Genomic DNA, 57,671 nt, shown 5'->3' with positions numbered 1-57,671 from the left:
ATGGAACCAGTGGTGGTGACCCAACTATTGAAATTCAGTTGGTAGATGGAGGCGGAACAGTTATTGCCAGTACAACCACAGGAAATATTCCAAAAAACACAGGTGCCAACGATTGGCACAATTATACCGTAAACCTTAACCCTGGGGCAAACTCCAATCTGGATATCGTTATTAGAACCAACTCTGCGGTAATCAATGGAAACGATATAGCCATTGACGACATCGAAGCATACCAAATACCCGAGGTTTGTACCGATTCCTTAACCTTGAATGTAACAGTTGAAGATGGCCATGCCTTTGATGGTGCCATTACTTCCTTTTCCAATATTTCCTGTAATGGTGCTGCGGACGGAACTATCGTTTTTGAAGCTGAAAACTTTGATCCAGCAATCGGATTTACGTATCAAGTGGATGGCGGTGCTGTATCGGCCGCCCAATTTGCCAGTCCTATAACTGTTTCCGGACTCGCAGCAGGCGCACATACCATCAACATAGTTGATCTACGGGACCCTGCCTGTTCAGTGGTGTTGAACCAAACCTTGACACAGCCCGATATTCTGGATGTAACCGCAACAATAACCAATGTACTGACCTGTACCAACGGAGGTGCAACCATCACGGCCACGGCCACCGATGGAACACCTGCTTATCAATATCAGCTAGAAGATGATCTGGGAGGTATAATCACAACTTTCCAAACTTCCAATGTGTTTACCGGACTTGCCGCAGGGGATTATGTGATCCGTGCAAGGGATATTAATTTATGTGAGGACACGACCAATATAACAATTGATCCTCCGGCAACCATCGCTTTTAATCTAACACCTACACTTTGTTATAGTGGAAATAATGATGGAAGTATTCAAGTAAATGTTACCGATGGAAACGATACCTATCAATTTAGTTTGAATGGCGGTGCTTGGATGACGCCCACACCAACCGACGGTACAACATACCTTTTTGAAAACTTAACGGCAGGAACCTATACCATAGACGTACGAGATGCATTTGGATGTACAGCCACGGATACTGCAACCATTAATCCAGCATTGACCGCTTCAGCATCGTTGAACAGTGATTTGACCTGTTTGGCCGATGCCAGCATAACCATTAATGCAACTGGTGGTTCCGGTAGCTATTCCTACGAATGGTCCAACGATGGAGGAACCAATTATTTTGCAACCGGGTTCACTGGAAACGTATTCACTACAAATACCGATGGAACCTATCAGTTCCGTGTTACCGATACAGCTACTTGTACCACAGTAACAAATAGTGTTATAGTAACTCCGGCAACCCAACCTGTAATCAGCAATGTTATCCCAACAGATATCTTATGTTTTGGTGATAGTACCGGGTCTCTGAACGTTGTAATCGATACCTCGGTTGGCGTTCCGCCATACACCATTAATGTAGTAGAAACAAGTGGGCCTACCAACTATGGAACTCAGACCACAGGTTTGCCAGCAGGGTCTTATGAAGTAACCATAACCGATGATAAAGGTTGTGTTTCCGATCCGTTCCCTGTGGTTATTTCTGAACCAACTCCTATTTTGCCAAATGTAACGCACACCAATCTTACATGTGTTGCATCGACCACCGAATTGGGAACCATAACCGTTGATGCTTCAGGAGGAACACCAGATTATATCTATCAGGTATACAACACTGATTTCAGTGTAAACCTTACCTACGATACTTCTTTGGGAACCAATGATCATACCTTTACCGGTCTTGATTTTGGAGATTACACCGTACAAATTACTGATGCCAATGGATGTCAAAACATATCAACGGTTACCATTACAACAGGTCCGGATATATTGATAACCACGGCAGGGGCTTCGGGCTGTACGCCTGGTAGCGGTGAAATGACTGTTGAGGCTCAAGCTTCCAATGGAACTTTGGGTGTAGGAACATTCTATTTTGCCATCTATCCTGCTCCGGCTTTCAATGCGGCCGATCCTGCATGGTTCCCGGAAGATCCGCTACCAGCACCGGACAACACCCACTTGTTCACAGGTCTTACCCCCGGTGTAACTTATACTTTTATTGTTTTTGATACGGATACCAATTGTGAATATATTCAGGAAGCAACCGTTCCTGTGGCTACCAACTCTACTTTGGTATCAACTATAGATGCTTCAACCGATATAACTTGTACAGGAGCTGCCGATGGCACAGTAGATTTTACCATATCCGGTTATGGTGGAAATAATGTGAATTACGAGATTTTCTACACCAATACCCATACTACCACAGGTATATCGGATACAATATCGGGTGCAATCGGAGGCCCAGAAAGCGATACAGCAACAGGTTTGAGCCCCGGAGAATACTACATTCTTTTCGAAGAGGCCGATGGACCTAACGCTGGTTGTGTAATTGCTTCTGATGAATTCCTTATTGAACAAGCGCCTACTTTGCTAGATGTTACAGCTAGTTCACCAACTAACGACAACTGTAATCCAAATGCAGGTGTTATCACCGCATCGGCCCAATTTGGTCTTGCTCCATACGAGTATCTGTATTTATTGGATACCGACCCCGCTCCTACAGCTGCTACCGCTGGATGGACAAGCAGTAACACGGCCAATGTAGAAGCTGGTGATTACATTGTGTATGTAAAAGATGCGAACGATTGTATACAAAGTGATCCCGTTACCGTTCTACTCGATCCAAGCCCGGATATTTCTCTGGCCATAATAGATGAATGTGTGGACGAAGGACTATTCCAGGTTATGGTTACGTTGGACAACCCAGCAGTGGCCATGGCACCGTTCCAAATTAGTATTAATGGTGGCGCATTCCAAAACTTTACATTCAATGGAAGCAATCAATATTTAATATCCAACCTATCTTCAAGTACAGGTCAATCAATAACTGTTCGAGACCTGAACGGATGTGCCGAAACAGAAACTTTTGATATTCATCCACCTTTGGAGTTTACGGTTACACAAACAGTAGCATTGGATTGTGAAATTGGTGCTGCCGGTAATGCTGAACTATTGATCGATGTAATCTCGGGATCTGGAAACTATGAGTATATGATCGATGGACCAGGCACCAATGATGTAGCAAGAGGTGTTCTTACATTGAATGCTTTCAATCAATTTACTTGGACAGGCGCAGCAGTTGCCGGTAGTTATGATGTGATTGTGTACGACATGGGTACAGCACCACCGAACTGTCCTAAAACCATAACCATAGAAGTTCCAGATGCACCTATTCCAGATTTTACAGAAACCCATGTAGATGTAACCTGTTTTGGTGGAAACGATGGTAGCATTACCCTAACAGCTGTGGACAATGGTATACTTCCATTGACATATACCCTAACACCCATGCCTGTTGGCGCTGTATTAAATGGAAATACTTTTGAAAATTTACCTGCAGGAACATACGATGTACGAGCAATTGGTGCAAATAACTGTCCCTTTGATATTACAGGGATCGTTATTTCCCAGCCAGATGCCATAACCAATGTAAACGCATCAGTAGTTGAATTCGGTTGTAGTGTTGGCAACAACATGAACAACGCGACCATAACCGTGGACACTGCTTCTATAATAGGGGGTAGTGGAAACTATGTTATCTATGAATTTATCAACGATGCGGGATCTGTAGTGGTTCAATCGGGTAACAACCCTGTGTATACCGAAACCGATATCAACGGTGGCAACTACACCATCAATGTATATGATAGTAATGGTTGTATAGGCACAACCACAGCTAGCATTGCACCGTTTGATAGCTTGGACAACGCGATTATTACGGTTGATGCAGTTGCTACTTGTGCCACTGGCGAGGATATTACCATTACCGCAGTAGGATCTATCACTAATTCCAATACGCATCCGGCCAATTATGAATTTAGGGAATTGCCTTCTGGTATATTCCAGCCTACCGGAGTCTTTACAGGATTGAGTGTTGGAACACACAATTTTGAAGTTAGAAACACAGTAACAGGATGTGTTAGAACTGTTTCACACGAAGTGGCCGATCCAGAAGTTTTGGATTTGAATGTGGTAAGCACCACAGATATTACTTGCTTTGGAGACATTAATGGCGAAGTGGAACTGAACCTTGTTGACGCTTTCAGCACAACCTATGCAAGTGCTACAAGTTATACACTGTATTACGATTTCTTAAATACTCCGACCAATCTGGGAGACGATACCATTACAACAGGTACAGATACCGACGGAAGTTTTACCATCACAGGACTCGCTGCAGGAACATATTATATCGAAGTAACGGATACCAATCCTCCGGGAGCTGCATGTCTGTACAGCGAATCCTTCACTATTGCGGGTCCAGCTGCTGCCATTACCGGAGCCACGGTAGTAACCGATATTACCTGTTTGGGCAACGATGGTGCCATCCAGATTACCAATGTTGCCGGTGGATGGGGCGGATATTCCTACTATGTAGGTACTTCTTCTCCAACAGTGCTCGGTGACTATGTGGCCAGTCCAAACTTTACCGGACTCGTTGCTGGAACTTATGAAGCTTGGGTAATCGATTCTAGTGGTTGTGAAGAATTGGTGGATACCGTAACCTTAACCGATCCTAATCCGATAACTGCCACATTGCAAATCAATGTGGAAAACTGTACCGATCTGCAAGGTGAAATCCAAGTGGTGGGAACAGCAGGTGGACAAGGAAGCAACTATACCTATCAACTAATTAAAGATGGAACAAATGTTGGTTCTCCACAAACAAATACCATATTCTCAGGTCTTGGAGCTGGTTCCTATGAAGTGTTGATCGCCGATCAGTGGTCCTGTACCACAACTGTTGGACCAGTAGTTCTTACAGATGCCATGACAGCCAATACAACTGTGGTTAAACCTATAGATTGTGATATTAGCGATCCAGGCGGACAAATTACTGTTAATGTTTCCGGTGGATCTACAAATTTAGAATTCGAAGTAGAATTCCCGGATGGTTCAACGCCACTTCCAACAAACACTACAGGAGTATTTACAGGTTTAACCATGCCCGGTGTGTATACTTTTACGGTAACAGATAATGATACTGCCACACCATGTACTTATGTAGTTACCCAAGAATTGGATGATAAAGTTGATCCGATCATCGATAATGTTATCATACAAGATGTGAGCTGTAATGGAGGTTCCGACGGAAGTTTGACCGTTGTACTCGATCCTGCTACCGTAGTTGATCCTGTATACACCTACGAACTTTATGAAATGTCGGATTTGGTGAATCCATACCGATTTGCTCAATCGAGTCCTGTTTTTGATAATCTGCCTGCAGGTAATTACCAAGCTAGGGTAATCTCTTCAAGAGCATGTGAAGACTCTTTTGATGTAACCGTGGGCGAACCGTCTGCATTAACAGCATCTGCCTCTGCGACAGATTTTGCTTGTAGCCCAAGTAATAGTGTAAACGAAGCCACTATAACTATTTCGGCCCTTGGAGGAACAGCACCCTATACCTATAGTTTTGAAGGAAACAGCTTCACTTCCGATGCTACTTTCAATGTTGTGGACAATACGACCGTACAAACCATCAACTATATTGTTAGGGATGCCAATGGATGTGAATATCCGGATAGTATAACTGTTCAACCTCTGAACACATTTACCCTAAACTTAAATCAAGATATTGCCATTTCTTGTGTTGATCCAGAAACTGTGACCTTAACAGTTACTGAATTCATCGGTGGCGACACCTATACTTTTGAATTGTTGCCTGTTGGAAATCCTTATGGAGCAATCACAACCTCAACAGGAACAACAGCAACATTTGAGTTAACAGAACCTGGAAGCTATACATTCAGGGCTACCAATGATACTACCGGTTGCTATGTGGAGACTACACACAACATAGCTCCATACGATACCATTGACGTTGTGGCCACGGCAACATCGCCTGCTATGTGTTTTGGTGATGCAGGAACTCTGGAAATTGATGTAACTGGTTACACTGGCACTTACAATTATGAAGTATTCAATGCCGATGGTACAACAACTGGTATATCGGGAAGTGGTAATACAACCACGAATCCAATGTCCATAACCGATCCATTATTGGTAGGTGGAAACTACTTTGTGCGTGTAACCGAAACCGGGTATCCGGAATGTATTGAAGATTCCAATACCATTACCATAATATCGCCAAGTTCAGCATTGGATTATACACCACAAGAAGTGGCCAATGTAACCTGTACCAATGATCAAGGAGAAATATTGATAGCTCCTACAGGAGGTTATGCACCTTATAACATTGTATTGACCAACACTACTACAACACAGGTATATACCATAAACAATGTTGCAAGCCATGTGTTTACAGGTTTATCTGCAGGAAATTATACGGTAAGTGTTACGGACAATGGTGGATGTGTTGAAGATAGAACGATCACCCTAACGGAACCCATTCCGATTACTGCGGATATTGATGCTGCCCCAATAGATCTTTTGTGCTATGGCGACAATAGTGCTGCGGTTTGGGCTGATAATGTTTTAGGTGGCGAAGGTGTTTACCAATACCAATTAAATATTTATGATGCTACCGGAACAACCATCCAGTTCACCACTGGCGTACAAAGCAGTGATACATTTACAGGATTGGGTGCTGGAATATACAGCATAACCGTATCCGATGGCTGGAGCTGTGGTGTGGAAACCCCTCAAGTGACCATTACCGAACCAACAGAGGTTATGGCATCTTTGATCCAATTAAGTGGAATGACCTGTACCAACGATGCACAGATCCTATTGAGTGCGGCCGGTGGAACAGCCCCTTATTTCTATAGTACGGATGGCATAAGTTTTACGGCCATGAGCGGTGGAAACACTCATACGTTCGATGTAGCACCTGGAGTATACCAATACTATGTTCGAGATGCCAACGGTTGTGATGCTATGATATCCAACCAGGTAACCGTAGATGCTGTGCCAGACCTAATGCTCGAAATAGACGATTCTGCAGCCATCATCAATTGTATGGGCGAAGCTTCTGCGACCATTATTGCAAGCGCAACCGGTGGTTTGGGCAATTACAACTACGAATTGTTCAGTGATGCAGCTTTGACCCATCTAGTAAATGGGCCACAAACCAGTGGAACCTTTAGCGGACTAATGGCAGGAGATTATTATGTAAGAGTAACCAGCGTAGACTGTGTTGAGGTTTCACCTGTAATCACCATTGTTGATCCAGATCCTTTGGTTGTCGATAGGGAAGAATTTACCAATATCACTTGTTCTGGTATGGAGGACGGAACCATTACTGTTGAAGTTTCCGGAGGAACTGGTGAGATACTTTACGCCATTTCACCAAATCTAGATCAGTTCGATACCGAAAACACCTTTACAGATTTGGCACCAGGTATTTACGATGTAATTGCCCAGGATGAAAACGGATGCTTTATCACCTTCCAATTTGAACTTACACAACCAGAACCGGTAGTTGCCGAGACCATCAACATTATGGACGAGGTATGTTTTGAAAGCGGCGATGGATCCTTTGAAGTTCAAATCTCTGGTGGCACTGCTCCTTACCAAACCAGTTTAAACTCAACAGCAGATGAAAATTTTGTACAGGACCAGTTCTTGTTCCAAAATCTGACCGCTGGAACCCATGTAGTTTTTGTAAGGGATGCACAAGGTTGTGAAACCAATGTAATCGTTGAAATTGATCCTGGCGTAAATTTAGCGGCAACCGTTACACCAATGTACGAGTGTAGTGATATTGTTCCGGATAACTATTTGAATATTGCTTTTGAGGACGAATCCATTACCAACGACTTAATGTTCGCTTTGGATTCCACCGATCCGGCAGATATGCAATTAACGGCCGACTTTACCAATATGGCACCCGGCGATCATTACCTGACCGTAGCCCACGCCAATGGTTGTATGACGACTTATGACTTCACTATCGAAGCATTTGAACCATTGACATTAACCTTGGAGAATAACAACATCAACCAGATAACAGCAATAGCTGATGGTGGTGTAGAAGACTATACGTTCTATTTCAACGATATCGATAATGGAACCGAAAACACATTCTACATCAACAGAACGGATACCTACACTGTAACCGTTGTTGATCAAAATGGATGTGAGGCCACTGCGGAGATCTTTATGGAATTCATAGATGTTGAATTTCCGAACTTTTTCACCCCAGATGGCGACGGTCTCAACGATATATGGCTACCTGACAACATTGAAGGGTTCCCGGACGTACTAATTATAATTTATGATCGTTATGGTAGAGTAGTGGAAGAGATGACCCGAAACGTACAGGGATGGGATGGCAATTACGATGGAAAACCATTGCCTACCGGAGATTACTGGTACGTTGTTAAACTGGAAGGTCCATTGGACGACCGCGAGTTTGTAGGCCATTTTACACTATATCGACAATAACACTTAACCTGCTAACCCCATGCTTAAAAAAGTATATTCAACAATCCTATTGGTTTCCTTGTCACTTTGTGCCAAGGGACAGGAGTTGACCGTACCCCAATTATCTCAATACATAGCCGACAATCCCTTTTTAATGTCCCCTACCTATGCAGGTATCGGCGACCATATAAAAGTTCGTTTAAACGGCTTAACGCAATGGGTGGGCATAGAGGATGCCCCGGATACCCAAACACTGGCAGCCGATGCCAGAATTGGAAACAGATCGGGGGTAGGTATGCTGCTTTACAACGATAGCAACGGTTTTACAAGACAACGGGGTGCAAGGGTATCTTTCGCCCACCATTTGACCTTGGACCGTTATGACGATATCTTCCTCTCGTTCGGTCTGTCCTATAATTTTAACCAATTTAGGATAGATGTGGAACAGTTCGAGGAAAACAATGGTCAGTTGCCTACAGACGATAAAGCCACAACAAATCATAACTTTGATATTGGGTTTTTATATCGGTACGATAAATTTTTCTTTAGTGCAAATGCCGGAAACGTCCTCAATAAAGATCTATCCAATTTCAATACAGATATTATACGGATAGAACCCAATAAGCTTAGAAACTATTACCTGTATTCAGGATATAGTTTTTCCAAAAGTAAAAACAGTAAATTGGAAATAGAACCTTCCGTATTTTTTCAATGGTTTGAAAGTGATGGACGTTCGGTTACGGATTTAAATGCCAAATTCCGTTTTCGCGATTTTGAAGACTATTACTACGTAGGACTTACCTATCGCTTTTTGAACGACCAATTGGGAGAACCGCTTTATATTGCACCTTTGGCAGGTTTTAAAAAGAGTAACTTCTATTTTGGGTATTCCTATCAGGTAATTACCAACGAAATTTTGGGATATAGTACAGGTACGCACGTCCTCACCGTGGGTATGGATCTGTTCCAGGGAATCAGTAACTGTAGATGTATGTATTGATTTAACCGTTTTGTCCTATTTTTGCCCATTCTTAAATCACAGTTTTGGGAAAAATAAGATTAAAAAACGTTAGAATACATTCCAACCACGGTTGTTTAAAAGAAGAAATGTTGATCGGAAGCGATTACCGTGTAGATTTGGAGGTAACCTCCGACCTTTCCAAACCGGCAGATTCCGATATATTGACCGAAACCGTGGATTACGTTCACCTCAACAATATTATAAAAGATGAAATGTTGGTGCGTTCCAACCTTTTGGAACACGTTGCCAAACGTATTATAGACCGTATCTTTTTGGAATTGCCACAAGTAACCCAGGTAGAAGTGGAAGTAGCTAAAATTAATCCCCCAATAGGTGGAGATGTGGAAAGCGTGGCCGTTATTTTAAACTCTCAAAGACAATAATAATCGTTTGGGTAAGCTAAAAAAAATAGTACATTTGCACTCTTAATCGGCATCGTGGCCGAGTGGCTAGGCAGAGCTCTGCAAAAGCTTGTACAGCGGTTCGAATCCGCTCGATGCCTCAAAACCCAGTACTTTGTGCTGGGTTTTTTTTAACTGATCTTTTCTATTCCTTCTTTAATATCGAATTTTTCTTTGGGCAGGAATCCTTTGCTGATCAAAACAATGCCACAAATGATCAAAACAATACCTAATCCTTTTTTTATGACTACAATACGGTCTTGGGTCAAATAACGCTTTAACTGTTTGGCCAATATAATTTTTATAAGATCGGTCGCGAAATACACTAAGATCACCGTACTAAAAAATACCAACATTCGATTTGGATTGTTCTCTAAACTTGGTCCTACAACAATAATTAAACCGAGCCAAAATGCTAGAACACCGATATTGATGAAATTCAATAAAAATCCTTTTACAATTAACCCCAAATAGGTACCCTTGGAAGCTTTTACATTAGATTTTTTCTTGGCTTTTTTAACGAACAGATAAATTCCGTACACCAAAAGAATCATTCCTCCAAATACGAACAGTCCCGGCTCGTTACTTAGGTTTTCCAACAATTGGAAACTACTGAAGTAGGCAATGATTAAAAAAACAATATCCGCAACTATAACCCCAATATCCAGACTTACTCCCGCTCTAAAACCTTTTGTGGCACTGGTTTCCAATAAAACAAAGAAAACGGGACCGATCATAAAGCTGAGCAAAAATCCTAAGGGAATCGCTGCTTGGATATCGTCAATCATTATTATTTGATTCTTTTTATTTTACCACCGAAAAGGGTGTGTTCATCCATTTTTTTTGGATTTCCGTACACTAGTACTTCGCCTCCGGCCTTTACATTGGCCTTTACGTAATCCGATGCATAAATTTCGGCATTTCCGCCCGCATTTACGTTTATTGTGGTAAATTTTGTCTTAAACGATTTTCCTTGATAGGATCCACCTGTGTTGATGATCACATCTTGTGTGTTGGAAAATCCTCCAACAATGATCTCTCCCCCGGATATGGATTTGATCAACAATTGGTCCACTTCGCAATTAATTTCCAATTCACCGCCTTCTTGAGCTTTAAGTTCCAATACATCTTGGATATAAGTATCATCGGACGAAATTCTCGCATCCTCGTTAACATCTATTACCACCAATTCCTCGGAGTGGTAGAGATCTACATAAGTTCTATAACCACTAAAGATCTTTACGATTTCCATCCTAATTTTAAGTACACCATTATTATTGACTATGGCGACATTCTTGGTATTGGCACCTGTAATCACCGCTTTGTTTTCGTTGGATCTTATCAAGTTGATGGAAATTCCATCGAACCCCTTTACTTCAGTGAACTTTTGTAGGTCTTGGGTTATGGTGGCGTCCTGAGCTTCAATAAATTGAAAGGACAGAAATATAATAACAATCGCAAATAATCTCATGTTATAAAAATTTGGTTATCAATAGAATAACAAATTCTGTTCCAAAATAGTATTATTTCTTTTTGCCTAACAACGAAAAATCCAAATGCCGTTTTACAAGATCGGTACTCTTCACCATCACATATACCTCATCTCCCAATTGGTACATTCGTTTGGTCCTTTCTCCGATTATGGCATATTGGCGTTCATCAAAAACATAATAATCATCTTTAATGTCCCGGATACGGATCATACCCTCACATTTATTTTCAATTATTTCCACATATATGCCCCATTCGGTAACCCCGGAAATTACACCCAAGAACTCTTGATCCTTGTGGTTTTCCATAAATTTTATCTGCATGTATTTTATGGAATCCCTTTCCGCATTGGCGGCCAACAGCTCCATGTCGGAAGAGTGTTTACATTTTTCTTCGTACAAAGTGGCATTTGGGGCCTTTTCCTTATCGAGATAATGCTGTAGCAATCTATGTACCATTACATCGGGATATCTTCGAATGGGAGAGGTAAAATGTGTGTAGTAATCGAACCCTAATCCGTAGTGCCCTATGTTTTCCGTAGTATAGATAGCCTTGCTCATACTGCGAATCGCCAAGGTATCCACTAAATTTTGTTCTTTTTGGCCTTTTACATCCTCCAACAACTTATTCAAGGATTGGTTAATGGACTTGCTGTCCTTAAGATTAATGCTATGTCCAAATCTGGAAATTACACCGTTAAGGGCCAATAATTTATCCTCGTCCGGCTTGTCGTGCACACGGTAAACAAATGTTTTTTTCTGCTTACCTATATACTCCGCCACCTTTCTATTGGCGAGCAACATAAACTCTTCTATTAGTTTGTTGGCATCTTTGGCTTCCTTAAAATATACACCTACGGGTTCGTTGTCCTTGGAAAGATGGAATTTCACTTCGATCTTATCAAACGAGATCGCTCCGGCATCCATACGGGCCTTGCGCATAATCTTGGCCAACCTATCAAATGTCAACACTGCATTTACAATATCTTGGGATACTGCATAGGCTTTTCCACGGATGGATATTTCCTTTGGAATTTGACTTTGTTCGGTTTCAATTATGTGCTGTGCCTCCTCGTAGGCAAATCTTTCATTGGAATTGATGGCGGTTCTTCCAAACCACTGATTTACCAATCGCGCATTGTTGTCCATTTCAAAAACTGCGGAGAAAGTATATTTTTCCTCGTTGGGCCGTAAGGAACATGCTTGGTTGGACAAGACTTCCGGCAACATGGGTACAACGCGATCCACCAAATACACCGAAGTGGCCCTATTGTACGCTTCTTCTTCCAAAATTGAATCGGGCCTAACATAGTGGGAAACATCGGCAATGTGGATACCTATTTCATAGTTCCCGTTTTCCAACTGTTGAAAAGAGAGTGCATCGTCAAAATCTTTTGCATCCTTGGGATCAATGGTAAAGGTCAACACATCTCGCATATCCCTTCGATTGGCAATTTCGGATTCTTTAATACTGGTATCCAAAGTTTTGGCATACTGTTCCACTTCGTACGGAAACTCATTGGGAAGGCCATATTCCGCTAAAATGGCATGAATCTCGGTATGGTGTTCCCCAGGTCTTCCTAACACTTCTATAATTTCACCGTAGGGAGAATCCGCATCTTTGGGCCAGTCTCCCAAAAGAACCAATACTTTATCACCATCGTTGGCATTTTTCAATTTTTCCGGTGGAATAAATATATCGGTGTACATTCTGGAATCCGTAGGACGAACAAAAGCAAATCTTTTTTGTTTGTCCACAATGCCAACATAAGATGTTTTTTTCCTTTCGAGTATCTTGGAAATTTCACCTTCCATTTTCTTACTCTTCTTCCGTGGCCTTATAAATACTTCGACCGTATCACCATGGAAAGCTCCGTTCAAATTATTGTTCTGAACAAATACATCGTCCTCCAATTCTTCTACGATAATATATGCATTGCCACTGGTAGTAAGATCTACCCTACCTGTAAAATAGGTATGCAAAGAAGGTTTCATTTGAAATTTGCCCCTTTCCACCTCAACAATACGATCACTGGCCCTTAACTGACCTAATCGTTTGATCAACAGGTTTCTATCTTGTGTATCCGAAATACCCAATTTAGAAGCTATTTGCTTGTAATTAAAGGTTTTGGACGGTTCTTTTTCCAGGATGGTAAAAATGCCCTTGGTTATCTCGTTCTTCCGCTGGCTACTTGCTCTCTTCTTTTTCTTTGACATTAACGTCCTTATTTTTTTGAAAAATACAAATTATAATCCGTGACCAACAAGGAAAGAAAAAGTAATCACAAACAAATCTGCTTTTATCAACAATTATCAATATTATATTTTTTCTTCTTTTTTAAATTTTATAAAAATGATGATTATGATAGATTGTTGAAATGTGGAATAAAATTTTTAGAAAAAAGTTGCTTTGAACAGTCAAAATATTTTGTTCACAATTTGTCAGCGTACAAGAAATTTAAGAATCAGGCTTTTATATTTTTTATTCACGGTTTTTAATAACCGTTGTCAACATCAATTTATTGAAAAGTTAATGTGTTTTTAATGTTAATTACCTAACATAAATGTTTCATATTCGTTGATTAATTTTAATGAAATCTATAGTCAAGGTTAAATAATTATTACTACTGATATATTTTATTAGAAATCAAAATTTCGTTACCATATTTTTTCTTAAAAGAATTAACAAAATATAGATGTTGTTAAGTGTTTGTTTTTTAACTAAATGCAAAAAGCTTCCCATTTTTATAAACAGCATCCCATTAAAAGATATCGTACCTTTGTTTAGCATCTATTTTAATACAAAAACATGAAAATTGCGATAGGAAACGACCACGCCGGAACCGATTATAAATTGGCCATTATTGGCCTATTAAAATCCAAGGGTATAGAAGTTGTCAATTATGGTACCGATGGTACGGATAGTGTGGATTATCCGGATTTTACCCACCCTGTAGCCACCGATGTGGCCAATGGTAATGTAGATATGGGTATTGTTCTCTGTGGTAGTGGCAATGGTGCTACCATGACGATTAACAAACACCAGAACGTAAGGGGAGCATTATGTTGGAACAAGGAGATCACACAGTTGGCAAGGGAACACAACGATGCCAATATCTTGAGCTTACCGGCACGTTTTATATCTCTACCGCAGGCCTTGGAAATGGTTGATACTTTTTTAAACACCAAATTCGATGGGGGCAGGCACGAACGCAGGATAGAAAAAATACCATGTAGATAAGTGATATGGGCCATCACCACCATCACCATTCACATGACCATTCCGATTTAAAAGGAAGAAATCTGCTTATTTCCATATTCCTTAATATTGGAATAACGGTGGCACAAGTTATAGGGGGTTTGCTCTCCGGTAGTTTGGCTTTGCTGTCGGACGCACTCCATAATTTTAGCGATGTACTTTCGCTGATCATAAGTTTTGTTGCTCAAAGGTTGGGCAAAAAACAAGCATGTAGAAAAAAAACGTTCGGATATAAGCGAGCAGAGATTTTGGCCGCATTTGTAAACGCGGCAACCTTAGTGGTTGTGGCCATAATTTTAATGAAAGAAGCCGTTGAAAGGTTGTTAAATCCCCAACAAATTGAATCCAATCTGGTAATTTGGTTGGCATTGATAGCTATTATGTTCAATGGATTCAGTGTTCTTCTCCTAAAAAAGGACTCTGACCATAACATGAACATGAAATCTGCCTATTTGCATTTGCTCACGGATATGATGGCCTCCGTGGCAGTTTTGGTAGGCGGTATATTAATGAAGTATTTTGAAATTTATTGGGTAGATGCCGTATTGACCATGATCATTGGAATCTACCTTATTTATATGGGATACGATCTATTGAAGGAATCCACAAAAGTGTTAATGCTTTTTACCCCAAAATCGGTCGTGATTCAGGACATTGTGGAATCCATTTGTACTATAGACCCAGTTAAAAATGTGCACCATGTCCATATTTGGCAACTCAATGAAGAAGAAGTTCATATGGAAGCACATATCGATTTTAAAGAAGATATTCGCCTATCGGAGTTCGATGAAATTTTGGAAAAGATAGAAGAGCACGTATACCATAAACATGGAATTAACCATGTGAATATACAACCAGAGTTTGATAAGTGCGATTCCAAAAGCATAATAGTCCAGGACTAATGGAAGTGGCCATAAAAACGTTCGATCAGCTCACTACAGAAGAGCTCTACCAAATTTTACGTCTCCGCAGCGAAGTTTTTGTAGTGGAACAGGATTGTGTGTACCAAGATGTGGACAACAAAGATCAAAAGGCCCTTCATATTATAGGCACAAAAAATGGTGAAATAGTTGCCTACACGCGTATTTTTAAACCAGGGGATTATTTTAACAATGTAAGTATCGGTAGGGTAGTGGTAAGCCAAGATCAACGTAAATATGGTCTTGGAAAACAGATTATGCAAGCCTCACTTGCTGCGATAGACCAAAGATTTCCGAATCAACCCATCGAAATTTCCGCACAATCCTATTTATTAAAATTTTATACCGAATTGGGATTTAAGGTCACTGGTGAAGAATATTTGGAAGATGGGATTCCACATCGGAGAATGTTGAAGGAGTAATTTTATACTGTTTTGCCACAGGGATGCTGAGCGAAGTCGAAGTACGCTGTGATTTTATTGCCTTAAAAATGGATTTCTTTATAAATTGGAGTAACAAAACTGTTTAAACCAACCTTTTCGCTACACCAATTTTGATCAAATACTCTAATTTAAGGATAAGATTCACCGGCTTTTCTGCCTTGTTTTTGGTAGAAAAGAACAAATATCCTTTACTTTTTGGGTTTAGTTGTTCTAAATTCAATTTACCATGGACAATCGGGTTTTTGGAAATAATTTTTTCCAGTTGCTTTTGCGATAATTCAACTTCATCTAAGTGTTGAATTAATTTTTCCCGATTTACTATGGTGATGTTACATGAGGTAAAATGATCCTCTTCATCTGAATAGATACTGGTGATCAATGCATAAAAATGTGTTTTTTTTGCGGCATCGAAGAGCCAACCCTGTTTTTGGACTCCATTTTTCTGATAAAACAATTCAAAAGCAAAAGTGGGCAAGCTCTCGTTAATATAATCCAGTTGGGCTTTTTCATCAACATAAAACTGTTTTGAAGAACGTTTATCCTTTAGGATAACATCGATGCCCTGTAATTGTTTTTTAAGCTGGGAAATCCGCTCAAAACTATAATGCTTCAAGTGTTCTTGGTAATACGAGTCTAATAATGGGGTTAATTTTTGTTCTTTTTTTAGATCAGCTTTGAATTTGCTTTTCAACTTCGTTTATTTTCCGGAACAGGGAAGCACCTATCTTTTCCACAATCCCGACCACCAGGGCGTTGCCCATAAAAAAGGCGCGTTTGGTATCGGAAATACCCTCCAATTTTGTGTGATTGTCCGGAAACATGTTCAACCGTTCCAATTCAACTGGTAAAAGTCTTCGTGGTCCCTTGGAGGTTTGGATCACGTGTTTAAACCGGGATGGGGATTTACCGCCCTCACCGGTTATAATAGTTCTGGAAGGTTGATCAAGGGCATCGGGGAAAACCATACCGCCCTCGCTGTAATTGTATTCAAAACCTGCTTTGGTCTTGCGTATTTCTTTTTTGGAGCCTTTTAAATATTCCCACTTGGGCATATCGGACTCATTAATGTAATATTCTGGAGCAATGCAGTCATTTTCCAAAATGTCGGAAAGAACCGTTTTGGTTCCATCAAAATCGGGACTGGTTTTTATGGTTGTGACCTTACCGTTTAAGCAAATACCCGAGTTTAAGAACGGAGAAAGTTCTTTTTTACTGTTAAAAGTTTCGGATAAGGATACCAAATTTTCTTTTAAAACAAAAGAAACGGGTTTTGGCGTATTTTGGTCCACGGGAAAAGTCTCGGCAAATGTACCTTTTTCCAAAATCCATTTATTTGGCAGGGTTTTTCTTAGTTTGGAATGTAATGTGGTCCCTTTTAAATAGGCCAGAAAAAAAACGCGCCTTCGGCGCTGTGGCATCCCATAATCGGCCGCATTTATTACCCGCCATTCCACCGCATAGCCCAAATCCGATAGACTGCGCAGCATCACGGCAAAATCACGACCACGTTGAGTGGAAGGCGATTTTAACAAACGATCCACATTTTCTAAAAAAAGATATTTTGGTTTGTTCTTTTTTTCTGAAAGGATACGATGAATGGACCACCAAAGCACCCCTTTTTTACCTATAAGACCTTTGGAGTTTTTTAAAGATGTGGCCACGGAATAATCTTGGCAGGGAAATCCGCCCACTAGTATATCGTGGTCGGGAATATCTTTGGTAGGTACCGTTTCGATATTGGAATTCGAGTGATTTTCCTTTCCAAAACGGGCTTCGTAAACCAAGGATGCGTGCTGCATTTTAGTAGAGGGCTCCCATTGGTTGCTCCAGACCACTTGATAATGTCCTGTGTTTTCTAGTCCCAAACGAAACCCGCCCACACCGGCAAAAAGTTCACATACCTTTAGTTTTTGCATGCCCAAAAATAGGATTTATTCCTTTTTAATTAATTCTAATTTCATGAATGAAAAACAGTTTTATAAAATGAAAAGATGAACACCACCGAAAAAATAAAACTGACTATCATAAACAGGATATTGAGAAATCGATTGAACTCCAATGTTTCCAGATTTTCGGAAATTCGTGAAACTGATGGGTCGTATGGTAAATACATAATTTGGAGATGGTCAATTTCTTCTGAAGATTTTTTAAATATCGGATTAGAAAGGTAACCGCCACTATAATTATAACTCCTACGGTAAAAAAAGACCCTGCTCCATCGGATTCACTAAGTAGGAACGAACAAAATACAACAACCCAGCTAAAACATATTATTGCGATATAGAACAAATTCTTTTTTAGTAACCCCATCCAAATTCCCAATCCAGAAAAAAAGAAACAATAATAACCAAAAGGAATAATCTTGTTCATCTTCGAGTATTCCACCCGTAACCCCTGCAGTTGCCACGGTTACAGCTGCTATGGCCAAGAAGTTGGTGAACCACTTGGGATAATAATTTGCTTTTAAGAATCTTGGTAAAAACAAAAAACAGATGAGCGCTAGAGTATTTAAAAGAAATAGAAGGATAAATACCTCCGATTCTGACCAATTTTCCACCCCTTGTTTGGCATAAAGTACAAGTGTAATATTCAAAAGCGACACGTAGATCAACCATAATGTAGGGAAGTTGGATATAAACACCCAGATAGTGATAAAAATGGTCCAGGCAAGGAAAAAGTCGTAAGCATTTGCTCCTGTTTGATATATCTGCCCAAATACCGCATACATTACACCAACTAAAACAGCCGCACCCGTTAATATTGACTTTTTTATAAAAGCCTTCTGTTTTATAAATAATGCTAAAAATGTGAATATTAGTACAAGAGACTGAACAGCACCAAGCTTTAAAAACTTGTTTAAACTATCCCAGTTATAGGCAAAAAAGAAGATAATTCCTGCAACGGTAAACGAAATACCGAGCGTTAGAACAAGTAACTTTAAAAAACGCAGCCAAGCGTATTTGTTGGAATATACGTGATCAGACAAAGCTCTGTCCACACCCTGTTCGGACCAATTGCTGTGCAGCACCACAAGTTTAATATCGTTACGGTCTGGCTTATCCATTCCAACCTATTTTAATATGTAATATAACCAATACCACGAATAGGGAAGTTAAATTACAATTTTATAAAACCAATAAATTACATTGGCCGAGAAAATGAACATAGTCAATAAAAGAATAAAGGACAAGTATTTTGATATGCCCTTGGCCTCTAAGTTTTCCGCCAATTTGGATAAAGAAGGATTTTTTGGCAAATACATTACATCTATAGTTTGCATACCGTATAGTGAGCCAACTTCCAATTTCCCAACTATTTTTCTATCGGATCCTTTAATGATGTTTCCAGAACCATCTTTAAAAGAGTAGAAAAACTCCACTAAAGGATTATGGTTTACCAATGTTCCAGTATCTTTAAAAGAAGTTATTTCCGCCGAGACGGTTTGCCCATAATAGATTAGGTCCCATTTTGATGTTTCCGCACTTTTATTGGACAATAGACCTGTTGTGCGCAATAATTGATATGCAATAACAATTATTACCAACACGAAAACTCCAGAATACCAAATATCTGAATTGGCGAACACACGTTCATATTGGTTTGGTGAGGTAAAAACCTTGTTAATGGCTTCGCTCATCAAAAGATAACAACCTGTAACATAAACAATGAGTTTTATACTACAAATAAGCACAAAAGTGAACGATATACGACTTTCGTTCAATGATAAAAAAACAGGGTCTTTCGGTTTTTTCGCCAGATTAATACCAATAGGAATGGTCTTGTCCACCTCAAAGCGATTTAGGTAGGGCTTACTGTCCCACACTCTTATTTTTCTATGTATGGGATATCCAGAAAGATTGTTAAATAACAACAGGAGCTCCAACAATGGTTTTTTGCCCAATTTAAGGGTTGTAACAGATAAGATGGTAGCTTGCCTTTTTACAATAGAACCGTTCTTTTGATTTCTGTAAATACAGAAATACCTACAGAAACAATATTTCATTAAATGATAAAGCCAAAAAAGCAAGATTATGCCAACCAAGGCCAGGGTAAGTATTGTGTAGGTCATTTACAGTTTTTGGCTTAAGGTAGTATCTAAAAACCTACCCTGACCCAAACAATTGACGGTTGACCCTTATGAGTTGACAGATACCCAATATGGGTTGTTGGCTACCAAATTTTATTGTAAAATACCATTGTATTTACTGTTGTTGGCCAATAGTTCTTTGGCAGTTAAAATGGCATCGTCGTGGTTTAAATAATATTTATAGAGACCGTTGCGATAAAAGTATCGGGTGATGATCTCGTCTTCCAGGTTTTTCTGAATTTCTTTTTTATAGCTGTCCAACGCGGTGATCTTGCCCCGGTTTACGGCCAATAAGAGGTCTTTGTATTTTTCCTGTACATCTTGCCCTAAAAGCGAATCGTCGGCGTTGATAGACTCTTCTAAAAGCTTTTCCGTTTTTGTCTGAAAAGTAAAGTTCTGTTCTTTTACATAGGATTTGAAAGCCATATAATCACTTTCCGAAAATGAGAAATCGCTAACATCATCGAAATTATGTTCGTAGAAATAGTTCGTTGCAAAATCAAAAATAATATTGTTCGCCTCCAGAGCATCGATAAGGGAATTGGTTTTTAACGATTCAATGGTTACATCGGGCATAACACCGCCACCGTCCCAAACTTTTCGGCCGTTTTTTGTGGTGAACTCATTAAACTTGGTGTTTCGAACTGCATTTCCTTCAGCATCCCGGTTCCAATAATCCAAAGACTGGATACATCTTCCGGAAGGGGTATAATACCTGGATATGGTAACCTTTAACTGTGTTCCATAGGTGAGTTTTAGCGGACGTTGAACCAAACCTTTCCCAAAGCTTCTGGCCCCCAAGATTACGGCACGGTCCAAATCCTGCAAACCGCCCGAGACTATTTCACTGGCGGAGGCACTTTTTCCGTTTATAAGAACAACTAAAGGAATATCTACATCTTCCGGCTTGTTCTTGGTCCTATATTCTTGGTTGAACTTTTTTACTTTTGATTTTGTGGTAACGATCAATTCTCCTTTGGGCACAAACAAGTTCGTAACGTTTATGGCTTCGGAGAGCAATCCCCCCGGGTTTCCCCTTAAATCCAAAACCAAACGCTCGGCGCCTCGACCTTTAAGGTCCTGCAGGGCCAATTGTGTCTGTTTGGATGCCTTTCTATTAAAACGGGCAAGTACAATATAACCGGTTTTTTCATCGATCATATCATAAAAAGGAACGGCATCGACCTCAACACCTTCCCGGGTAATGGAAGTGGTTTTGGTTTCTCCCTGTCTCACAAAAGTTACCTCTACCGTGGAATTGTTCGCTCCTTTTAATAGTTCTCCCGCATTGTCGTCGAAATCGGCAACCAATGTTTCACCTATTTTAATAATTTCGTCACCGGCCTTTAAACCGGCTTTGTCGGCCGCATATCCTTCATAAGGTTCCACAACCACCAATTTACTTTCGTACGAGCGCACGAGCGCACCTATGCCGGAATATTCTCCAGAATTATTGATTTTGTAGGATTCAACATCCTGCTCATTTAAAAATTGGGTGTAGGGATCAAGTTCGCCCAGCATGTTTTTTATGGCCGAGTCCATCAATTCTGCCGGATTGGTCTCGTCCACATAGTTCATGTTGAGTTCTTTGAACAATGTGGTGAATATTTCTATCTGCTTTGCAATCTCAAAAAAGTCGCTCTTAAAACTGCTGGCCCCAACAAAAATTGCCACAGCCAAAACGGGAACAAACACCTGCTTTTTAATCAATCTTTTCATGGAACTCTTTATTTAAAAATGACTCCAACAACTTTTTCATGGCTAGATCTACCTCTTTAAAGTTTGGGGTCTTCTTGCCAAGGTATAAAAATATGAACGCAAAGTTTCCCTCAATGTTGTTAAAAATGATGGGCTTGTTGAGCCGATAGGCTTCTCGCAACAAGCGTTTTATCCGATTGCGCTGCACAGCGGTCTTAAACTTTTTTTTAGGGGCGACCACGGCAACCTTTATGGGAACCTCGCCATTGGGAGCAGTCTTAACGTAAATTAGTTGTAATGGGAATTCACGCAGGGCCTTCCCCTCTGTAAAAAGAGTTTCGAACACTTTTTTATTGGTAAGCTTTTCTTTTTTTGGGAAAGAGAAATCCATTGAAGATCTTTTGTTTAAATTCTTTTGGGTCCCTGTAGTGGTTGGATGGGTGTTTTTTTCTAACATTGTTCGGACAGCTCCATTATTAAAGACAAATTACTCAAATAAGTCCGATATAGAACAAGAAAGGGCGACACAATTGGCCGCCCTTAAAATTTGTGTTTACTAAATTGAGACTATTCCTCTACTTGGTATACATTGTTTTCTCCATCGACATCTGCCATTAACTGTGATGGGTCGATCATTATGGCCTGTACCTTTTCCAGTGGCATTTCCACAGTAAATTCGTAGGTAGGGTATGCCCAAGGCCAATCTTCCAAAACGGTGCGCTTTAGGTTGGGATAAGGATTTTCCTTTTCTCCATACATCATTCGAATTGGAACATAAAAGGTTTCCTGTGTTCCGTCCGTGTTTACCACCAAAATATCCAGTGGCATGGCCATTTCGCCAATACGTTCCATGGTTATCTTGGTTTTTTCGCCATCCGCCTCGACACTTTTAATGCCGTAGTCGATGGTGTTGGTTGTTTGTGTCCAATCGGTCAAATACCAACCAAGCTCCATTCCAGATACCTTTTCGGCAGTCCTTTTAATATCGTTGGGAACAGGATGTTTGAACTTGAAATCATCGAAATACTTTTTTATGGTCTCCATTAATTTATCCTGACCGATTATGTAACCTAACTGGGACAAGAAAATAGAACCTTTGCTATAGGCAGAAATGCCATAGGCAAAATTGGTGGTGTACCGATCGGCGTGAGTAGCTTGGGGCATTTCCAAACCAGAGTTTACCAAGGCATAATACCCTCGGTACGATCCTTCGAATGGATTTTGCTTGTTCTGTTCCATAATTTGGTTCATGCACAGACTACTAATGAAAGATGTAAACCCTTCATCCATCCATTCGTGTTTGGATTCGTTGGTGGCCAGTACGTGCTGGAACCAAGAGTGTGCCATTTCGTGGACCATAACACCGACCAAACTTCCAAATTCACGTTCACCGGTGATCAAGGTACTCATGGCATATTCCATACCCCCATCTCCACCTTGCACAACAGAATATTGATCGTATGGGTATTTTCCTATGTTGTTACTGAAAAAAGTCATGGCTTCTGCCGTTTTGGGCTGAAGGTTTTTCCAGTTTTCTTGGAGTTCGGGCTTGTCCTTGTAAAAGAAATGGAGCGTGGGCCCATTTTCCATCTGGTATACATCGTGAATATAATCAGGGTCCGCTCCCCACATAAAATCGTGTACCATAGGGGCTTTAAAATGCCAAGTTAGCGTTTTTCCTTTGGTTTTTACCTTTGTGCCCGGGGTTTCGTAACCATGCCCTATTTCATTCGGATTTTGGAGATATCCGGTACCTCCAATCGTGTATTCTTTGTCCAATGTGATTTTTACATCATAATCGCCCCATACACCGTGGAACTCGCGAGCTATATATGGGTTTGCGTGCCATCCTTCAAAATCGTATTCAGAAAGTTTTGGGTACCATTGGCTCATGGAAAGGGCAACACCTTCCTTGCTGTTTCTTCCAGAACGTCTGATTTGTAACGGCACTTGGCCATCAAAAGTCATTTCTAACGTAGTTTTGCCCCCAGAAGGAATCGGTTTGGCCAAATCCACCACTAGAATGGTCCCTTCTTCGGTAAAATCAACGGGCTGCCCATCTTGGGTTAATGTTTTGGCGTGCAAATACCCTATTTCGTCTTCAGAAAGCGAAGCAATTCTGCTTTTGTCGCCCTCCATCATTCTTTTGTCCGGATCTTTAATGTTTTGGAGCCTAATGTCCATTTCACTGCCCGGTTGAAAGGCATTGAAAAATAAGTGATAGTAAACGCGACTCAATTCATCTGGTGAGTTGTTGGTGTAGACCAATTTCTGGGTGCCAGTGTATCGATAGGTCTTTACGTCCATTTGCACATCCATGGTGTAGTCCACATGCTGTTGCCAGCTACTTGAATTTTGTGCACTTAGGAAGAAACTAGCTCCTAAAAAGGCTGAAAAAAGGAATGATTTTAAACGCTTCATATGTTATTTGGAATTGCTTTCTAGGGTCATTTTACCGTTTGAAATGTTATTTGCTAAAATTAAGGCATTATAGGCATTTGCCATTTTGCCGGACTTGGAAATTTTATCAAAAGACATGGCTTTGCTCTCATCGCCGGCCACAATAACGGAAGTTTTTGTTTGTAGACCCGATTGCATGATGATGCTCTTTACTTGTGCCGCGGTAAGATCTGGATGAAAAGAACGGATCAGCGCTGCAATGCCCGCAACAGCCGGAGCGGCCATTGAGGTCCCCCCTTGAAATTCGTAAGTATTGTTGGGCATGGTGGAATAAATTTTTGCTCCTGGAGCAAAAATGTCCACGTTTTGACTTCCATAGTTGGAAAATGATGCCACCATTTCCGACCCATAGCTGCTCGTTAGGGCACCTACAGTAATTAAGTTGTCCACAAACTCCATATTTTCAAACTTGTGATCGTTCGGGAAGTTTTTGTTTTCTGGCAGTTGTAGGTCCAAGCCATCGTTGCCGGCGGCATGTACGATCAAAACATCTTTGGACTCTGCGTATTTTATGGCGTCGTAGACCCACTCGGCCTTTGGCGAGAAAGATTTTCCGAAACTACAGTTGATAATGGACGCCCCATTGTCCACGGCATATCGTATGCCCATTGCAATATCTTTATCATACTCATCCCCGTTGGGTACGGCTCTGATACTCATAATTTCGACATTCTTTGCAACACCGTTTATTCCGATACCATTGTCCCTTTGGGCAGCTATAATTCCCGCCACATGCGTTCCATGGCTCTCGGTTTCCACCATATTATTTGGGTTGCCATTTCCGTATACAATATCTGTGATGTCGTATGGGTCGTCCCCTACGGGAGTTCGGCCATTAAAATCTTTGTTAAGGTTGTAGTTTACTTGTTCCGTAAAGTAGGTAATACCTTCCTCCAGTTCAGACAATACTTTTTCAATACTGTCGCCGTAGGTGAACATTTGTGTTAAAACAGCAATGGTTTGTTCCATTTGAGGGGTCTTTGCCTCAATCGATAGTAAATCTTCTTTGGTGTAGGAGTCCTTGCCCAATTCCTTTTTTACAACTTCATCGGCTCCTTTTACCACTTGGAAAATTTGCTCGTACTGTTGCTTGTTCTGCAATGCTTCGGGATATTCTTTATCCAATTTTAACCTTGCGGCAGCCCTATCGGAGGCATCGCCTATGTTTAAACGGAGCATTCTAACATATTCCAGTTGTTCGTTGTACGACTTGCCCAAAAAGTTATAGCCGTGCACATCGTCCACGTATCCGTTACCGTCATCATCTTTACCATTATTGGGAATTTCGCCCTTGTTCGTCCAAAGCACGGGCTTAAGGTCTTCGTGATCTAGGTCCATTCCAGAATCGAGAACGGCAACTACAACTGTTTTTCCCTTTCTGTTTTTAATGATTTCTCTGTAGGCCTTGTCCACACTCATTCCGGGAATGGTATCCGCGATAAGGTCCAAGTGACCCCAATTTTTTTTCTCCGCATCTGTAAGTTCGGAAACTTTTAAAGGTACGGCATCGATATTTTCAACAGGGGTCGATACCAATGTGGTGGAACCACATCCCATAAAAAAAAGAGATGCGCCCAAGGCAAAGAACGATAGTTTGCGATATGTATATTTCATAGAATTATTTTATTATGTGAGTGAGGATTTATTGTGTGTTGAACAATTCGTTGTAAGAGAAAAGCTGGTCCAAACGGGCTCCCTTTTCGGTTCTTTTCAGGGAACAGATCTGGTTATGGGCATCGTGTTCGAACAGTAATAGCCAATCATTGTCTACGGCTTTTTCCAAAAATGAAGCCTTTTCCTGTAGTGTTAACAATGGCCGTGTATCGTAGCCCATTACATAGGGTAGGGGTATATGTCCCACCGTAGGAATCAAGTCAGCCGCAAAAACCATGGTCTTTCCTTTATAATTTAAATGTGGCAGCATTTGTTTGTCCGTATGTCCATCTACAAAATGGATTCCAAATCCAAGCTCGGATTCTTGCAAAAAGGAACTTTCTTTTCGATCAATAAAATGGAGTTGACCACTTTCCTGCATAGGGATTAGATTTTCTTTTAAAAAGGAGGCCTTTTCCCTTGCATTGGGTTTTGTGGCCCACTCCCAGTGGTCTTTATTGGTCCAAAAGCGTGCATTTTTAAAAGCTGGCTCGTATCCTGTTCGATCCTTGTTCCATTGAATGCTTCCACCACAATGGTCAAAATGTAGGTGGGTCAAGAAAACATCGGTTACATTATCACGATGAAATCCGACATTTTTTAAGGATTTGTCCAAGGAATGATCGCCCCAGAGATAATAGTAACCAAAAAACTTTTCTGACTGCTTGTTGCCCAGGCCATTGTCGATCAAAATAAGACGTTCACCGTCTTCAATCAAAAGACAGCGAGCTGCAAGGTCGATCATGTTATTGGCATCGGCAGGATTTGTTTTATTCCATATGGATTTGGGCACTACACCGAACATAGCACCGCCGTCCAATTTAAAATTTCCTGTTTCTATGGGATAAATTGTCATGTAGAAAATAAAATGGTCTGCAAAATAAGAAAAGCCCCACCCAATTGCCGAAAAAATAAAGATTTATTAGCCGTATTTTAACAAAAAAGGGTTCATGGTAATACATTCGCTCCTTGAATCTGCTCAAATCGACATCGGCATTTGACCCGATTTCGATTGTGGCGATTAGAGCGGAACGATAATCTAAAAGAAAAACATTAAATTTCCGCAAAACTTGCACCATGGTCGAACTTGCGGGAATTATAATTCTTGGCATTATTGCACAATGGGTAGCTTGGCGCTTTAAACTGCCTGCGATTCTACCCCTTATTTTAATAGGTTTGTTGGTTGGCCCCATTGCCACCCTGTACACTGAAGACGGATCTAAACTTATAGAACCTATTTGGAACGGCAATAAAGGCCTATTCCCGGGGGAGGGACTCTACTATTTTGTTTCTTTGGCCATTAGTGTAATCCTATTCGAGGGAGGACTTACTCTTAAAAGGGCAGAGATATCAAATGTTGGTCCGGTAATCACAAAATTGATAACCATTGGAACCATTGTGACTTTCTTTGGAGCTGGTGTGGCCGCACATTATATTTTCGGGTTATCGTGGCAAATTTCCTTTTTGTTCTCCGGTTTGATCATTGTTACGGGACCAACTGTGATCACACCAATTCTACGGAACATCCCCCTTAAAAAAGATGTGTCGGCCGTTCTAAAATGGGAAGGAATTTTGATAGACCCTATAGGCGCGCTCGTTGCTGTATTGGTTTTTGAGTTTATAAGTGTTGGGGAAGGACAGGCATTTACCCAAACGGCTTTGATTGAGTTCGGCAAGATTATTTTGTTCGGAACCACATTCGGGTTTACGTTTGCCCATGCACTTGCCTTTGCCATAAAAAGAAATTTTATACCCCATTATTTGTTGAACGTGGTTTCTTTATCAACAGTATTGTTGGTTTACGTAGAGTCCGACCTGTTTGCACACGAGTCGGGACTATTGGCCGTTGTGGTAATGGGAATGGTTATGGGGAACATGAACCTCCCCAATTTAAAGGAACTGCTCTATTTTAAGGAATCTCTTAGTGTTCTGCTGATCTCTATCTTATTTATTTTGTTGGCGGCCAACATCAATATGAGCGATTTGGAACTGATCTATACCTGGAACACGGTAGCTCTATTTGCCGTAATTGTATTTATAATACGGCCTTTGGGTGTATTTTTAAGTTCGCAGGGATCCAATTTAAAATTTAACGAGAAGCTATTTATCGGCTGGGTGGGGCCAAGAGGTATCGTTGCTGCTGGTATTGCCTCTCTTTTTGGTTCTAAACTGATGCAAAGGGGGGAGCCCGGTGCAGAATACATTACCCCATTGGTGTTTATGATTGTTTTGGGCACCGTTTTGTTGAACGCTACCACCGCAAGGTTTTTTGCAAAACTTGTGGGCGTCTTCTTGAAAAAATCTGAAGGCATTCTGATTATCGGCGCATCCAAGCTCTCCAGGCTAATAGGGAATTACCTTAGAAAGAACAATAGGCATGTTGTTCTGATCGATAACAACCAGAACAATGTGGAAAAAGCCAAAAAGCTTGGTATGGAAGCGATTACGGCCAACATTTTTTCTGATTCGCTAACCGACAATATCGAGTTGAACGACATGGGCTATCTCATGGCGTTGACCGGCAACTCGGACATTAACAAATTTGCGATTAATAAGTTTCAGAAACAGTTTGGGGAGAACGGCGCTTTCCGTTTGGTGAACACAGAGGAAGTCAACGATCCGGAGAACAACCCAAAAGAAGGACTGTTTTCCCACACCGATGATTTTATTCAATTGATGGATACCGTTCGGAAACATCCTACCATCCATGAAATTGACCTTAAGAACAAGGAACATTACGATAGCTTGATCGACATCACCAAAAAGATGAGGGATATAGTTCCGCTGTTCACCAAATCACCTAGTGGTAGTATTGATATAATACCTGCCAACAGTAAGGATTTCTCCCCTAAAGGAGAAGGCTATAAATTGGTTTACCTTGGTAAAATATTGGAAGCCGATGTGGATAATGGGGCGGAAGAATAGCTTAAAAACCTTTAACTTTCCCAGTTAATCATTCAACTTTAGAACGGCCATAAAAGCTTGTTGTGGGATTTCCACATTACCTACTTGGCGCATTCGTTTTTTACCTTTTTTCTGCTTTTCCAATAGCTTACGCTTACGGGAAATGTCCCCACCGTAACATTTTGCGGTAACGTCTTTACGCAATGCTTTAATGGTCTCCCTGGAAATGATCTTGGAACCAATGGCCGCCTGTATCGGGATGTCGAATTGCTGTCTTGGAATCAACTCTTTCAGTTTTTCGCACATCTTTTTACCAATATGGTAGGCGTTGTCAAAGTGAACCAAAGCGGAAAGCGCATCTACGGGTTGGGCGTTCAACAAAATATCTACCCTTACCAGTTTTGATTGGCGCATTCCGATCGGGGAATAATCAAAAGAGGCATAGCCTTTGGATACAGTTTTTAAACGGTCGTAAAAATCAAATACGATTTCTGCCAAGGGCATATCAAAAATCAACTCTACACGTTCGGTGGTCAAATAGGTTTGGTTAACGATTTGCCCGCGTTTCTCGATACAGAGCGACATTACGTTGCCCACAAAATCAGCTTTTGTGATAATGGTCGCTTTAATGTACGGTTCTTCTACCCGATCTATGGTCGAAGGGTCGGGCAGGTCGGAAGGGTTGTTTACGATAATTGGTTTTTCATCACCTTTGGTGGTGTATGCATGGTAGCTCACGTTGGGCACCGTGGTTATTACCGTCATATCGAACTCACGTTCCAAACGTTCCTGTATAATTTCCATGTGCAACATGCCCAGGAACCCACATCGGAAACCAAAGCCCAATGCGGCACTGCTCTCCGGGGTAAATACCAAAGAGGCGTCGTTCAACTGTAGTTTTTCCATGGAAGAACGCAAATCTTCAAAATCTTCGGTGTCAACAGGGTAAATACCGGCAAAAACCATAGGTTTTACATCCTCAAACCCTCCAATCGGGTTTTTGGTGGGATGTGCAGAATCCGTAATGGTATCACCCACTTTAACTTCTCGGGCATCTTTGATGCCGGTGATCAAATAGCCCACATCTCCTGTGGAAATTTTCTTTTTTGGCACCTGGGTCAATTTTAAGGTTCCGATTTCATCGGCCTCATAAGACTTTCCGGTGGCGACAAATTTAATTTTCTGTCCTTTGGTAATTTCTCCGTTTACGACCCTAAAATAAGTTTCCACCCCTCTGAACGGGTTATAAACAGAATCAAAAACAAGAGCTTGAAGCGACTCATTGGGGTTGCCTTTTGGGGCAGGAACACGTTCTATTATTGCTGTTAATATGTCTTGGATACCGAGGCCTGTTTTTGCACTTGCAGGAATTACATCTTCTGGGGAGCACCCTAAAAGATCCACAATATCATCGGTAACCTCTTCAGGATTGGCGCTTGGTAAATCAACTTTGTTGAGTACGGGAATTATTTCCAGATCATTTTCCAGCGCAAGATAGAGGTTGGAAATGGTCTGTGCCTGAATGCTCTGCGCGGCATCTACCACTAAAAGTGCACCCTCACATGCGGCAATGGATCGGGAGACTTCGTAGGAGAAATCCACGTGCCCGGGAGTATCGATCAGGTTAAGCACATATTTTTCTCCGTTGTGCACGTACTCCATTTGGATGGCGTGGCTTTTTATGGTTATGCCACGTTCGCGTTCCAAATCCATATTGTCCAATAACTGGTCTTGTTTTTCGCGTTCGGTGACCGAACCGGTAAAGTCCAACAAACGGTCTGCCAAGGTACTTTTACCATGGTCTATGTGCGCAATGATGCAAAAATTCCTGATCTTCTCCATATCAACTATAACATACCCAAAAATGGGATATAATCAACTGCAAATATAGTTGTTTTATATACCTGTAAATGCATTTTTACAAATAAGAAAAATCGACTCCTATATTCCTCAAAAATAATTTCTTAGATTTGAGGTTCAACCCAAACCTCGAATGAAGAACCTGACCATTGCCATTTTATGGGTACTCTTTGCTATATGCTGTACTTACGGACAAACCTATAAGGTTACAGGCAAGGTTGTGGACGAGCAAAACCAGATTGTTCCATATGCCAATATTTTATTGCTTCGAGCGATCGACTCCACTTTTGTTCAAGGGACTTCTGCCAACGACGAAGGTTTTTTTGAACTTGTTGAGGTTGCACCCGATCTTTATCTTTTACAGGCAAGCTATGTAGGGAGGGGCTCGGAACCCAGGGCTTTGGATATTACCACCGATGTTTCCCTAGGGGCATTGATCATTCCCTTATCGGACAACGAACTGGAGGAAGTGGTAGTCACCGCTCAAAGGCCAAAGCTACAACGATTGCCGGACAGACTTGTCTTTTCGGTGGAAAACACAGTGGTCTCCCAGGGCACATCTTGGGATATTCTAAAAAATACGCCCGGAGTCATCGTAAATCAAGATCAATTGTTGATTCGTGGACAGAACGCAACAGTTTACTTGAACGACAGGAAGGTTCAGTTATCTGGACAGGAGGTACAAGATTTGCTACAGGGCTTGTCGGGAACAAATATTAAATCGGTAGAGGTTATTGCCAATCCTCCGGCAAGTTACGATGCCGAGGGCGGCCCAATTTTGAACATTGTAACGAGTAAAAACATTGTGCCGGGATATAAGGGCAGTGTAAACGGAACCTTCACTCAAGCCGTTTTTCCCAAGTTTAGCATAGGTACAAGCCATTATTACAAAACGGATAAGCTTAATTTGTTTGCCAATTACACCATCAACCCCCAAAAGGAAATCAACAAAACGAACAAGGGCATCAATTTTATAGATAGTAGTGATGCCGTTTTCTCTGTTTGGGATACTGACTATGATCAAACCAATAGATCGCAATCGCAAAATGCGAGTTTTATCCTGGATTATACTTTCGATGCTCAAAACAGCCTGAATGTAACCTCCAATTTACTGTTTAACCTAGATCAAGAGCAGGAAACTATTCTAAACACCGATATGGGAAATGCACAGGCACAATTAGATTCCACCTTTGCCACGAGAAACGGCTCTAATTTGGACAATACCAACTTGGCCTTTGATCTTACCTATGTGCATAAATTAAAGAAGGAGGGCGCGCAGATTAGAGCAAATGGACATTATACGTACTTCAATGGAGAAATGTTTCAACGACTGTCCACCAGTTATTTTGATGCCAACGGTTCCTTTTTAAGGGATTTTGGATTTGATACCGATTCCGATCAAGAGATAAAGATTTTTACCGGACAACTGGACTATTCTACACCTATTGGCAGTATGTCTTTTGAATCCGGGGCCAAGCTATCTTCGATTACTTCGGAGAACACTATGGACTTTTTCAATTTCAATGGATCGAGCAACACCGTGGACGCATCCAAATCCGACAGATATATTTATGATGAAGATGTTTACGCGGCTTATATGAGCTTAGTAAAAAACTGGGAGAAATGGTCCATGAAACTTGGTGTTCGTGGGGAGCTTACCAAGGCCAAAGGGAATTCGATTACCTTGGACGAAACCAACACCCAAGACTTTTTTGAACCCTTTCCATCGGTTTATTTGCTGTATTCGCCATCTGACAAACATAGCTTTGCGTTTGATTATGGAAGAAATATAAACCGGCCCAAGTACAACGATCTGAACCCTTTTCGATTTTTTTACAACGAGAATGATTTTGAAGAAGGAAATCCAAGCTTGAGACCGAGCTTCAGCAACAACTTCAATTTTAATTACACCCTGAACAGTGAGTTTTTCTTCGACGTGTACTATCGTGACAATGGCAGTAATATTGCCTATTTGGTGTTTCAGGATAACCAAAACCAAACCTTGGTAGAATTCAAACAGAATGTTTTGGACAGTAAGTCCTACGGGCTGGACTTTACCTTGAGCAAATCCATTGCCCCAGCTTGGTTTATGTATGCTTATACGTCCCTTTTTCACGAAGAAGAGACCTTTTTGGCCGAAGAAAGTGGCAATGTTCCGTACACAAACGAAGTTAATGGCGTTTATGCCTATTTGGGGAATTATTTAACCCTTTCCAAAGATGGTACCTTTACGGGAGAGATAGCGGGCACCTATGTTTCCAAGTTTCTTTTTGGATCATATGTGTCGGATGAACAATTCAATCTTACCATAGGCTTAAGAAAGACCCTCTTTGATAATAAAGTTACAGTATCGCTTGCCGCTGAGGATATTTTGGAACAATATGTTCCCACTTACCGCTCTAAGTATTTGAATCAGGACAACTTTTACCGAAGACGGCCTGAGACTCAATTTATCCGCTTTGGATTTACCTATAATTTCGGAAACTTTAGGTTGGAGGATAACGAACGCGGCATCGATAAAAAAGAGCGCGATCGACTGCAATCACCGAACTAGCTTTTTGGTTTTAAGCTATTTTGTACTTTTGCAGTCCAAAAAACAGTAGGATTTGCCAAAAATTGGAAACATAGAACTACCTGATTTTCCGCTTCTTTTAGCTCCGATGGAAGATGTGAGCGACCCTCCTTTCCGCAAACTTTGCAAGGAACAGGGCGCCGATGTGGTCTATACCGAGTTTATTTCTTCGGAAGGGTTGATTCGGGATGCCGCAAAAAGCGTGATTAAACTGGACATTTACGAAAAAGAACGCCCTGTGGGCATCCAGATTTTTGGCGCCGAATTGGATTCTATGCTCCAAGCTGTGGATATTGTGGAAGCATCCAACCCGGATATCATTGACATCAATTTTGGCTGCCCGGTAAAAAAGGTAGTGTGTAAAAATGCAGGTGCCGGAATTTTACGCGATATTCCCTTAATGGTGAAACTTACCGAAGAAATTGTGAAAAGGACCCATTTGCCCGTAACGGTAAAAACCCGATTGGGATGGGACAACAGCTCCATCAAAATTGTTGAGGTGGCCGAGCGTTTGCAAGATGTTGGTATTAAAGCAATCTCTATCCATGGGCGTACCCGTGTACAGATGTACAAGGGCGAGGCCGACTGGAAACCCATTGCACAGGTAAAGAACAACCAAAGGATGCATATTCCCGTATTTGGCAATGGCGATGTGGACACGCCCGAAGCTGCCGTAAAAATGCGCGACGAGTTTGGGTTGGACGGAGCCATGATAGGTAGGGCAAGTATTGGTTACCCTTGGTTTTTTAAGGAAGTAAAACATTTTTTCGAAACAGGAGAGCATTTAGCCCCCCCAACAATGCAGGAAAGGGTCGATTCCGCGCGCAGGCATTTGCAAATGGCTATTGATTGGAAGGGCGAAAAACTGGGCGTTTTTGAAACACGAAGACATTATACCAACTATTTTAAAGGGATTCCACACTTTAAGGAATACCGGATGAAGATGGTAACCAGTGACGATGCCGCAGATGTTTTTGCCGCTTTTGACGAGGTTCAGGAAAAATTTGGGGATTACCAGTTCGCTTAAGCGGAAATCAATTTTTCGTTGATTCGGCTACTCGCAATTTTTGAAGAAATAAAGCCCAGAACCACAATGGTTCCGACCACGATCAATACGTTGAGGGCATTAAATTCCACCGGATAGGCCAAAGAGGGCGTAATTTTAAGCCAACCAAAAACCAATTGTGAAACAATCAACAAGGAACCGATCAGTACACCGATCAGCCCGCCAAAAGAGGTGACCAATAAGCCTTGGATAAAATAGATTCGACGCAATTCTTTAATGGTTGTGCCCAAGCTATATAGTGTTTTGGAGTTCTGTTGTTTGTCCAAAATCATCATAATAATGGCCCCAACTACATTAAACAGAGCAATAATCAGTACTAGGGTAAAAATCAAATAAGTTGCTAAATTTTCGGTGTTGAGCATCCGATATAAAGAGGTGTTCTGCTCCCTGCGCGTTAAAACCGAAACCTTATCCCCCAAAATCCCAACAATGGAATTCCTGACATCTTCTGCCGAGGCATTCTCCATCAATTTAAAATTGATGCCAGATATATCCGTACTATCTTTTTGTAATAATTCCTGTACTACGGGAAGATGTGCAAAAACGTATTTTTTGTCCAATGTTTCCTCCACAGCAAAAACACCGCTCACCACCAAGGCAATATCATCATAAGGTTTGGGATTAATAAACCCTTGTTGGGAAAAGGAGCCTTCGCCAGGTTTTGGGACCAAAACCTCCATGGCCGAACGATTATTGATAGGCACACCCAGTAAGTTATAGATTCCGATGCCAATAACACCATTGAATAAATCCGAGCCCCAATTACCAAAAATTAAAGTGCTGTCCACACCGGTAACATTGCGATAATTTTGATCCACCCCCTTAATGTAGGCAATGGTACTTTTTTCTTTATAGGTAAGGTAAGCCCGTTCTTCCAGTTCTTTGGAAAAGCTGGCCAAACCTTCAATATGGCTCAGGGCAGATTCTTCGTCCGCAGAAATTGAAAAATGCTTTCCAATAGAGGGAGAAGCTTTGAGGTCGGGATCAAATGTGTTGGAAAAAGAAAGACTGAACGTTTTTAGACCGGCAAAAGCGGAAAGAACGATAAAAAGGGCCGCGGAACCGATCACAATCACCAAAAAAGTAATAAAATTGATGATATTTACCGCATTTTGACTGCTTTTGGACCGTAAGTAACGTTTTGCGATATAAAGCGGAAAGTTCAAAATCAGGATTTCTTACGTTTATCGAGCAAGTCTCTGTTCTCTATTGGGTTTTCTTCCCCTTTTAAGGATTTTTCGATTCCTTCAATATACTCCAAGGAATCGTCCAGATAAAAATTGAGTTCTGGTACACGTCTAAGTTGGTGCTTTGTTCGCTGAGCAAGTTCGTGGCGAATGGCCACTTGGCTCTCTTTGATGCCCTCCAATAATTCTTTGGCACCCTTGTTCGGAAAAATACTTACATAAGCTTTGGCCAATGATAAGTCCACAGTAACGTAAACCTTGGATACAGAGATCAAAGTTCCCTTAAGGCCACCATCGGTAGCGGCACGTTGTAAAATATCGGCCAGGTCTTTTTGAATGATTCCTGCTATCTTTTTTTGTCGTTGTGTTTCCTCCATGGTACAAAAATAAGCGAATTAATGACTAACCTCACTTTATGAACCGATTACAGTGCTTAATTTTGAAAAAAGGCAGAAAATTAAGGCAAATTACATTTCCTATGGAAAAAATTGAACATATTGGAATTGCGGTGAAAGATTTGGAGACATCGAACAAGCTTTTCGAAAAGCTGTTGGGTGTACCGCACTACAAAATTGAAGAGGTGGCCTCGGAAGGGGTAAAAACCTCTTTTTTTAAATCCGGGCCCAATAAGATAGAATTGTTGGAAGCTACCAAGCCCGACAGCCCTATTGCCAAGTATCTGGAGAAGAAGGGAGAGGGCATCCACCATATTGCTTTTGCAGTGGAGGATATTGCATCCGAAATTGATCGTTTAAAAAATGAAGGTTTTACTGTTTTGAACGAAACCCCTAAAAAAGGTGCGGACAACAAACTGGTGGTGTTTTTGCATCCAAAGGGCACCAATGGGGTGCTGGTGGAGCTATGTCAAGAAATAAAAGAGGGGTAGAACGGTTAAATCCTTGCGCTGAAGAAAAATAAACACTAATATTGCATCCGCAAAATGCGGGTCCTATAGCTCAGCTGGTTAGAGCACCTGACTCATAATCAGGGGGTCCCTGGTTCGAGCCCAGGTGGGACCACTTTTATTAATGTAAAGGCCTTGTAAATCAATGATTTACGAGGCTTTTTTCTTTTAAGGGGATGAATAAGGGGGCGAATCATTCTTTTTTGGATAGGAACCAAAAAAACCCGAGTGGTCATTTTTGACCGGCTCGGGCGATAACTTAAGTTACTTTTTGTGAGGTTGCCGAAGCGACATATGTTGACAAAACGGGTCTCCCGGTCCAGTATCTTGGACATGTTTATCCCCATATGTTAATTTATTTATCCCAATTCCTCCAATTGGACAAAACCAATATACATATTAAAATGTATTTTTAAAAGATAATATGATTTGCCATGAGTAAGGTTGTTATACCATCTCCATTTATATCAAAACTAGATTTGTCTAATCAAGGTTTGACAAAATTTCCTGAAGAAATCCTAGGATTAAAGAACCTAAAATCACTAAATCTAAGTAACAATAGGATTAGCATAATTCCCAAAGAAGTTATTAAGCTATATAGATTAGAAACCTTGGACTTAGCAAATAATGAAATTACTCAGTTTTATTCAAAGCTTTGCTCGCTAGAAAGGCTTAAACGACTCAATCTCAATAATAATAGGATAAAATCCATACCAAGGCAGATTAAGTTATTACAGAAACTGACTCACTTAATGTTGTCGAATAATGACCTTAAAACCCTACCTATTGAGCTTCAAGAGAACAAAAAGTTAGAAGAAATAAATATTTCGGGCAATAGCTTTGAAACCATTCCATATGATGTTTTTAATCTTGATAGCTTGAAAAGCCTTTGGATTAACAGATTAAATGTTACAGAGTTTGATTTGGAAAAAATTAAACTAGGAAGGAACCTGAAACAAGTATATTCTTATGGTCCTAAAATTAGTAGTAGTGAAGTATCTAGAAATTATATAACGCTATCAACTATAAGAGGAAATAGCTTGCCTTATTTACAAAAAATGATTGAAGAAAACCTACATATGAGTAAAGCTTCATCTGGGAGGCCATCAAAATTATTGAAGAAGCCCACCAAAAAGGTCAATAGTCAAAATATTTTTATAAGCTACGCACATGCGGATAAAACATGGTTGGAAAAGGTTCAGAAACATTTGAAGGCTTTGGAAAACCATAATGATATTGGTTTTACGGTATGGGATGACACGAAAATTAATGCAGGGCAAAATTGGAAAGAAGAAATTAAGTCCGCTTTGGAAAAGTCAGGGATAGCTATATTACTTATTTCTACTGATTTTTTAGCTTCGGATTTTATCAAGGATGAAGAGGTTCCTAAAATACTGCAGAATGCAAAAGAATACGGGACAAAGATTTTGCCTGTTATTGTAGAATATTCTCTTTTCACAAAAGTTGATTCTGTTTCTATTTTTCAAGCATTAAATGATCCTAATAAACCTTTGAGTTGTTTGGCAACACATGAGCAGAATAAAATTTTGGTGGATTTGGCTCTAACAGTAGATAAAATTTTAAAAGAATAATATAATCTGCGTTTGATTGATTCAAATCATTCAGATAATCTCATTAGATAAAAATTAGGGAGGGAGGATTATAATAAAAATAGATTTTAAAAAATATAACCATTAAATACAGTTATGAAGTTCAATTATATCTCGCAATTAAAGGTAAATAACTGCTATACCCATAAAGATTTTAAAATCCCAAATAAGAGTCTTGATACGTTTAAGCATATAATATTAACTGGCAAAAATGGGTCTGGTAAAACAACAATTCTTAGCAGGATTCATCATGTTCTAAGTGAAATTATACAAAAAGGCACTTTACAGCAAGATGCCATTAATAAGTTGAAAAGGACCATACATGCAAACCCTAATCACAGAAATATTAAGTCTTTAAATGAAAGATTAGAGAAAATTCAGGATGTTGAAATTAACTTTTTAAGTCCTTTTACATCATTTCCACCCCCCCCAAAAGATGATATTGAAAAGACCGTCATCTATTTTTACAAGGCAAATAGAAAAGTGGAACTGTTAAACGTAGAGACCGTAACAAGGGAAGATAATTTCATTTCACAATTGAAAAACGGAACACCAAATGAAAATTTCACTAAAAGACTAAAACAGTATTTGGTCAATAAAAAAGTTTACGAGGCATTCAATTATATGGGCTCTGAAACGGAAAAAATTAAACAGAGCCAAAAGTTTTTCGAAAAGTTAACAAGCGCATTAGGATATATTTTTGAAGATTCTAGTCTTCGGTTAGAATTTGTGCAAGAAGAGTTTGAGTTTTACATAATCTTAAAAGACTCTAGGAGAATTACATTTAACCAGCTTTCAGATGGTTTTTCAGCATTTTTCAACATCATAATGGACCTTATGATTCGGATTGATCTGATTAGAAAAATAGAAGGGGATTACTCACTAAATCCAAAAGGGATTGTTTTAATTGATGAACCAGAGACCCACCTTCATTTGTCATTACAGTATAATATATTACCAATAATCTCAAGTTTATTCCCAAACATCCAATTAATAATAGCAACACATTCTCCTGCAATCATATCGAGCGCAGAAAACGCAATAGTTTATGATTTAACCACTAAGGAAGAAGTGTCCGATTGGATACTTGGGAGCAGTTTTTCAGAGCTTATGATTAGCCATTTTGGACTTGACAACGAATATTCCCCTATTGCAGACGAAATAATTGAAAAGGTTAACGATGCTGTAAAAAATAAAGATTATGATGCACTTAATGAAATACTTGAAAATAACAACAAGTATTTGACACCCGCTCTTAGGTTAGAAATTGAATCTCAAATAATAACCGCTAGAAATAAGGAAAAGAATGATTAATGTAAGCAGAAGAGAAGAGGCGCCAACTTCTTTGGAAACTGAAGAAATACAACAATACATTGAAGATATTTCAGATTACCTAAGCAATCCCCAAGGAGGCCCTAAGCCAAGTCCCCCGGCAAATTATAGGAACTCAGACCTGTTAGAAGCTTTTAGTGTTGATTTCCATGCTAAATGTTATTTAACAGAGTTGAAGTTTAAAAATGCTTCCATTATGGATGTCGAACATTTTATATCCAAAACTGAAAGGCCAGACTTAAGATATAGTTGGGAGAACCTATTTCCAGCAGACCATTATTCTAATATGCTAAAGCCAAGAATGACACCGGAAGGAGGTTATTTAGACCCAAGCAACCCTAATGATGATGTTGAAAGTCAAATAATTTATACATTAAGTATATATGGGTTTGACCCTGGTTTTGAAGCTCGGGACAAAAACTGTGTAAAAACGACAAATACGTGTAATTTACTGAACCGCATCCATAATGGCCATGATGAAAGAACAATTAAGGGAACAGATAATTTACGCCATTCAATTCATAAAAAATATGTCACAATTTTAAATAAAATTATTGAATGGCAACAAGCAGAAGAAGGGTCTCAAGAAAAAGGACAGAAAGGAAGAGAATTGAGGGATTTGTTATCAAGAAGAAGCTCGTTTACAATGTTGGTTAGATCAATGCCCGCGGTTAGGTTATCAATACCAGGAGAATTTTTAGATTAACAGATATTTTTTAATTGCAGCTAATGAGAAATCCGAAATGGCATAGAGATGAAATCATACTGACACTTAACTTGTACTTTGAACTAGAACCGGGACAAATACATAATAGCAACCCAAAGGTTATCGAGCTTTCAGAACTACTTAATTCTTTGCCGTTACATGAAGTTAGGCCTGATGCTAAAACGTTTAGGAACCCAAATGGAGTAAGCTTAAAACTAAGTAACTTTTTGGCAATTGACCCAGATAGTGGTAGAAAGGGAATGACTTCTTTTAGTCAACTGGATAAAAAAGTATTTGAAGAATTTTATAAAAAAAGGGCTGAACTTAAAATTGTTGCTAATAGAATTAAAACGACCTTAGGCGATAAAAGTTTAAAAAATAAGTTGTTGTCAATAGAAGACCTAGAAGAAGATTTCGATTCAATTAGAGAAGGAGAGGTAATTTATAAATTACATAAATATAGAGAGCGCAACCCTAAGATTACAAAGGTCAAAAAGGACAAATATTTTAAGGAAAATGGAAAATTGGATTGTGAGGTGTGTTCTTTTGATTTTTTTCAAACTTATGGGAAGTTGGGAAAAGGATTTATCGAATGCCATCATCGCACTCCTATTTCAGAACTAGAACCCAATTCAAAAACTAAACTATCAGATTTGGCGTTAGTTTGTTCAAATTGTCATAGGATGCTTCATAGAGAAATAAATACTTTAAGCATAGAAGCATTAAAGGCAATAATCAATAAAAAGCCCAGGTCATAAAGTTGATAAACTTAAACCTGGGCTATTATAATTGTTAGTTAGAATACTAATTTAACCTAGTTTTGTTCCAAGCACATCAATACTATGTTAGCTAGATAAGCACCAAATTTTTCTTGTAAAAATTTAGATTGAATGGATTCAATCTTACTGTATGAACCATATTTGATTTGACAAGCTGGAACAATCCCATTTTTAAGAATAGTCTGTACTATCTCATCATTCAAATCATATGTTACCACACTAAAATTTGAACCTGGAACCCCTGATACATCAACAGTATGTTTCTTTAACATATTGCTGTTCAAAAATATAGATTGTTTATCCAAAGTGTAAAAAACCCCCGTTCTTGGTTGAATTTCAATTAAGTTATTTTGCATTTTTATTAGTTATATATTTTTCAATTATTGCTTTATTCCTTTCGTCAAGTCTCCTATAAAGGTGCAAGGTCTGCCTATTCAAATCCATGTTCTTTACGGTAATAAGGGTTTCTCCTAATTTGTCCTTGACCTTGAACACACCCCTAATGGCATTTAAACGCTCAAAATTCTCCAAGAACTCATGAGAGGTATAGAAATCTGTATTAATCAAAGAAACGGCCTTAGAACAGTTCCAAACTTGACAACGGAACGTTGCCTTGTTCTTGGTTACATATTTGGTTACATACGTACCAATTGCTTTTATATTTTTTGAGTTTAACCGCTTAACATCAAAAGCACTTGAGGGCTTAAAGTTCTTATCCCTTGGCTTGATTCCATTTTTTAATTGTAAATCAATCCAGTAGTCCCACCATTTGTCAATCTTCCAGTATTTGTTGGTGATTATATGGAAATGAACATTCCCTTTGAACTCGTCGTTCTTTGCCTGACGTTCAGCTACCCAGATATATTGGAAATCATCTAACCTCTTTTTTGCATTGTCCAAAAACTTTTTGAGCATTTTTACAGCTTGTACATCATCTACTTTGTTCAGAAAGGTCAGGGTAACAAAACTCATTTTGTCATAGCATCTACTAAAGCAAACGACTTTCCTTTTAATCTTCTGTTTAGAACGTGGAGAAAGACTTCGTTGTTTCGGCAATCCAGAATTACCCTTATCAGTTTTAGAATCAGTTTTCTTCCTTTTCTCTTTTGGTTGCTGCTTTTTGCGAAGAAGAGAAGACCCCACAAATTCCCGTGTTGGGACATACCCGAATGCTTTTGGGCTATATTGTATACTTGTTCCGTATGTGTTTTTTACAATCATGCTAAAATTTTAAAAATCTGAATTGTTGCACATTTATAAATACCATTTAAAGGTTATTATTAAAGGTGAATAGCTGTGCGGAAATAATTTTAAAGGTTAAAAAAAAGGAAACTCACGGTTTCGGCTTATTGGGGATGAACTGACCGCGGATATATCGCTTGAGGAAATCCCCAGAGCGACGGATATAAACGTTCATGTACTCCCAATTGGAATGTTCTTTATCTAAGAATTTAGAGAAACAAAAAAGGCTATGGACATACATCCATTTTTTGGGTTTGCTTCCATCTTCAAAAAATACAATCACCGAGTAGTCATTTTTATTCTTTAACATGACGACCCCCTTCCTGATTTTGAGGTTTTGATTTCATTCAATGCCTGAATAACCTCTTGTTCTTTGTACAATACCCTATTCCCTATTCGATGGGCTTTAACAATTCCTGTTTTTGTCCAATCATTTAAAGTTGGAAGAGAAATACACAAGAATTTTGCAGTTTCCTTTCTGGAAAGCAGAACATTCTTGATTTCTTGTTTGGGTGGGTTTAGCTTTGAAAAATTGTTTTCAAAAACTTCTTGAACTACATTCTTGATGTCTTCAAGTTGCAGCGTTGTTAATAATACTTGCTTCATCTTAATTAAATATTACGTTAATAATGGCGTAAAGATGAAACAGGAAGTAGGTTGGGGTGGGCATTGGGGTGCCCCCAGATATATTAGGACTTTTTTGTGTTCTTTTCTAAATCCAATTCTATTTGTTCTGTAATTCCAGTAAAACCAATACTTCTGAAAAGATTTAAAACACCTTTTATGTTCTTTTCATTCATTACTTTATTGTTGGAACCAGTAAGATGTGGTATCAATTTTCTAATATCCGCTGAATTTTGCCCATATACTTCAGTCAATATTCTTGCTGATTTACTGTAATCATAATTTCTTAAATCCAAGCCTAAGTAATGAAGCGCTAATAGCTTTTGTGCATGGCTTAATTTACTTCTAAAGCCTGTTTTTTCTGAACCATTAATCAAATCTTTTAACCAAGAATAATATTTTGAGAATTCTTCGGCTTGTTGAATTACCAACATTGAATTTTGAATGGTGCTTTCAGGTGTATTCGGAAAAGGCTCAAAATCAAACTTTCCCTTAATATCAAATTGTTTGAAAGCCCTGCTAAATAATTGATGATATCCCTTTGGAATTGAAACCCTGAATACATGATAACTTTCTCTTTCTGGTGGCGTCCCACTTCCACCCGCTAATACATTAGTGGGTTGATGATAAACTTTGGGCACGAGAAAGTGTTCTATTTCCCTGATTTCATTCTCAATAAGATTCTGCTTTTTTGTGGATTCATTCAGTTCCTTTTGAAAATTGGATTGTAGTTGCTTGAAAAAGTAGGTGTTCATTAATTAAAAAATGGGTGGTTCAACAATTTATCAGCGTTCTCTTCCTGAGATATTTTTATGTACTGCATAAAAGAACGCTCAGTTTTGTGTCCTGTTATCTTCATGATGGAAATACTTGGAACATCTGCCAAATAAAGATTTGTTGCAAAGCTTCTTCTAGCTGTATGTGTAGTCACTAACTCATATTTGGGACAATTATTTTTCTGAACTTTACCGCCTTTTGTTATAGTGGTTTGAACCAGTTGTTTTAACCCGGAAATACTTGCAACATCTTTTAAATACTTATTCATTACTTGATTTACATAAGCTTTGGGCAACTCATTGTTATACTTTTTTAGTATTCTTTTTACAGTTGCGTGCAAAGGAATAGAGACTCTTTGACCTGTCTTTTGAGTGCGTATCTGTAGTATTGATTTGCCATAATCAATATTTTCTGGTTTGATTTGTGTGAAGTCAGAAAAACGAAGACCTGTAAAGCAACCAATGAGAAAAAGGTCTCTAACCTTATCTAGCCTTGGACTGTCCGAGAAATCTATACTCTCTATATTTTTAAGTTCATCGACAGAGAGATAAATGCTGTCTGACTCTTCTCTAGTGGTTTTGAACTTTCTTTTTTTAAAGTCCATATTTTGATTAATACCCCTGTCTGTTGCCTCATTTAAGAACGTTTTCAAAGTCTTGATATGTTTCCCAACGGTATTCGCTGATAAGTTATGCTCATAGGTTAGATAGCCAGTATATTGATTATAGAACTCTAAGGTAATTGTATCAAAATCTAAGGGCTTTTTAATCTTTTGAGAATACTCTTTTAAATATCTAAATGCAGTTTTATATGCCTTAAGGGTCCCCTCTTTTTTTGAAGTTTTGCTTTCATCAATATATTTTTCAATAAAATTTAGAAGAGTGATTTTGTCGGGTTGAATAACATTTCCCTCAACGGCCTGCAAAAAAGCTTTCTTCAGAATTTCATTGTTGGGTTGAATACCATCATTTAGTAATTTTCTAAAAGCCGTATTAATACCGTTTGCCAACATATCCAACCTTGCGTTAAATTCAGGGTATTGTGGAAACTTTCTTGTTTCCTTTGCTCTTTGGTTTTTCTTGTTCCAAAATTTAGGGTCTATTTTTTCCCCTGTGGAATATTTAAATCTTTTGTACTGATAGTCGTAAACCAAGTACACCAAAGTTTCAGTTTTGGCGTTTGGCTCTTTTAGGATAAATCTTGCGTTTGGCATATCCCAAATATATGAAACAAGAATCCCATAGGGGACGAGAGAGGGGACAAATATTTTTAATTACGTTTAATTAAACCCTTTTTTGGTTAATCTGTAAAACCCTATAAACGCTACATTAAATGTATAAAATACAATCAGTTAGAGCAAGATGAAGTAAAAATATATGGAGTACAGGTGGGACCACGGAAAACCTCTCTAAGTCTTTGATTTGGAGGGGTTTTGTTTTTCTAATACTCGGCTTTAGATTTAACGACCAAGTTACTGGGAAATCCTGCAGGATACCCCCGATAGGACAAAGGAAGTCAAAGCCCCATCGGTTGTATTCCAAACAAGAATTATCCTTTTCAGGTTTTGCCCTACATCCTTAGAAGTTGTTTTCCACCTCTGCTGCTTCCAGCATTAGGAAATGTAGGTCCGTATTTTTTATAAAGGGATTCAATAATTCGCTACCGGGGCCGTACATGGCCAATTCCACATAATCTGCGGAGTGTTGCATGCTTATCCAGCCTACGGAGGTGTGCTTTTTCTGGATTTCCGCCAACGCGTTGAACGGAAGGTTCCTAGGATTGTACCACCCGTCCTTGGGTTTTAAGGAGGTATAATAGCTCAGCAAGGTTTTCGCCTCTTCGTCCGTCAATGCAAATCCATTGGCAAATTCCACTCGCTCCTTTAAGTTGCTCACGGATGTTTCCTTGCCAATACCGTTCAAGATCCATTCATTGGTATGTTTGTATTTTTGAACGGTATCAAAATTATCGTTGGCATTTTTTCCATAAATGAGCCCTGGGTTGGCATTGCCATGATCGGTAGTTATGATAACCAAAGTGTCTCCATCTTTTTCAGCAAAATCCATGGCAACCTGCACGGCTTCATCAAAGGCGACTTGATCATATAGCAGACCGGCAATATCGTTGGCATGTGCTGCCCAATCCACTTTTCCGGCTTCTACTTGTAGGGTGAATCCTTTTGGACTGTCAGACAGGTTTTCTATGGCTTTTTGAGTCATTTCCGCCAAACTTGGAATATTTTCCATGAGTTCTTTGTTGCTTTCCCTATCCTTGGTGTAGGCTAGGCCATTGTCCGAAAACACACCAAGGATTTGTTGATGGGCCGGGGCGGACATCATTTCTTGTCTGGACCGTGCCACCACATACCCTTTGTTTGCAAAGGCGCGGTACATATCTTTTTTGTCCTTTCGTTTTTCGGCATCAAAATATTCGTTGCCTCCCCCCATTAACACATCAAACCCATGCTCCAAGTATTTTTCCGCTATGGATGCTTGGTCGTTTCTGGATTTTTCGTTCACGCAAAAGCCCGCGGGAGTGGCATGTGTAATGGGCACGGTTGTAACGCATCCGGTCTTTTTTCCTGCGGATTTAAATTTTTGCCAAATAGGAAGGTGCTGCTCACCATTTACGCCGTAGTTTATTCCTCCGTTGTTTATTCTGGCACCTCCTCCCCAAGAAGAGCTAGCAGCAGCGGAATCGGTTACCATAGAATTGGCCGAGGCCATGTCCATTAGTGCACGGTTCACCTTATTTTCCCGGTACAGGTTTAGCCAATTGCTGCCTTTTCCCGTTTTTCTGGAGAGGTAAAGGTCGGCCATGTTCAGGGTACCCGTGCTCATCCCGTCGCTCACCAATAAGATGATGTTCTTGGCTTTTTTTCTTTTCCATTCACTCTCAAGGTCCGACGCCCTTACCGTTTCAAATGGTGTAAAAATCGAGGCACCTACGGCTGTTAAGGCCCCGTTTCTAAAAAACTTTCTTCTGTTCATTTTTGATTATTATATTGTGATAGGTTAATTCATTTTTTGAGCTACGGCATCGGTAAGGATGTAGTTAAAGTGCTGAACATCGTCAGCGTTCAACTTTAGAGTCCCGGTTACGTAAAGTACATCGTCGGTATTAAAATTGGGCTTGGACCTAAACTCGAGCTCCATGGCTGTTTCCGGCCCTCCCATTCCACAGAAAAAACAAGAAGCCATTGGGTTTTTGGACAAGATGAACAATTTGCCACTAGGGTCAATGTTCAAAAAGTATCCTGTAATGGCCACTTTTTTGCCCTCGAGAGATTTCATGTGATCGCTAAATTCCGGGTAAAGAAAGTTTTGATCATAAGCAGGAAAAAACTTTTCTGTATAATCGATACGGGCCAAATCCCACCAATTTATTTCGGTTTGTGAAAAACAGAACGTTGTGGACAATAAAAAAAGGCAATAATTATGTTATTTCTCATGGCTCAATATTTTTGATATGTTCATTTTAATGATAGGGTTAATAGCAAGTAGAATGGAAAAAAGAACCATTAACAAAACCAATACAGCGGTTTTGAACAATTCTTGGAATCCAAGCTCAAGCGGCATTTTTTGTTTGTATTGATCGGTTATCATCTCAAATATGAAATAAATCCCTATTTGCGATAAAAGTACACCAATAACAAAAGCAATAAGGGAAATCAACAATCCTTCGTAGGCCACCATTTTGATCAACTGAAAAGTATTGGCGCCGTAGCTCCGCATAAGTGCGAGATCAAAAGCGCGATCACGGACCATGCGGTACAGACTTATAAAAATGGTGATACAGGAAATTACGAGGATGGCATAGGCTATCCAGGTAATGGTTTTTACACCGACACCAGTAAATTGATAGAGTCGCTCCAGTTCAAATTTTGGAAGTGCCGCTTGCATGTTCGTGTTTTCGTTGATGGTTCGGGGAGTGGTCAAAAGTGCCATCGGATTCCGAAATGAAATCAACATAGAAGTGATTTCTTTTTCGTGCTCCTCTTGATGTCCGTGTTCCGTTTCCTGTTCGTGCCCTTCATGTTCATGTTCTTCTTCATGTTCGTGTTCATGTCCTTCCTCATCATGATGGTGTTCTCCCTCTTCATGGTGGTGCTTCTCTTGTTCTACCACCCCTCCTTCCTTTGAATAACTTGGCTCTGATTCGTGATCGTGCACATCCCAAACAGTCTGTAGTCCGGTAATGATCAATCGGTCCATAACCTTGTGGGTGGGCTCGTAAATTCCGACCACTTTTAAAAGGTCGTTGTGGGCATGCCCGCCTGTTTCTGCCAAGCCATGCGAGCTTTGAAATGTATCGCCGATCCACAGACCGGTAGCATCGGCAATTGTTGCACCAATGGCAACTTCCATTGGTTTTTCCGGGTTTTTCCCTTCTTTTAGTATTGCATTGTAAAGAGCGGTAAATTCTGGGGTTGTCCCTACAATCCTGTATCCCATATAATTATCGCCGTAAGAAATGGGCACGCCTTTTTCTATCATGGGGTTTTTCAATAATTTCTTGGCTTCTTCATAAGGAATATTGCCTGTAGGATTGTCTATATGGAGCACGGAGGCGAGAACCAATTGCAATGGGCTGCCTTTTGCACCAACTACCATATCTATATCCCCTAAACTATTTTCCATTTGTTTGCGGAAGGATGTATCCAACTGCTGAATTCCGACAAGTAGGGCAATACTAACGGAAAGGATCAAAATGCCCAAGAAAGTATATAGAGGCTTGTACCTAAAGTTTTTTACACTGATTTTCCAAATGTTCATAGTTCCAAGGTTTTGTTGAACAATGGTTTAATGCGCTGGTCGTGGGTAATTACAATCAAATTGGCATTGTTGGCGTCCGCTTGCTCAATTAAAAGTCGCATCACCTTTTTACAATTTGTATCGTCTAGGCTAGAGGTGGGCTCATCGGCCAAAACAAGTTGTGGGCGGTGCACTATGGCCATGGCTATGCCCAACCGCTGCAGCTGTCCCTCACTGAGCTCCCTCACTTTTTTGTTTTTACACATTTCAATATCGAGATGCTCCAGCAAATCTTTGATCACGGTTTTGGAAATGGTTTTTTTGGCAAAAAACAGTCTTGCCTCCAAGTTTTCCATAACGCTCAAAGATTGTACCGCATGGTTGTTTTGAAAAACAAGGCCGATATTTTGACCTCTAAATTTATCCAACTGTTTGTTGGTTAGTTTTTGAATATCCACATCATCTATGTGTATACTTCCATCCGATGGAGAGAGCAGACCCGCCAAAAGATGTAAAAGTGTGGTTTTCCCGATGCCAGACTTTCCCAAGATCAAAAGATTTTGGTTTTTGCTCAATGTGATGTCGGGGAACTCGAAGATGGTGTTGTCGTTATCGTATTTAAATTTAAGATTGTTGGTTTGTATCATACTACATGGATCATTATCACGTATATCCGGTTATTGTTATTTTATTGGCTCAACATTCCTTTTTTCTCCGACCTACCTTGCACCGCAAACCCAAAAGTAAGCAGTGCTGCCGCTATCAACAGCAAAACCACAGAGGAAAACCCAATATTTCTATTGGTATTATTGGAATATGTAAATTGTGGGAGTGATGCATAATCTTGCTGCGAAAATGTTGCGTTGTTATATAAAAATGTGATCAAATGCGTTCTCCAGGTTTCTGCAAATTCTATGACTTGCCCCCGATAATTTTCATAATCTGCGGTGGATGTTCCGGCCAATTGGTTCAACGACTCCTGAACCACAATGGCAGGAGATAACCATTGTAATTTTCTGGACCATTCTTGTTGTTTTTGTAATTGATCTTCATACTCCCCCACTATGGGCTCTAATTCTTCTTTTACAATTTTTTGAGAGGCCATATACCGGTGATAGAAGTTTCTGGATTGTGTGGAATCGTTAATTGCATATTCCGGATGGTCCCTAAGAAAGTTATCCAGGATCTCGTCCTGTTTTTTGGTCGCCTCTGCTTTGTGCTCCCGCATTTCACTGATCAATATGGTTCGTGAAGGCATGGGATAAAGCGTACTTGCCGTTTGATTGAGTACCGAAGGGGTCAAGAGTACAAAAATTACCCAGAGCATTATTAGTGATACGGCATTTTTTGCCGAACTATCCACAAAAAGGTTGACCAAAAATGCAAGGGCAAACCAAAACAGCATATAGCACAAGGTTAATCCCAACAGGCTCAAAACGCTCAGCCAATCCAGTGCTTGAATGCCAACGATGAGAAATACGATATACAAGGAAAGTGTTACCAATATCGACAACCAGAAAAAGCGAAGAATCAATTTTTGAAACACCCATTTTCGAACGGATATGGGCTGCGAGGCCAATAATCGCAAAGAGCCTTGCTCCTTTTCCGATGAAAGCACATTATAGGTAAAGGCAATAATAAGCAATGGCAGAAGGTATACAATTACAAATGCCAGATCAAAGCTTCCGAAAAGAAGCTGAACCGGACTTGTCATTTCGGTAAAGTTCAAGGCAAAATCATCCCCGGATACCGTTGGTTTTACATAATGGGTAAAAAGATCTGCCTGCCCAGTGGAAACAAAAGCCATGGGTTGGGGTTCCATTGCCGCCACCCTTGGGTGATAGTTCCCAACGGCCATTGGACTAGTGGGAATGGTCCATGGGGAGGCACTCACCTCCATACCACGTTCAACAGAATCCAATAATTTGAGCATGGCCCGGTCGGTTTCCTCAACCTCTTTTTTGGCAGAAGAAATATCATTTGTTCGTTTTTCGACCTTTGTGCTACCATTATAGGTGGAAAAACCAAAAAGGACCAATAATAACACGCTCAAAAGTTGAATCCAACGGCTGCGCAACAATAAGCGCAGTTCGTATTTAAAATTGTATGGTAACATAGTTAAATGGATTTTGTGGTTATAAGAAAAGCGCCAAAGGAAAGCAGGATCCACGCTCCCAGAATCCACAAACTCGAAGCGTTTGTAGTAAGGATTGCATTGAGTTCTTGTGGATTATAGCTGAACTCGGGTAGTTTGCCCCAGAAATTGGCATTGGCCCGGTAGTCCCATTCGCCGTAGGAAGAATTTTGTGCAAAATTGTCGTTCAAAAACTTTTGTGTGGCAATTCTATAGTCCTCTGCCGCATCCGAAAAATCCCAATGGGCTGAATAATCGGTGCGTGCAATTGCCATGCTTAAAAAACGAGTGGGCAAATACGGGGATATTATTGCCAAACTTTGATAAAGGCTGGACTGTTTTGAATATTGTTCCTTTAAATATTTGTAGTGCTTGGCGTATATTTCTGCTTCGTGCTCCTCGCCTTTCTGCATTCGGTAAGCATCAAAATTAAAAGGAAGTTTGTGCAGGCTGTCCACCCCATGCTCGGCCAATACTTGCTGTTCCAACATTTTTGATTCTTTGCTCCAGGGGTTGTGGCCGTCCAGGCCATTTTGTTTGTCCTTTAAAACATTGGCAGCAAATTCCTGTCGGGTGGGATAGGGGTGTTTGGATTCGGCAATATTACTGGCTGCCTTGGGCACTGCCAAACAGGCCAATATCCAAACGGATAAGGAAAGCACCAAGGCTATCCCGGATTTTTTCGCTTTCAGTGAAATAAATAATACAATATTTAAGAAGATGATGTAATATCCAATGTACACCAAGGATAAAATGAATAAGGATTGCCAACGGAACACACCAAAATCTTTGAGGTTGGACAGCACAATACCAGCAATTACAAAAAGAACAATCGTTGCAATGAGCACCGGAAAAAACAGTGCGCTCCATTTACCTATTGCCCATTGCCATGGCGTAATGCCCTGACTTTTTAATAAAGTCAAGGTACCCATTTCCCTCTCCTTGGTAAAACTGTTATATGCCAATAAAATGATCAACAATGGAATTATGAAAAGCAAGATAAAATCTGGTGTAAGATCCCCAAAACGTGCTAATCCGGTTTGATCCGCTGCAGCACTGAATTGGGCTTCATTCCTGTTGTGGGCCGTTAAAAAAATTGAGGTTCCGACATACTTATCAACACCTTGGTCCACTAAGGACAAAGGATATTTAGGTTTAAATGCATATGTGCCGTAATGTGCTGCGGAATGTGGGTTTTTTTCACCTTGGTCGTCCCATATGGCCCTTTCTGCGCTCTTTGCGTTTTGATACTGCTCATTTATATGTTGATACTGTCGTGCACTGATCCAAACTGCGATACCCAAAAGTATGGTTACAATGGCAAACGCAACACGAACCCGACCGTCTCGCCAAAGTTCCTTGCTTTCTTTTAAAAAGGTTTTTACGATCATGGCAATACTTCTTTATAGTTCATCGTATCCAAGTATGCTTTTTCCAATTCTGGAAGAGAAATGTCACTTGCGACAAATTGTTGGCGAAGTTGGCCATCTTTCATAATACCGATATGGGTCGCGACCTCTTTGGCTCGGAAAAGGTCGTGGGTTGCCATTAGAACAGCAACCCCTTTGTTTTTAAGGTTTTGCAACAATTCACCGAACTCATTGCTGGCTTTGGGGTCTAATCCGGAAGTGGGTTCGTCCAATAACAGTACCTTGGTGTCCTTGGCCAAAGCAAGGGCGATCCCTACTTTTTGTCTCATTCCCTTGGAAAAAGTGGATATCCGTTTTTTAAAGGCAGTTTCTTGCAGTCCAGCTTCGCTTAAAAAATCCGTTAGTGTTTTCGATGAGAGTTTTTTGCCGGCTATCCCGGAAAAATAGTCCAGGTTTTCAATAGCGGTCAGGCTGGGGTACAGCATAAGGTTTTCAGGGATATAGGTGACGAATTCCTTGGTTTTTAGAGGATTCTTAACTACATCCATCCCATTTATTTCGGCAGTGCCCGAGGTTGGCTTAATAAAATTAAGTAACATGTTTATTGTGGTGGACTTACCGGCACCATTGGCGCCGAGCAGGCATAATATTTCACCTTCTTTTACCGAAATCGAAAGATTATCTACGGCAACAAAGTCACCAAATTTTTTGGTAAGGTTATTCGTGGTTATCATTTTGGTGTTGGTTTATTTATTATTTCTATCAAAAACCCTATCTATATGTGAAAAGTATAGGCTAAAATGCGGGTAAGAAGCCAAATTACGTATTTGTTATACGGTATTTTGCCCCCCATATAGTTTACGACCATTGGTTTTGGAGAAATATGCGCAAATGCACTCGCCATTACCAATAAACAGAAAATATTGAGGTACTAAGTGGTGAGTGGTGGTGGCCTGCAGAAAAGCTGGCTGGAAGCTAAAATACCAACAGTAATAAATCTATATTCCTGTGAAATTTGTTTTTTGGGCCTGGGTTCTTCAACTAAAAGGTCATATGCCGTGGCCGATGGTGTAATTTCCGGTGCCTGTTGTGTTTTTATAATATGTTCACCAACAATGCAGTGGGCGTACTGGTCTTGGTCTTCATCGTGGACCAAAACATGGAGTCCAGCCATTTTGACCATTAAAAAAATGGTTAAAAAGAGTAAGCCGATCCCTTGTTTTACGTAGCCTTGTTGCATAAGGCAATAAAGTTATTATAAATAATGTTAAAGAGGCCTTAAAGTTGAAGAGGCAAAGAATAAAAGTTGAAAATGGTCAGTGTTTGTGGTCAGCTTTTGAGGGCATAATTTTCCAATTGACAAAGTGGGCCACAGAAACCAAGATGGCACCGCTTACAGTGTTGACCGTTTCCCAAGCTTCGCTAAAATCCAGTCGTCCTAGGGCAATAATTCCGAAACCAACAGCCGCGATAAGCAATGGCCTTGAATTGTGATGCGCTTTTTTATAGCTTGGCCAGAGCGATATAAATACAAATACAATTCCAAGTCCAATAAAGGACCACTCGATAATTGGGTTGTGCAAAAAGTGCAGGCTGGACAAAGACGAGAACGACAATAGAATGGGAACAGCGGCACAATGTATTGCGCATATCAGTGAACTTGTCATAGCTATAATATCGTAAGTTTGTGTTTTTGCTTTCATATTTTGTATTTAATGGTTCGCTGTTTTACGACAACACCAAAACCGATACAAGTGTTTAGCTGCTGTATATTGTCCATCCTTAAAGGATGGTCGTAAAACTTTTGTCAAAATTATGAATAATTTATATTATTGCAACAAAGTCGCGATAAATTTATGAAAAGAAGAAATACACCATCAAAACAAGCCGTGTTGGATATTCTTTTGAAGAGCGATGAGGCCATTAGCCATGATGTGATCATGGGTATGGTAGATTTGGATATCAATAGGGCGACCGTTTATAGAATATTGAACCAGTTTTGTGAAGACGGATTGGTGCATAGCATTGTGGCAGAAGATGGAAAGCAATACTTTGCTATTCAGAAGTGCAAACAAAACGATCCTATGGAGCACCATTTTCATTTTAGGTGCACTTCGTGCGACACGATATCCTGTTTAGATCAAGAAATACAGATCAAATTGCCAGCTGGTTACGTTATGGAAAAGGCCAATTGTGTAGTTACCGGGGTTTGTGGAAACTGTGCATAACAAACTTTTATGCGGGCAATATTTCTCTAGCAGTTTAACCGGCATCTTTGACCGGGTCAAAATGTTCCACCTGGGTATTTTTTACCCGATTTACTAAAGATCTCTTCAACATCAACATATTATAAATAATTGGTAGTCAGCAACATAAAGCTAACAATATTTAACAACGCTTTCCTGTGGCATATACTTTGCGCTATCCTGCCAAATATTGGATGCGATTCGTGTCCTGTTCGCTAAGTACTGAGAATGAAATATGGAAGGCTGATTTTGGAGAAAAAGGACTTTGTTACCTTAAAAAAATTGCTTATTTTCTATAGGTATTATGAGGACTACTCTCATAAAGATGCACTGGAGCGGTTGAGCGAAAAAATTGGTATGGCAATGGTTGAAGATGAAATGGATATGCCGGACGATGTGGTTCGATTAAACTCCCAAGTAACAGTGGAATCGACATATGGAGCACGGAAAACTTTTCAACTCGTTCCATCCATCCAAGGCGATATCAATAAAAAAACCGTTTCAGTAGTGAGTATGGTCGGGGCCAATTTGGTAGGACATGCAGTAGATGATCTTATCCAATTTGGATTTCCTTCAGATGTTCAATCCTTTAGGATTGTTGATGTGGCAAAAAACCATCGATTATCCTCGAGTTTTGAAGTCTAAAAAGAACTGGGCATTTAATTATTAACCTTAAATAGTATAGATATGAGAATTTTACTTTTCACATTTTTGATGGCGGTAGCATCCGTAAATATTCATGCACAGAATGTAACACCACAAGATATCAAGGTTGGCGATGTACTTGAGATCGGCAAGCCGGACATGCCGCAATTTAAACACATTGATTTTCCCAGGGCCAACTTCATTATTAAAAAAGGAGGGATAGCGGATTTTAAAAAAGTGGTCGGCAACAAGGTGGTTGTAACCGAGATTCAAGAGACCAAAGATGGTGTGGTAGAGGTAAAACTTAAAAAAACAGATGGCAAAAGATTCTTTAATAGCCATTCAGTGGTAAAAGCAAATTTAAAAAATGCACTTGAGTCTGGCGAGTTGAGTGTATTATAATTGCTTGATTGTGATGTTTTCCGCTCAGCTAAAAGCTATTAGGTTTGCTCATGAATGGTTAGCAAGGCTGGGCGGATTTTTCATTTTAAAATGAATTTGTATTATCGGAACAACCAGAATTTGAACACTTTAAAAACAAAATGCCACAATGGGTAACATAAAACAACGTATTAATTCGGGATTTATATTGGCGGCGGCATTTTTATTGGTACTTGCTTCCAACCGGTTGAACAACAGAAACTTTTCTACCGTGGAACAAGGAGTAGATTCGGTTTTTGAAGATCGTTTGGTGGTCCAGGAATATATTTACACCCTTAACAATTATTTCCACGAAAAGGAATTGTTTTTGGCGAACAATGCGGTTTATTTGGATAAAATGCCTCAGCATCCGGATATCAAGAACATCCTAGTGGATTTCGCCAATACCGAATTGACCATTGATGAATCCCTACATTTGGAAGAGTTAAGGGAAAATTACGCGGCCCTAAAAAGATTGGAGGACGATCAGGGCAACAAAGAAAAAATTATTTCCGTACTGAACAGCATTAGCAACAATCTTGATGAACTTTCTGCAGTGCAATTGTCCGAAGGAAAACAACTTACACAGCGCTCCAAGAGATCTCTTGGCATGAACCAGTTGTTGTCCACTCTGGAAATTGTGTTTTTGATCATTATTGGAATACTCTTTATCGTGATAGTTTTTAAGCGCGAAAAAAGTTCGGGAATGAAACTTGTGGAGGAGGATTCCTAAAACAATCTTTTAGCCAACCTTGGTAATTTGGTGCGTATTTCCATTAAAAATAAAAGTGTCTCCTTTTTCCTTGCCCATAAGTAATTGGGCAATGGGCGCACTTGTCGAAATACAATAGAATTTCTCTCCTGCTTGTTCGAACACTCCAGCAGAAATGGCAATAAAATAGTGGGCCATACTGGTTTCCACATAGGAGCCCAACCGGATTTTACCAGAAGGCGCATCAATCTTAATTTTATGGAGAATGCTCCGGGTAGCTTCAAGTTCTTGTAATTGTTGGGCCAGCTTTTCCTGCTCCAGTTGCACCATTGCCCGCCCGGTCTCATGCTTGTCACCTGCAGAACTTTTGGCCTCGGAACCTAAGGATTCTTGGAGTCCATCGCTTTGCTTTTTAAGCCGGGCCGCTCTTTCTTCAACAGAGTTCCTGCAGAATTTTAAAAGCTCTTCTTTCACCATATTGTTACGCAAAAGTTAGTCGAAAAACGGTTTCTTTTTTGGGAATGGACCGTACCTGTATGTTTCCGCCGTGCAATTGCATTACTCTTTTGGATAGGCTTAGACCAATACCTGTCCCCTCGCTTTTTGTGGTAAAAAAGGGAACAAAGATCTCATCCATCATTTCGGGAGAAATTCCAGGGCCATTGTCCAGTATCTCAATATATTTGGAGCCATTGGTGTCTATGCCGGCCATTACATGGACTTTACCATTATCGGCATACTCTACGGATTGAAGCGCATTTTTGACCAAATTGATCAAGACCTGGCCTATTTGCTTTTCATCAATATAAAATTCTAAATCTTCGGGCTTGCAAAACACCTTGAACTCGCTTTCCCCATCCAATAATCTTGCAGACATGAGCACATTGATCTTTTCCAAGAGGTCTTTGCCCTTGACCAACGATTTATTGGGTTCGGGCACATGTAGAAGGCTACGGTAAGATTGTACAAAATCCATTAGGTCGCTTCCTTGTTCTTTGATCACTTCCAGCCCTTTCAAAGTATTGTTTATCTGACTTTCCTCCAACTCTGCCATTGGTGTAATTTTCCCTCCTTTTCTATAATATTTAATAATGGAGTCCGATATGGAGGCAATGGGCGTAATGGTGTTCATGATCTCGTGGGTAAGCACTCGGATAAGCCGTACCCAAGATTCGGTCTCTTTTTCATCCAGTTCTTTATGGATATCCTGAACCACTACCAACAGCAAAGACTGTCCATCCAAGGACAAGTGTGTCGATTTTAATGCCAATTGGGTTTGTTCCCGTTCGTTGGTCAACTGAAACAATTTGCGCTCAAAGGGCTTAAAATTTTTAAAAATCCGATATAGATTTTCGTCCACTTGTTTGAGTTGTTTTATGTGGTTTAAGGGAGTGTAGTCCAATAGTTGTTCCAGGGTAGGATTGGCAAATAGAATATGTCCCTTGTCATTATAGGTCATTATACCAATACTGGCCTGTTTCAATATTTCTTGATAGTACTGCTCCCTGACCTGTAATTGTACATGTACTTCTTGTATTAAACCATTTACCCGGTTTAGGCTTTTGTTCAGCTCTTTAAAAGATTCAATGGTAACGCCCTCGGGAAATCGTAGCGTAAAATCCTCGTTTTTTATTGCATCGAAGAAGTAAGCGATTTTTCGGTTGGTGCGGTTTAAAAAAGTGATCAGGGAAAACACGAGTAAAATCAAAGCGACGGCAGAGATACCTAAAGTAAAATACCATTGTTTTGATACTGAGAATGCCAGAACAAGTGCAGTAAAGGTGAGAAATAACACCCGTATGATCATTTGAATATAAAAGTTTCTACTTGCCATCAGTCACCTTTTTTCTTCAGTTTATTGTAGAGCGTTTGTCTCGAGATGCCCAGTTGCTCCGCGGCCGCACTGTAGTTTCCTTCATTTTGTTCCAGCGCCCTCAGAATCATTTGCTGTTCCATCTCGTTTAGGGTCATAGGCTCGTTGTCCATAGATTGCATGGGCTTGGCGTGCAAC

Annotated in this window: 50 protein-coding genes and 2 tRNA genes (2 of these 52 cut by a window edge); 20 read left to right on the top strand and 32 right to left on the bottom strand. The window is 40.0% G+C overall.

Annotated features, from left to right (window positions below):
- From MJO53_RS06945 to MJO53_RS06930, 4 genes are all read left to right on the top strand, one after another.
- Positions 1–8,405, top strand: the 3' portion of a protein-coding gene (locus tag MJO53_RS06945) for a T9SS type B sorting domain-containing protein (RefSeq protein ID WP_252080997.1). It extends 5,758 nt beyond the left edge of the window; only the last 8,405 of its 14,163 coding nucleotides appear in the window; its start codon lies off the left edge, out of view; the stop codon is at positions 8,403–8,405.
- A 19-nt stretch (positions 8,406–8,424) separates the two neighbouring features.
- Positions 8,425–9,384, top strand: a complete 960-nt coding sequence (locus MJO53_RS06940; RefSeq protein ID WP_224835981.1) for a type IX secretion system membrane protein PorP/SprF — start codon at positions 8,425–8,427, stop codon at positions 9,382–9,384.
- A 44-nt stretch (positions 9,385–9,428) separates the two neighbouring features.
- Positions 9,429–9,788: a dihydroneopterin aldolase gene (folB, locus tag MJO53_RS06935; protein ID WP_252080996.1), complete on the top strand. Its 360-nt coding sequence runs from the start codon at positions 9,429–9,431 to the stop codon at positions 9,786–9,788.
- 48 nt (positions 9,789–9,836) lie between these two features.
- Positions 9,837–9,907: transfer RNA gene (locus MJO53_RS06930), tRNA-Cys, on the top strand.
- A gap of 30 nt (positions 9,908–9,937) precedes the next feature.
- Here MJO53_RS06930 and MJO53_RS06925 read toward each other — a convergent pair.
- Genes MJO53_RS06925 through rnr form a run of 3 tightly spaced genes read right to left on the bottom strand, consistent with a single transcriptional unit; the run spans position 9,938 to position 13,513 of the window.
- Entirely contained in the window at positions 9,938–10,594 is a 657-nt protein-coding gene (locus tag MJO53_RS06925; protein ID WP_252080995.1) for a LysE family translocator, read from the bottom strand.
- Positions 10,595–10,596: 2 nt separating this feature from the next.
- Complete coding sequence (locus tag MJO53_RS06920; protein ID WP_252080994.1) at positions 10,597–11,277, bottom strand: head GIN domain-containing protein; 681 nt, start codon at positions 11,275–11,277, stop codon at positions 10,597–10,599.
- A gap of 52 nt (positions 11,278–11,329) precedes the next feature.
- Positions 11,330–13,513, bottom strand: coding sequence for a ribonuclease R (rnr, locus tag MJO53_RS06915; RefSeq protein ID WP_252080993.1), 2,184 nt, complete (start codon positions 13,511–13,513; stop codon positions 11,330–11,332).
- A 592-nt stretch (positions 13,514–14,105) separates the two neighbouring features.
- On the opposite strand from rnr, the gene MJO53_RS06910 reads away from it, so the two are divergent.
- Genes MJO53_RS06910 through MJO53_RS06900 form a run of 3 tightly spaced genes read left to right on the top strand, consistent with a single transcriptional unit; the run spans position 14,106 to position 15,897 of the window.
- Entirely contained in the window at positions 14,106–14,537 is a 432-nt protein-coding gene (locus tag MJO53_RS06910) for an RpiB/LacA/LacB family sugar-phosphate isomerase (protein ID WP_224835986.1), read from the top strand.
- Between the two features lie 5 nt (positions 14,538–14,542).
- Positions 14,543–15,457, top strand: a complete 915-nt coding sequence (locus MJO53_RS06905; protein ID WP_252080992.1) for a cation diffusion facilitator family transporter — start codon at positions 14,543–14,545, stop codon at positions 15,455–15,457.
- Positions 15,457–15,897: a GNAT family N-acetyltransferase gene (locus MJO53_RS06900; protein WP_252080991.1), complete on the top strand. Its 441-nt coding sequence runs from the start codon at positions 15,457–15,459 to the stop codon at positions 15,895–15,897. The genes MJO53_RS06905 and MJO53_RS06900 overlap by 1 nt, the downstream gene beginning before the upstream one ends.
- Before the next feature lie 103 nt (positions 15,898–16,000).
- Here MJO53_RS06900 and MJO53_RS06895 read toward each other — a convergent pair whose 3' ends face one another.
- From MJO53_RS06895 to MJO53_RS06855, 9 genes are all read right to left on the bottom strand, one after another.
- Positions 16,001–16,609, bottom strand: a complete 609-nt coding sequence (locus MJO53_RS06895) for a hypothetical protein (RefSeq protein ID WP_252080990.1) — start codon at positions 16,607–16,609, stop codon at positions 16,001–16,003.
- On the bottom strand, positions 16,587–17,834 hold the full coding sequence (gene dcm, locus MJO53_RS06890) for a DNA (cytosine-5-)-methyltransferase (RefSeq protein ID WP_224835990.1): 1,248 nt from the start codon (positions 17,832–17,834) through the stop codon (positions 16,587–16,589). Before dcm ends, MJO53_RS06895 begins: the two co-directional genes overlap by 23 nt.
- A 344-nt stretch (positions 17,835–18,178) precedes the next feature.
- Positions 18,179–18,982 carry a DUF2157 domain-containing protein gene (locus tag MJO53_RS06885; RefSeq protein WP_252080989.1) on the bottom strand — a complete coding sequence of 268 codons (804 nt, stop codon included), beginning with the start codon at positions 18,980–18,982 and terminating at the stop codon, positions 18,179–18,181.
- Positions 18,983–19,030: 48 nt separating this feature from the next.
- Positions 19,031–19,987, bottom strand: coding sequence for a hypothetical protein (locus MJO53_RS06880; RefSeq protein ID WP_252080988.1), 957 nt, complete (start codon positions 19,985–19,987; stop codon positions 19,031–19,033).
- Between the two features lie 111 nt (positions 19,988–20,098).
- Complete coding sequence (locus MJO53_RS06875; protein WP_252080987.1) at positions 20,099–21,724, bottom strand: S41 family peptidase; 1,626 nt, start codon at positions 21,722–21,724, stop codon at positions 20,099–20,101.
- Positions 21,708–22,094 carry a ribonuclease P protein component gene (gene rnpA, locus MJO53_RS06870; protein ID WP_224835994.1) on the bottom strand — a complete coding sequence of 129 codons (387 nt, stop codon included), beginning with the start codon at positions 22,092–22,094 and terminating at the stop codon, positions 21,708–21,710. The genes MJO53_RS06875 and rnpA overlap by 17 nt, the downstream gene beginning before the upstream one ends.
- Positions 22,095–22,270: 176 nt before the next feature.
- The gene (locus MJO53_RS06865; protein ID WP_252080986.1) at positions 22,271–24,124 is read right to left on the bottom strand and encodes a M1 family metallopeptidase; all 1,854 of its coding nucleotides are present in this window, start codon (positions 24,122–24,124) and stop codon (positions 22,271–22,273) included.
- A gap of 3 nt (positions 24,125–24,127) precedes the next feature.
- A complete protein-coding gene (locus MJO53_RS06860) occupies positions 24,128–25,777 on the bottom strand; it encodes a S8 family peptidase (RefSeq protein ID WP_252080985.1) in 1,650 nt (549 codons plus the stop codon).
- Positions 25,778–25,805: 28 nt separating this feature from the next.
- Complete coding sequence (locus tag MJO53_RS06855; protein ID WP_252080984.1) at positions 25,806–26,672, bottom strand: MBL fold metallo-hydrolase; 867 nt, start codon at positions 26,670–26,672, stop codon at positions 25,806–25,808.
- 221 nt (positions 26,673–26,893) lie between these two features.
- On the opposite strand from MJO53_RS06855, the gene MJO53_RS06850 reads away from it, so the two are divergent.
- Positions 26,894–28,741 (top strand): cation:proton antiporter, encoded by a 1,848-nt coding sequence (locus MJO53_RS06850; RefSeq protein ID WP_224835998.1) that lies wholly within the window; start codon positions 26,894–26,896, stop codon positions 28,739–28,741.
- Between the two features lie 24 nt (positions 28,742–28,765).
- Here MJO53_RS06850 and lepA read toward each other — a convergent pair whose 3' ends face one another.
- On the bottom strand, positions 28,766–30,562 hold the full coding sequence (gene lepA, locus MJO53_RS06845; protein ID WP_224836001.1) for a translation elongation factor 4: 1,797 nt from the start codon (positions 30,560–30,562) through the stop codon (positions 28,766–28,768).
- Positions 30,563–30,713: 151 nt separating this feature from the next.
- Between lepA and MJO53_RS06840 the strand changes: the two genes are divergently transcribed.
- Both MJO53_RS06840 and dusB read left to right on the top strand, forming a co-directional pair.
- A complete protein-coding gene (locus tag MJO53_RS06840; protein ID WP_252080983.1) occupies positions 30,714–33,134 on the top strand; it encodes an outer membrane beta-barrel family protein in 2,421 nt (806 codons plus the stop codon).
- A 52-nt stretch (positions 33,135–33,186) separates the two neighbouring features.
- The gene (gene dusB, locus MJO53_RS06835) at positions 33,187–34,179 is read left to right on the top strand and encodes a tRNA dihydrouridine synthase DusB (RefSeq protein ID WP_252080982.1); all 993 of its coding nucleotides are present in this window, start codon (positions 33,187–33,189) and stop codon (positions 34,177–34,179) included.
- On the opposite strand, the gene MJO53_RS06830 is transcribed toward dusB, so the two are convergent.
- Both MJO53_RS06830 and rbfA read right to left on the bottom strand, forming a co-directional pair.
- The gene (locus MJO53_RS06830) at positions 34,176–35,384 is read right to left on the bottom strand and encodes an ABC transporter permease (RefSeq protein WP_252080981.1); all 1,209 of its coding nucleotides are present in this window, start codon (positions 35,382–35,384) and stop codon (positions 34,176–34,178) included. The two genes, dusB and MJO53_RS06830, sit on opposite strands and share 4 nt — an antisense overlap.
- Before the next feature lie 2 nt (positions 35,385–35,386).
- The gene (gene rbfA / locus MJO53_RS06825; protein WP_252080980.1) at positions 35,387–35,782 is read right to left on the bottom strand and encodes a 30S ribosome-binding factor RbfA; all 396 of its coding nucleotides are present in this window, start codon (positions 35,780–35,782) and stop codon (positions 35,387–35,389) included.
- A 101-nt stretch (positions 35,783–35,883) separates the two neighbouring features.
- Between rbfA and mce the strand changes: the two genes are divergently transcribed.
- The 6 genes from mce (at position 35,884) to MJO53_RS06795 (ending at position 40,715) form a co-directional block, all read left to right on the top strand.
- Positions 35,884–36,291 (top strand): methylmalonyl-CoA epimerase, encoded by a 408-nt coding sequence (mce, locus tag MJO53_RS06820; protein ID WP_252080979.1) that lies wholly within the window; start codon positions 35,884–35,886, stop codon positions 36,289–36,291.
- Between the two features lie 59 nt (positions 36,292–36,350).
- Positions 36,351–36,424 (top strand) — tRNA-Ile (locus MJO53_RS06815).
- A 319-nt stretch (positions 36,425–36,743) separates the two neighbouring features.
- Positions 36,744–37,901: a leucine-rich repeat domain-containing protein gene (locus MJO53_RS06810; protein ID WP_252080978.1), complete on the top strand. Its 1,158-nt coding sequence runs from the start codon at positions 36,744–36,746 to the stop codon at positions 37,899–37,901.
- A gap of 114 nt (positions 37,902–38,015) precedes the next feature.
- On the top strand, positions 38,016–39,233 hold the full coding sequence (locus tag MJO53_RS06805) for an AAA family ATPase (RefSeq protein WP_252080977.1): 1,218 nt from the start codon (positions 38,016–38,018) through the stop codon (positions 39,231–39,233).
- On the top strand, positions 39,226–39,957 hold the full coding sequence (locus tag MJO53_RS06800) for a hypothetical protein (protein WP_252080976.1): 732 nt from the start codon (positions 39,226–39,228) through the stop codon (positions 39,955–39,957). The genes MJO53_RS06805 and MJO53_RS06800 overlap by 8 nt, the downstream gene beginning before the upstream one ends.
- Before the next feature lie 23 nt (positions 39,958–39,980).
- A complete protein-coding gene (locus tag MJO53_RS06795; RefSeq protein WP_252080975.1) occupies positions 39,981–40,715 on the top strand; it encodes an HNH endonuclease in 735 nt (244 codons plus the stop codon).
- 56 nt (positions 40,716–40,771) lie between these two features.
- Here MJO53_RS06795 and MJO53_RS06790 read toward each other — a convergent pair whose 3' ends face one another.
- The 14 genes from MJO53_RS06790 to MJO53_RS06725 form a co-directional block, all read right to left on the bottom strand.
- Positions 40,772–41,092, bottom strand: a complete 321-nt coding sequence (locus tag MJO53_RS06790) for a hypothetical protein (RefSeq protein WP_252080974.1) — start codon at positions 41,090–41,092, stop codon at positions 40,772–40,774.
- Complete coding sequence (locus MJO53_RS06785; RefSeq protein WP_252080973.1) at positions 41,082–41,708, bottom strand: rolling circle replication-associated protein; 627 nt, start codon at positions 41,706–41,708, stop codon at positions 41,082–41,084. Before MJO53_RS06785 ends, MJO53_RS06790 begins: the two co-directional genes overlap by 11 nt.
- A 573-nt stretch (positions 41,709–42,281) precedes the next feature.
- A complete protein-coding gene (locus MJO53_RS06780) occupies positions 42,282–42,584 on the bottom strand; it encodes a helix-turn-helix domain-containing protein (RefSeq protein WP_252080972.1) in 303 nt (100 codons plus the stop codon).
- A gap of 83 nt (positions 42,585–42,667) precedes the next feature.
- Positions 42,668–43,357: a hypothetical protein gene (locus MJO53_RS06775; RefSeq protein ID WP_252080971.1), complete on the bottom strand. Its 690-nt coding sequence runs from the start codon at positions 43,355–43,357 to the stop codon at positions 42,668–42,670.
- Positions 43,357–44,592, bottom strand: coding sequence for a site-specific integrase (locus MJO53_RS06770; protein ID WP_252080970.1), 1,236 nt, complete (start codon positions 44,590–44,592; stop codon positions 43,357–43,359). Before MJO53_RS06770 ends, MJO53_RS06775 begins: the two co-directional genes overlap by 1 nt.
- Before the next feature lie 364 nt (positions 44,593–44,956).
- Positions 44,957–46,369 carry an alkaline phosphatase gene (locus MJO53_RS06765; protein WP_252080969.1) on the bottom strand — a complete coding sequence of 471 codons (1,413 nt, stop codon included), beginning with the start codon at positions 46,367–46,369 and terminating at the stop codon, positions 44,957–44,959.
- A gap of 24 nt (positions 46,370–46,393) precedes the next feature.
- Entirely contained in the window at positions 46,394–46,798 is a 405-nt protein-coding gene (locus MJO53_RS06760) for a hypothetical protein (protein ID WP_252080968.1), read from the bottom strand.
- A gap of 21 nt (positions 46,799–46,819) precedes the next feature.
- Positions 46,820–48,154 carry an ABC transporter permease gene (locus MJO53_RS06755; RefSeq protein ID WP_252080967.1) on the bottom strand — a complete coding sequence of 445 codons (1,335 nt, stop codon included), beginning with the start codon at positions 48,152–48,154 and terminating at the stop codon, positions 46,820–46,822.
- A complete protein-coding gene (locus MJO53_RS06750) occupies positions 48,151–48,780 on the bottom strand; it encodes an ABC transporter ATP-binding protein (RefSeq protein WP_224836010.1) in 630 nt (209 codons plus the stop codon). The genes MJO53_RS06755 and MJO53_RS06750 overlap by 4 nt, the downstream gene beginning before the upstream one ends.
- Before the next feature lie 41 nt (positions 48,781–48,821).
- Positions 48,822–50,249, bottom strand: a complete 1,428-nt coding sequence (locus MJO53_RS06745; RefSeq protein ID WP_252080966.1) for a DUF3526 domain-containing protein — start codon at positions 50,247–50,249, stop codon at positions 48,822–48,824.
- A gap of 2 nt (positions 50,250–50,251) precedes the next feature.
- A complete protein-coding gene (locus MJO53_RS06740) occupies positions 50,252–51,658 on the bottom strand; it encodes an ABC transporter permease (protein WP_252080965.1) in 1,407 nt (468 codons plus the stop codon).
- Positions 51,655–52,371 carry an ABC transporter ATP-binding protein gene (locus tag MJO53_RS06735; RefSeq protein WP_252080964.1) on the bottom strand — a complete coding sequence of 239 codons (717 nt, stop codon included), beginning with the start codon at positions 52,369–52,371 and terminating at the stop codon, positions 51,655–51,657. Before MJO53_RS06735 ends, MJO53_RS06740 begins: the two co-directional genes overlap by 4 nt.
- Before the next feature lie 197 nt (positions 52,372–52,568).
- Positions 52,569–52,820 carry a hypothetical protein gene (locus MJO53_RS06730; protein ID WP_252080963.1) on the bottom strand — a complete coding sequence of 84 codons (252 nt, stop codon included), beginning with the start codon at positions 52,818–52,820 and terminating at the stop codon, positions 52,569–52,571.
- Between the two features lie 133 nt (positions 52,821–52,953).
- Positions 52,954–53,340 (bottom strand): MerC domain-containing protein, encoded by a 387-nt coding sequence (locus MJO53_RS06725; RefSeq protein ID WP_224836015.1) that lies wholly within the window; start codon positions 53,338–53,340, stop codon positions 52,954–52,956.
- Positions 53,341–53,493: 153 nt separating this feature from the next.
- On the opposite strand from MJO53_RS06725, the gene MJO53_RS06720 reads away from it, so the two are divergent.
- The 4 genes from MJO53_RS06720 (at position 53,494) to MJO53_RS06705 (ending at position 55,681) form a co-directional block, all read left to right on the top strand.
- Positions 53,494–53,865, top strand: coding sequence for a Fur family transcriptional regulator (locus MJO53_RS06720; RefSeq protein WP_224836016.1), 372 nt, complete (start codon positions 53,494–53,496; stop codon positions 53,863–53,865).
- A gap of 246 nt (positions 53,866–54,111) precedes the next feature.
- Entirely contained in the window at positions 54,112–54,528 is a 417-nt protein-coding gene (locus MJO53_RS06715; protein WP_224836017.1) for a GreA/GreB family elongation factor, read from the top strand.
- A gap of 42 nt (positions 54,529–54,570) precedes the next feature.
- Positions 54,571–54,930, top strand: a complete 360-nt coding sequence (locus MJO53_RS06710) for a hypothetical protein (RefSeq protein ID WP_224836018.1) — start codon at positions 54,571–54,573, stop codon at positions 54,928–54,930.
- 148 nt (positions 54,931–55,078) lie between these two features.
- Positions 55,079–55,681: a hypothetical protein gene (locus MJO53_RS06705; protein ID WP_224836019.1), complete on the top strand. Its 603-nt coding sequence runs from the start codon at positions 55,079–55,081 to the stop codon at positions 55,679–55,681.
- A 9-nt stretch (positions 55,682–55,690) separates the two neighbouring features.
- Here the strand turns inward: MJO53_RS06705 and MJO53_RS06700 are convergent, their stop codons facing one another.
- The 3 genes in view from MJO53_RS06700 to MJO53_RS06690 are tightly spaced (at most 4 nt apart) and all read right to left on the bottom strand, a layout consistent with a single transcriptional unit that may run on beyond the window.
- Positions 55,691–56,137 carry a 3-oxoacyl-ACP synthase gene (locus tag MJO53_RS06700; protein WP_252080962.1) on the bottom strand — a complete coding sequence of 149 codons (447 nt, stop codon included), beginning with the start codon at positions 56,135–56,137 and terminating at the stop codon, positions 55,691–55,693.
- 4 nt (positions 56,138–56,141) lie between these two features.
- Entirely contained in the window at positions 56,142–57,494 is a 1,353-nt protein-coding gene (locus tag MJO53_RS06695; RefSeq protein ID WP_224836021.1) for a sensor histidine kinase, read from the bottom strand.
- On the bottom strand, positions 57,494–57,671 hold the final stretch of the coding sequence (locus tag MJO53_RS06690; protein WP_252080961.1) for a sigma-54-dependent transcriptional regulator. 1,187 nt of this gene lie beyond the right edge of the window; 178 of the gene's 1,365 nt are visible here — the last part of the coding sequence; its start codon lies off the right edge, out of view; it ends in the stop codon at positions 57,494–57,496. The genes MJO53_RS06695 and MJO53_RS06690 overlap by 1 nt, the downstream gene beginning before the upstream one ends.

Origin of the sequence: Flagellimonas marinaquae, from assembly GCF_023716465.1 — a bacterium.
GTDB lineage: Bacteria > Bacteroidota > Bacteroidia > Flavobacteriales > Flavobacteriaceae > Flagellimonas > Flagellimonas alginolytica.
This window is presented reverse-complemented; position numbering and strand designations above follow the sequence as displayed.

Coding starts and splice junctions, on each gene's coding strand:
- MJO53_RS06940 (WP_224835981.1), top strand. CDS start 8,425: ATGCTTAAAAAAGTATATTCAACAATCCTATTGGTTTCCTTGTCACTT.
- MJO53_RS06925 (WP_252080995.1), bottom strand. CDS start 10,594: ATGATTGACGATATCCAAGCAGCGATTCCCTTAGGATTTTTGCTCAGC.
- MJO53_RS06920 (WP_252080994.1), bottom strand. CDS start 11,277: ATGAGATTATTTGCGATTGTTATTATATTTCTGTCCTTTCAATTTATT.
- rnr (WP_252080993.1), bottom strand. CDS start 13,513: ATGTCAAAGAAAAAGAAGAGAGCAAGTAGCCAGCGGAAGAACGAGATA.
- MJO53_RS06910 (WP_224835986.1), top strand. CDS start 14,106: ATGAAAATTGCGATAGGAAACGACCACGCCGGAACCGATTATAAATTG.
- MJO53_RS06905 (WP_252080992.1), top strand. CDS start 14,543: ATGGGCCATCACCACCATCACCATTCACATGACCATTCCGATTTAAAA.
- MJO53_RS06900 (WP_252080991.1), top strand. CDS start 15,457: ATGGAAGTGGCCATAAAAACGTTCGATCAGCTCACTACAGAAGAGCTC.
- dcm (WP_224835990.1), bottom strand. CDS start 17,834: ATGCAAAAACTAAAGGTATGTGAACTTTTTGCCGGTGTGGGCGGGTTT.
- MJO53_RS06885 (WP_252080989.1), bottom strand. CDS start 18,982: ATGGATAAGCCAGACCGTAACGATATTAAACTTGTGGTGCTGCACAGC.
- MJO53_RS06880 (WP_252080988.1), bottom strand. CDS start 19,987: ATGACCTACACAATACTTACCCTGGCCTTGGTTGGCATAATCTTGCTT.
- MJO53_RS06875 (WP_252080987.1), bottom strand. CDS start 21,724: ATGAAAAGATTGATTAAAAAGCAGGTGTTTGTTCCCGTTTTGGCTGTG.
- rnpA (WP_224835994.1), bottom strand. CDS start 22,094: ATGGATTTCTCTTTCCCAAAAAAAGAAAAGCTTACCAATAAAAAAGTG.
- MJO53_RS06865 (WP_252080986.1), bottom strand. CDS start 24,124: ATGAAGCGTTTAAAATCATTCCTTTTTTCAGCCTTTTTAGGAGCTAGT.
- MJO53_RS06860 (WP_252080985.1), bottom strand. CDS start 25,777: ATGAAATATACATATCGCAAACTATCGTTCTTTGCCTTGGGCGCATCT.
- MJO53_RS06855 (WP_252080984.1), bottom strand. CDS start 26,672: ATGACAATTTATCCCATAGAAACAGGAAATTTTAAATTGGACGGCGGT.
- MJO53_RS06850 (WP_224835998.1), top strand. CDS start 26,894: ATGGTCGAACTTGCGGGAATTATAATTCTTGGCATTATTGCACAATGG.
- lepA (WP_224836001.1), bottom strand. CDS start 30,562: ATGGAGAAGATCAGGAATTTTTGCATCATTGCGCACATAGACCATGGT.
- MJO53_RS06840 (WP_252080983.1), top strand. CDS start 30,714: ATGAAGAACCTGACCATTGCCATTTTATGGGTACTCTTTGCTATATGC.
- rbfA (WP_252080980.1), bottom strand. CDS start 35,782: ATGGAGGAAACACAACGACAAAAAAAGATAGCAGGAATCATTCAAAAA.
- mce (WP_252080979.1), top strand. CDS start 35,884: ATGGAAAAAATTGAACATATTGGAATTGCGGTGAAAGATTTGGAGACA.
- MJO53_RS06810 (WP_252080978.1), top strand. CDS start 36,744: ATGAGTAAGGTTGTTATACCATCTCCATTTATATCAAAACTAGATTTG.
- MJO53_RS06805 (WP_252080977.1), top strand. CDS start 38,016: ATGAAGTTCAATTATATCTCGCAATTAAAGGTAAATAACTGCTATACC.
- MJO53_RS06800 (WP_252080976.1), top strand. CDS start 39,226: ATGATTAATGTAAGCAGAAGAGAAGAGGCGCCAACTTCTTTGGAAACT.
- MJO53_RS06795 (WP_252080975.1), top strand. CDS start 39,981: ATGAGAAATCCGAAATGGCATAGAGATGAAATCATACTGACACTTAAC.
- MJO53_RS06790 (WP_252080974.1), bottom strand. CDS start 41,092: ATGCAAAATAACTTAATTGAAATTCAACCAAGAACGGGGGTTTTTTAC.
- MJO53_RS06785 (WP_252080973.1), bottom strand. CDS start 41,708: ATGAGTTTTGTTACCCTGACCTTTCTGAACAAAGTAGATGATGTACAA.
- MJO53_RS06780 (WP_252080972.1), bottom strand. CDS start 42,584: ATGAAGCAAGTATTATTAACAACGCTGCAACTTGAAGACATCAAGAAT.
- MJO53_RS06775 (WP_252080971.1), bottom strand. CDS start 43,357: ATGAACACCTACTTTTTCAAGCAACTACAATCCAATTTTCAAAAGGAA.
- MJO53_RS06770 (WP_252080970.1), bottom strand. CDS start 44,592: ATGCCAAACGCAAGATTTATCCTAAAAGAGCCAAACGCCAAAACTGAA.
- MJO53_RS06765 (WP_252080969.1), bottom strand. CDS start 46,369: ATGAACAGAAGAAAGTTTTTTAGAAACGGGGCCTTAACAGCCGTAGGT.
- MJO53_RS06755 (WP_252080967.1), bottom strand. CDS start 48,154: ATGAACATTTGGAAAATCAGTGTAAAAAACTTTAGGTACAAGCCTCTA.
- MJO53_RS06750 (WP_224836010.1), bottom strand. CDS start 48,780: ATGATACAAACCAACAATCTTAAATTTAAATACGATAACGACAACACC.
- MJO53_RS06745 (WP_252080966.1), bottom strand. CDS start 50,249: ATGTTACCATACAATTTTAAATACGAACTGCGCTTATTGTTGCGCAGC.
- MJO53_RS06740 (WP_252080965.1), bottom strand. CDS start 51,658: ATGATCGTAAAAACCTTTTTAAAAGAAAGCAAGGAACTTTGGCGAGAC.
- MJO53_RS06735 (WP_252080964.1), bottom strand. CDS start 52,371: ATGATAACCACGAATAACCTTACCAAAAAATTTGGTGACTTTGTTGCC.
- MJO53_RS06730 (WP_252080963.1), bottom strand. CDS start 52,820: ATGGTCAAAATGGCTGGACTCCATGTTTTGGTCCACGATGAAGACCAA.
- MJO53_RS06725 (WP_224836015.1), bottom strand. CDS start 53,340: ATGAAAGCAAAAACACAAACTTACGATATTATAGCTATGACAAGTTCA.
- MJO53_RS06720 (WP_224836016.1), top strand. CDS start 53,494: ATGAAAAGAAGAAATACACCATCAAAACAAGCCGTGTTGGATATTCTT.
- MJO53_RS06715 (WP_224836017.1), top strand. CDS start 54,112: ATGAAATATGGAAGGCTGATTTTGGAGAAAAAGGACTTTGTTACCTTA.
- MJO53_RS06710 (WP_224836018.1), top strand. CDS start 54,571: ATGAGAATTTTACTTTTCACATTTTTGATGGCGGTAGCATCCGTAAAT.
- MJO53_RS06705 (WP_224836019.1), top strand. CDS start 55,079: ATGGGTAACATAAAACAACGTATTAATTCGGGATTTATATTGGCGGCG.
- MJO53_RS06700 (WP_252080962.1), bottom strand. CDS start 56,137: ATGGTGAAAGAAGAGCTTTTAAAATTCTGCAGGAACTCTGTTGAAGAA.
- MJO53_RS06695 (WP_224836021.1), bottom strand. CDS start 57,494: ATGGCAAGTAGAAACTTTTATATTCAAATGATCATACGGGTGTTATTT.